Below are 54,037 nucleotides of genomic sequence, written 5' to 3'. Positions count from 1 at the left end.
GCCCGGCCGCGGCGCAAAGCCGGTTCGGTGCGCGATCCAGATGCTGCCGAAGATTCCGATCTGCTTGCCGAGGAACAGCCCCAGCGCGATCCCCAGCGGCAGTGGCGCCAGCAGGATCGCCGGACTCATCCCGGCAAGCGACACGCCGGCATTGGCGAAGCCGAACAGCGGCACGATCAGGAAAGCCGACCAGGGATGGAGCCCGTGCTCGAGCCGGTGGAGCGGCGATTCGGCATCGTCGGGCGCGGCGGGCGAGCGCGTGATCGGAATGGTCAGCGCCGCGGCGACGCCGGCGATCGTCGCATGCACCCCCGATCGGAACACGAAATACCAGAGCAGGCAGGCGAGCGGCAGGAAGAAAGCGAGCCGCTTGCTGCCGCTGCGGTTGAGCGCCGCCATCGCCAGCAGCACGCCGCCGCCCGCGGCCAGCGCCACGAGATCGAGCTCGGCGGTGTAGAACAAGGCGATGATCGCCACCGCACCGAGATCGTCGACGATCGCCACGGTGGTCAGGAACAGCTTGAGTGAGGCAGGCGCGCGCTTGCCCAGGATCGCCAGCACCCCGATCGCGAAGGCGATGTCGGTAGCGGCCGGAATCGCCCAGCCATTGCCCAGCGCGCCATGGCCGCGCGTGACGAACAGGAAGACCGCCCCCGGCACCGCCATCCCCGCCGCTGCCGCCAGCACCGGCAGCCGCCGCCGCTTCCAGCTCGCCAGCCGCCCGTCGACGAACTCGCGCTTGATCTCGAGCCCGACGAGCAGGAAGAACAGCGCCATCGCTGCATCGTTGATCCACAGATGCACCGTCATCGGCCCGTAGCGCGGGCTGATCACCGGGCCGGTCTCGAGGTGGAGCAGGTGAAAATATTGCGCCGACAGCCCCGGCAGGTTGGCGACCAGCATCGCGCACGCCGCCGCGGCCATCAGCACGATTCCGCCGGCCGCCTCGCTGTGGAGGAAAGCGCGAATGCCTCCGCCTCGTTCGTGCTGAGCTTGGCGAAGCACGGTTTTCCTCCTGTAGGGCGCCTCGACAGGCTCAGCGCGAGCGGCGGTTAACCGACCCTGGCCAGCGCCTCGGCGATCAGTTTGCGAGAGTTCTCGATCCCGTAGAGTGCGATGAAGCTGCCCATTCGCGGCCCCTGCTCGGATCCGAGCAAAGTCTCGTAGAGCGCCTTGAACCAGTCGCGCAGGTTCTCGAACCCGCCGCTCTTGCCGATCTCGTAGACGATGTTCTGGATGTCCTCGGCCGAGGCATCGGCGGGGAGCCCCGCCAGCTCGGCGTCGAGCCGCTGCAGCGCCGCGACTTCCACGCCCTCGGGCGCGCGCTTCCTGAGCGTCGGCGTCACGAAGTCGCGGGCATAGGCGAGCGCATAGCCAATCAGATTGTCGAGCGCGGGATAGGTCTCCGGGCTGGCATCGGGCACGTAATTGGCCAGGTAGCCCCAGACCTGCTCCTTGCTCGCTTCGCCCATCACCCCGACCAGGTTGAGCAACAACCCGAAGGTCACCGGCAGCGTCTCGGCAGGCGGCGGGCCGTTATGGATATGGTGCACCGGATTGCCGAGCTGCTGGGCGATCGGCTGCTCGGCATAATTGCCGCGGAACTGCCAATAATCGTCCACTGCGCGCGGGATCAGCCCGAGGTGCAGCGCCTTGGCCTTTTTGGGCTCGCGATAGATGTAGAAGGCCAGGCTCTCGTCGGGCCCATAGGTCAGCCACTGGTCGAGGCTGAGCCCGTTGCCCTTGGACTTGGAGATCTTCTCGCCCTTCTCGTCGAGGAACATCTCGTAGTTGAACCCCTCGGGCGGCTTGCCGCCGAGCACGCGCGCGATCTTGGACGACTGGACCACCGAATCGATCAGGTCCTTACCCGCCATCTCGTAATCGACACCCAATGCGACCCAACGCATCGCCCAGTCGACCTTCCACTGGAGCTTGGCTTTGCCGCCGAGGATCGACTGCTCGATGCGTTCGCCCTCATCCTCGAACGCAATCATGCCGGTCTCGGCATCGAGCACTTCGATCGGCACCTGGAGGACCACGCCCGACTTGGGGCTTACCGGCAGCACCGGCGAATAGGTCAGCTGACGCTCCTTGCGCAGCGTCGGCAGCATCACGTCCATGATGCCCTGATACTGGCGCAGCACATTCTTGAGCGCGTCGTCGAACGTCCCGTCGGCATAATAATCGGTCGACGAGACGAACTCGTAGTCGAACCCGAAGCGGTCGAGGAATTCGCGGAGCAGTGCGTTGTTGTGTGCTGCGAAGCTTTCGTGCGTGCCGAAAGGATCGGGAATGCGTGTCAGCGGCTTGCCGAGATGCTGCGCCAGCATCTCCTTGTTCGGAACATTGTCCGGGACCTTTCGCAAGCCGTCCATGTCGTCGCTGAACGCGATCAGCCGCGTCGGAATGTCGCTCAGCGCTTCGAACGCGCGGCGCACCATGGTCGTGCGCAGCACTTCGTTGAACGTGCCGATATGCGGCAGCCCCGACGGGCCATAGCCGGTCTCGAACAGCACATGCCCCTTGGCCGGCGCGCCGTCGGGATAGCGCTTGAGCAGTTTGCGCGCCTCTTCATAGGGCCAGGCCTTTGAGTCGAGCGCGGCGGCGCGCAGTGTCTGCTTGTCGGTCATGATGCACGCGCGTCTAGCGAAGCGCGGGCCCGGGTGCCACCCTTGCCCGCGCGTCGCGCAGGTCAGGCGATGGTCAGCCCGACATCGACATTGTTCCGCGTGGCGTTCGAATAGGGGCAGATCTGGTGCGCGGCGTCGACCAGCTTCTGGGCATCGGCGCGATCCAGCCCGGGGAGGCTGACTTCGAGATCGGCAGTGATGCCGAACCCGCCGGCTGCACGCGGGCCGATGCCGACATTCGCCGTGACCGTCGTTTCGGCCGGGACCTTGAGCTTGAGCTGCTGGCCGGCGACCTTGAGCGCGCCGATAAAGCATGCCGAATAGCCCGCCGCGAACAGCTGCTCGGGATTGGTGCCGTCGCCGCCCGCGCCGCCCAGCTCCTTCGGAGTCGAAAGCCTTGCGACGAACTTGCCGTCCTCGGAGCGGGCTTCGCCGTCGCGGCCGCCGGTGGACGTGGCGCGGGTGCGGTACTTCACATCAACGGACATCTCATATCTCCTTAGCTGCTGCGATAATAATTATCGCGATAAGTAGTAGCTAGGTCCCAGCGCGGGACTTGTCCAGCAGTTTATTTATCGCGATATGTATTCCCGTGATATCGGCTTGCCGCCAGGAGAATGTCCCGTGCCCGCTGCGCTTCCGCTCGACGACCAGCTCTGCTTCTCGCTCTACGCGACGAGCATGGCGATCAACCGCGCCTATAAGCCGATGCTCGATCGGCTCGGGATCACCTACCCGCAATATCTGGTGCTCCATGCCCTGTGGGAGGAGGACGGCCGCACCGTCGGCGCAATCGCCGATCGGCTTGCGCTCGAATCGAGCACCGTGACGCCGCTGGTCAAGCGGCTGGAGGCGGCGGGCTTCGTCACGCGCGAACGCAATCCGGACGACGAGCGCCAGGTCCAGGTCCGGCTTACCGACCGCGGCGCGGCGATGCGCGAGCAATGCGGCTGTCTGGCGGAGGAACTACTCGATCGGGCCGGGATGAGCGGCGAGCAGCTGGGCGCGCTCAATCGGCAGGTCCAGGCGCTCTGGCAGGCACTGCGCGACTCGCGCGGCTGATCCGGCTCCGACTCGCGCGCATTCGGGGCGACACCCTGCAAAAGCGACTGTTCACGCGGAACGAAATGCGTACAGGTTGCCTGCACCGATGATGCCGCCGCTCCCCTACCCCGCGCTGCACGCGAGCCATGGCGGCATCTGGATCGCCACCGCCGACGAGACGCGCGCCGTGAGCCGGGGCGAGGCGATCCGGATGGCGGCCGACACCCCGCTGATCCTGCTCAACGCGCCGCTGATCGGCCAACGGCTCGGCCATCCCGAATTGAACGGGCTCGATCTGCTTGAATTGTTCGCCTTCCTGCGTCCGGCAAGCTTCATGGTGCCGACGCCCAAGGGACTCGCACGCGCCGTGCGACTGGCAGTGCCGGAAGGCGATGCCGAGGTCGCCGGCTTCCTCCGCCGCGCCGCCGAGGCGCTGCTTGCCATTCCGCAGGGCGATTGGGCCGAGCGCGAGGGGGCATGGAATTCGGTCCAGTCGCTGTTCCGGCTGCGCTGGCCCTGGGCGCCGGCGCTGAGCCCGCGGATCGGCCAGCCGGGACAGGCCGAACGCTGGCTGTTCGCCAAGCTGCCCGAATGGGAAGAGCGGCCGCCCCGCCCCGCCCCGCGGACGATCACGCTGTCCGACACGGACATTGCCGAGCGGCTCGCCCGCCTCACCGGCAGTGGCGCCGAGCGGCGCCAGGGCCAGCGCGACTATGCCGCCGCCGCCGCCGGCGCCTTCGCCCCGCGCGAAGTGCGCGATTCGCCCAATCTCATCCTTGCCGAGGCCGGCACCGGAATCGGCAAGACGCTCGGCTATCTCGCCCCCGCCTCGCTCTGGGCCGAGCGCGCCGAAGGGCCGGTCTGGGTCTCGACCTTCACCAAGGCACTCCAGCGCCAGCTCGCCAATGAAGGCGACCGGCTGTTTCCCGACGCAGAGACGCGCAAGGCGAAGATCGTCACCCGCAAGGGACGCGAGAATTACCTGTGCCTGCTCAATCTCGAGGACGCGCTGCAGGGCGGGTTCGCGGGCCGCGCTGCGATCCTCGCGCAACTCGTCGCGCGCTGGGCCGCCTATTCGGCGGACGGCGACATGATCGGCGGCGACTTGCCCGGCTGGCTGCCCACGCTGTTCCGCCGTAACGGATCGACGGCGCTGACCGACCGGCGCGGCGAGTGCATCTATGCCGGCTGCCCGCATTATCGGAAATGTTTCATCGAGCGCGCCGCGCGTGCCTCGGCCGAAGCGGATATCGTTATCGCCAACCACGCGCTGGTGATGGTCAATGCCGCCCGCGGCCGCGAATCGGCGACGCGCCCGACGCGCTATGTGTTCGACGAGGGACATCATCTGTTCGACGCCGCCGACGCGATGTTCTCGGCGGCGCTGACCGGACAGGAGGCGATCGAGATCCGCCGCTGGGTCACCGGCCCCGAATCGGGCTCGCGCGGAAGGAGACGCGGCCTCGCCGCACGCCTCTCCGATGTCGCCAGCTATGACGAGGAAGGCGGGCTCGCCATCGCCGAGGCCGTCGATGCCGCGCGCGCGCTGCCCAGCGACGGCTGGCTCCAGCGGCTGAACGAAGGCGAACCCTTCGGCCCGGTCGAGGCGCTGCTCGCTGCGGTGCGCGGGCTTGTCTACGCCCGCGACACCAATGGCTCGGGCGATGCCGGCTACGGGCTCGAGACCGAACTCGCCGAGCCCGATGGCGCGCTGGTCGAGGCGGCGGGGCCTGCCGGGGCAGCGCTCGATTCGCTCGTCCGCCCCCTGGTCAAGCTCGGGCGCCGGCTCGAAGCGGTGCTCGCCGACGCGCCCGACTGGATGGACGGTCCGGCGCGCGCGCGGATCGAAGGCGCGATCGCCTCGCTCGGCTGGCGCACCGAGACCGTTGGCGCGTGGCTCGCGCTGATCGCGCGGATCGGCGGGCCGGCGGACCCCGAATATGTCGACTGGCTCGCCGTCGATCGCGTCGAGGGGCGCGAATATGATGTCGGGCTTCACCGCCACTGGCTCGATCCGTCGAAGCCCTTCGCCAAGACCGTGCTCGAGCCAGCCCATGGCGCGGTGATCACTTCGGCGACGTTGCGCGCCGGGGGCGACTGGAACGTTGCCGAGGCGCGCTCGGGCGCGGTCCATCTGCTTCGCCCGGCGCAGCGCTTCGAAGCGATCAGCCCGTTCGATTATCCGGGCCAGGCCGAGGTGCTGATCGTCACCGACGTCAAGCGCGGCGATTTGCCCGCGCTCGCCAACGCCTATGCCCGGCTGATCGTCGCGGCGGAGGGCGGGACGCTCGGACTGTTCACGGCGATTCGCCGGCTGCGCGCCGTCCATGCCCGCATCGCCGACCGATTGGCGCGCGAGGGGCTGCCGCTGCTCGCCCAGCATGTCGATCCGATCGACACCGGGACGCTCGTCGATATCTTCCGCGACGATCCGCGTACGTCGCTGATCGGCACCGACGCGCTCAGGGACGGCGTCGATGTGCCCGGCCATTCGCTCCGCATGGTGGTGATGGAGGGCGTGCCCTGGCCCAAGCCGAGCGTGCTCCACGCGGCGCGGCGACTCGCCGGCGGCGGCACTGCCTATGACGATCGCATCGTCCGCGCGCGGCTGGCGCAGGCGTTCGGCCGGCTGATTCGCCGCGCCGACGATCGCGGCACCTTCGTCTTGCTTTCCGCCGCCAGCCCGTCGCGGCTGCTCGACGCGTTTCCGCCGGGGACGCCGGTGGCGCGCGTCACGCTCGACGAGGCGGTCGCGCGGGTTCGGCTTTCCCTGGAGAGCCGATTGCGGCATGAGGCGCCCGCGAACGCCTGACGGGGACGTGATGAAGACGCTCACATTGCTGCGCCACGCCAAGTCGGGTTGGGACGATCCCGTCGCACGCGATTTCGATCGTCCGCTCAATCCCAAGGGCCAGCGCGCCGCGGCGATGGTCGGGCGCCACATGAAGTCGCTCGGCCTCGCCTTCGATCATGTCGTCGCCTCGCCCGCGGTGCGGGTGGTCGAGACGCTAGATCATGTCGGCCAGGGCTATGCCTGCGATCTCGCGCCGGCCTGGGACCAGCGCATCTATCTCGCCTCGACGGCAACGCTGCTCGACGTGGTGCATGATCTTCCCGCTGGCGCGGAGCGCGTGCTGCTCGCCGGGCACAATCCCGGGCTGGAGGAGCTGGTGCTGTTGCTGGTGCCTGAGGAGGGCGGGGCGCTGCGCGAGGAAGTCGAAATCAAATTCCCCACTGCGACGCTGGCGGAAATGACGTTCGACGTGGCGGACTGGGGCGACGTGCGAGCCGGACAGGCGACGCTCACGCGCTTCGTGCGGCCCCGCGATCTCGATCCGAGCCTGGGGCCGGACGCACCCTGAACCCCGTTCGTGCTGCGCTAGTCGAAGCACGCATCTCTGCCAGTGACGTGCTTGTGGCGAGTTGTCCTTCGACAAGCCCCGGGGCGAACGCGTGTGAGAGCGAAGCTAGCCGTCTTCCTCGAGCGCCTTGACCAGTGCGTCGCGGATGCCGCGAAAGGCTTCGGCGCTGCTCTTGGGAGTCGATTTGTTCGCCTTTTCCTCGGCCAGCAGCTTCTGGACGCCGCGGATCGTATAGCCTTCGTCGGTCAGGAGATGGTGGATACGGCGGACCAGCGCGACGTCGTCGGGCCGGTAATAGCGGCGGTTGCCCGCGCGAGTCAGCGGCCGCAGCTGCGGGAAGCGCGTTTCCCAGTATCTTAATATATGTTGGGGTCGGCCGATTTCCTGCGCGAGTTCGCCTATGGTGCGGAGGGCGCCAGCCGCCTTCTCCGCGGGGGGCATCGCGTTCTCAGCTGCCTGCCACGATGCGGTCGCGCATCATCTGGCTGGCTCTGAAGGTTAGCACCCGGCGAGGCGCGATCGGCACTTCGACGCCGGTCTTGGGATTGCGGCCCACCCGCTCGCCCTTGTCGCGCAGGATGAAGCTGCCGAAGCCGGAAATCTTGACGTTCTCGCCCTTCGACAGGGCTTCGCACATATGGCCGAGGACCTGTTCGACGATGCGGGAGGCGTCGGCGCGCGACAGTCCGACTTCGCGATGCAGCGATTCGGCCAAATCTGCCCTGGTCAGCGTGCCCGCAGCCGGCATGTGCGCAAGTCCCCGATTAATCCGTGTTCAGACCGAAGCGTATCAGATTGTCTTCCCATGGCAAACCACAACATTTCGTTGCGGTAACGAGCTCAACTCGTTCCGACACATATCAGAAACGTACGACCGCTGCACCCCAGGTAAAACCGCCACCCATCGCTTCGAGGACGATGAGGTCGCCTTGCTTGATTCGGCCGTCGCGCACGGCGGTGTCGAGCGCGAGCGGCACCGATGCGGCCGACGTATTGGCGTGCTGGTCGACGGTGACGACGACCTTTCCGGCGTCGAGCCCGAGCTTGCGCGCGGTCGCGTCGAGGATGCGGGCATTGGCCTGGTGCGGCACCACCCAGTCCACGTCGCTCGATTGCAGGCCGGCCGCTGCGAGCGACTCGGTCATCACCGCGGCAAGGTTGACCACGGCGTGGCGGAACACTTCGCGGCCCTTCATCCGAAGCTTGCCGACGGTGCCGGTGGTGGACGGTCCACCATCGACATAGAGGAGGTCGTTGTGGCGGCCATCGGCGTGGAGCCGAGTCGCAAGGATGCCGCGGCCGGTCGCGTCGTCGCTGTCCTGGCCTTCGAGCACGATCGCGCCGGCGCCGTCGCCGAACAGCACGCAGGTCGCGCGGTCTTCCCAGTCGAGGATCCGGCTGAAGGTCTCCGCGCCGATCACCAGCGCGCGGCGGTGCGCGCCGGCGCGGATCATCGAATCGGCGACCTGCACGGCATAGAGGAAGCCCGAGCATACCGCGGCGACGTCGAACGCGACGCAATCGTTGATGCCCAGCGCGGTCTGCACGCGGGTGGCGCTGGCCGGGAAGGTCTGGTCGGGGGTGGCGGTGGCCAGCACGATCAGGTCGATGTCGGTCGCGGCGATCCCGGCGGATTCGAGTGCGCGGCGCGCGGCGCCGGTCGCCAGCGTACTCGTCGTCTCGTCATCGCCGGCGATGTGGCGGAAGCGGATGCCGGTTCGCTCGACGATCCATTCGTCGGAGGTATCGACGCGCTCCGCCAGCTCGGCATTGGAAACGCGTCGTTCCGGCAGGAAGGAGCCGGTTCCCAGAATCACCGAACGAATGGTCACGCAGCCTTTGCCTCGAAATTCCCGAGATCCTCGGCGATTCGCCGATTGAGATCGTCGCGCAGCATCTTCGCCGCGAAGCCGATGGCGGTGTCTACGCCCACTTCGTTCGCGCTGCCATGGCTCTTCACGACGATGCCGTTGAGTCCGAGGAAAACCGCGCCGTTGTGATTGTTGGGATCGAGATGGGTGCGCAGCAGCTCGGTGGCGGGGCGCGAGATCAGGAAGCCGATCTTCGAGCGCGTCGAGCTTGAGAAAGCACGCTTGAGCAGGTCCGCGACGAATCGGGCGGTGCCTTCGATCGTCTTGAGCGCGATATTGCCGGCGAAACCGTCGCAGACGATGACATCGACTTCGCCGCGCGACAGCTTGTTGCCTTCGATAAAGCCCTTGAAGTCGAGTCGCAGGTGCTTGGCGGCGCGCAACTCGGCGGCGGCATCGCGGATGTTATCGGTGCCCTTCATCTCCTCGGTGCCGATGTTGAGGAGCGCGACGCGGGGCTTTTCGAGGTCGAGCGCGATTCGCGCATAGGCCGCGCCCATCACGGCGAACTGGACGAGGTTGCGCGCATCTACTTCGGTATTGGCGCCCAGATCGAGCATCACCGTGTCGTTCTCGCCCAGCGTCGGCAGCAGTGCCGCGAGCGCGGGCCGGTCGATGCCGGGCATCGTGCGCAGCGACAGCTTGGCCATCGCCATCAACGCACCGGTATTGCCCGAAGAGACCGCCGCGCCCGCCTTGCCCTGCTTCACCTGATCGATGGCGATTCCCATCGACGTGGTCTTGGCGCGGCGAATCGCGGCGCTCGGCTTGGCATCGGACGCGACGACGTCGGCCGCGTGGACGATCTCCGACGCAGCCGTCAAATTGGGATGGCTTTCGAGCCCGGCGCGAATCTGCGCTTCGTCGCCGACGAGGATGAATTCCATCCCCTCGAAGCGACGGCGCGCACGTGCGACGCCCGCGAGCATGACTGCGATCCCCTCGTCGCCGCCCATTGCATCGACGGCGATTCGCATTGGGGTGGTCATGCCTGCAGGCCCTGGCTCGAGTGCGTGGCTCAGCCCTCGGCGGAGATGACTTCGCGGCCGTTATAATGGCCGCACGCCGAGCACAGATTGTGCGGGCGCTTTAGTTCGCCACAGTTCGAGCATTCCTGGAATGCCGCGACGGTGAGCGAATCGTGCGACCGGCGCATGCCACGCCGCGAAGGCGAGGTCTTTCTCTTGGGAACGGCCATTTAGGCACCTTTATTTCGAAAACACGTGAACGAGTCGCGATACGCCCGCGTCAATGTCCGGGCAAGCGACCGTTGAACCGGCGGCCCGCCGGACCAACAGGGCAGGTCACGAAGCGAGGCAGCGCCTATACCGATTCTTGCCCGACTTGCAAGGGCGTGGCACGGGTACGCCAACCAAAAGGGGGTCGTTCATGTTTTTCCTGCCCGTCGCGCTCGTCACCGCGGGAGCCTGCGCGCTTCTCAATTTCTGGCTCGGGCTGCGCATCAGCCGGCTGCGGCTGTCGGAAAAGATCCTGGTCGGCGACGGCGGCAACCTGCGGCTGGTCGCCCGGATGCGCGCGCAGCTCAACTTCGCCGAATATGCGCCGCTGGTGCTGATTCTGATCGCACTGATCGAACTCGCCCGCGGCACCCAGGCCTGGCTGTGGGGCGTCGCGCTGGTCTTCGTGGTCGGCCGCATCCTCCACGCCTTCGGGATGGACGGCTGGCGGCTCGGGCGGATGCTCGGCATCGCCACCACGATGCTGGCGATGCTCGGCCTCGCCGGGTATGCCGTCTATCTCGGCTACACCGGGCTCAACCCGCTGCGCTGATGAGCGGTCTCCCCTCCCTGCTTGCAGGGAGGGGCTTACCTCCCCAACGCCGCGTCGCTCACGAACGCATTCGTCCGCCGCTCATGACCGAAATTGCTCGGCTGGCCGTGGCCGGGGACGAACACGGTATCGTCGCCGAGCGGCCATAGCTTGGCGACGATCGCGTCGATCAGGTCCTGGTGATTGCCCAGCGGGAAGTCGGTGCGCCCGATCGATCCCTGGAACAGCACGTCGCCGACCAGCGCCAGCTTCGAGGGCACATGGTGGAAGACGACATGGCCGGGCGTGTGGCCTGGGCAGTGATAGACGTCGAGCACCAGGTCGCCGACGGTCACCTGGTCCCCCTCGACCAGCCAGCGGTCGGGCTCGAACGGCACCCCGCGCACGCCATATTTGCGCCCGTCCTCCTCCAGCCGCGCGATCCAGAAGCGATCCGCTTCCTGCGGCCCCTCGATCGGCACGCCCAGTTCGGCGGCGAACTCGCCGGCCAGCCCGCAATGGTCGATATGGCCATGCGTGATCAGGATCTTCTCGATCGTCACCTGATGCTGCTGCATCGCCGCATGAAGCCGGTCGAGGTCGCCGCCGGGATCGACAAAGGCGCCGCGCATCGTGCGCGTGCACCAGATCAGGCTGCAATTCTGCTGGAGCGGCGTGACCGGCACGATCGCCACGCGCATCGGAGGGTTTGACATGGCGCTGCTGATAGGTGGCGCGCCGCGCGGCCGCAACACGGGCTTGCCGTGGCGCGGCGCTGGCGCCATGCGGCGTGCGATGGCGTTGCCCACTCCTCCGTTCGTGCTGCTCGACGATGCCCGCCCCGGCGGCGCAGCGGCGCGGCTCTATGCCGATCCGGTCGAGATCGTCCGCGCCGATCACCCCGAAGACGTCCGCCCCGCGCTCGAAGCGTTGCGCGCCGCGCGCCGCCGCGGCCTCGATGCGGCAGGCTATATCCGGTACGAGGCGGCGGCGGGGCTGGAGCCGAAACTGGCGCATCTCGCCGCACCGGGCCCGCTGCTGTGGTTCGGATTGTTCGACGGCTATCGGCACGTCGATCCCGCCACGATCCTGCCCGATCCCGCCGGCGCCTGGGCGGGGACGCCACGGCCGCGGATCGCGCGGAGCGACTATGCCGCTCGCTTCGCCCGCGTTGCCGAACTGATCGCCGCCGGCGACATCTACCAGGCCAATCTGACCTTCCGCGCCGAAGTCGCCACCGCCGGATCTCCCGCTGCAGTCTATGCGCGGGTGCGCCAGCGGGCCGCCGCCGGTTATGGCGCGCTCGTCGCCACCGGGGAGGAATGGCTGCTGTCCTTCTCGCCCGAACTGTTCTTCGCGCTGGAGAGCGGTGCGCTCACCGCCAAGCCGATGAAGGGCACGGCGGTGCGCGACGCGGATCCGGCGCAGGACGCCGCCAATGCCGCCGATCTGCGCGCCGATCCCAAGCAGCGCGCCGAGAATCTGATGATCGTCGACTTGATGCGCAACGATCTCAGCCGAGTGGCGCGTCCTGGCAGCGTCGCGGTGCCGCAGCTCTTTCATGTCGAGCGATATCCGACGGTCCACCAGATGGTTTCGACGATCACCGCCGAATTGCGCGAAGGGCAGGACGCCATCGATGCGCTCGCCGCGCTGTTCCCCTGCGGCTCGATCACCGGCGCGCCCAAGCTGCGCGCGATGGAAATCATCGCGCAGAACGAGGATGCGCCGCGCGGCGTCTATACCGGCGCGATCGGCCGGCTCGATGCGTCTGGCGACGCGATGTTCAACGTCGCGATCCGCACGCTCGCGATTCCCGGGGGCGACTCGACGGCGATTTTGGGTCTAGGGTCGGGCGTGGTTGCCGATTCGGACCCCGAACAGGAATGGCAGGAATGCCTCGCCAAGGGCGCCTTCGTGACGGCAGGTGAGCGTCCGTTCGACTTGATCGAGACGATGCGCTTCGATCCGATGGACGGCATGCCGCTGCTCGAGCGCCATCTTTCGCGGATGAAGGCCAGCGCCCAGCTTTTCGACTTCGCGTTCGATCGCCATTCGGTCCGCAACGAGCTCCAGGCCGCGACTTTCCGGCTGCGCAGCGCGTCGAAGGTGCGGCTGCTGCTGGGGCGTTCGGGGGCGATCGCGATCGGCATCAGCCCGATGCCCGACGCCGCCGAGCAGCCGGTGCGCGTGGCGATCCGTCGCCAGGAAGTTGCGCCGGACGACTTCCGCCTGCGCCACAAGACCAGCCGCCGCGGCTTCTATGACCGCGCCCGCGCCGATTCGGGCGCCTGGGAAGTCGTGTTCACCGATCCCGACGGCTTCCTTACCGAAGGCAGCTTCACCAGCATCTTCGTCGAGCGCGCCGGAGTGTTGCTGACGCCGCCGCTGGCGCGCGGGCTGCTGCCCGGCGTGCTCCGCGCCGAGCTGATCGAGAGCGGCCGCGCGATCGAGCACGACCTTCGCCCGGAGGACCTTGCCGGCGGGTTCCAGCTCGGCAATGCGCTGCGGGGACTGGTTGCAGCCGTTACAGTTGCGGAACGCGCGAACGCCAACGTATAGGCGCGGCCATTCCCTCTCCGGAAAGGCCGCCGTTCATGCAGACCTCCGCCGCGCTCCAGCGCATCCAGCCCTCCGCCACGCTCGCGATGACGAGCCGTGTGTTCGAGCTGAAGCGGCAGGGGATCGACGTGATTGGTCTCGGCGCCGGCGAGCCCGATTTCGACACGCCCGATTTCGTCAAGGAAGCGGCGATCGAGGCGATCCGCGCGGGCAAGACCAAATACACCAATGTCGATGGCACGCCCGAGCTCAAGCAGGCGATCGTCGCCAAGTTCGCGCGCGACAACGGCCTGACCTATGCCGAGAACCAGATCAGCGTGAATTCGGGCGGCAAGCACACGCTGTTCAACGCCTTTTGCGCGACGATCGACGCGGGCGACGAAGTCATCATCCCCGCGCCTTATTGGGTAAGCTATCCCGACGTCGTCGAATTCGCCGGGGGCAAGCCGGTCTTCATTTCGGCGGGTGCGGACCAGAACTACAAGATCAAGCCCGAGCAGCTCGAGGCCGCGATTACCGCCAAGACCAAGTGGGTGGTGCTCAATTCGCCGTCGAACCCGACGGGCGCGGCCTATAGCGCGGCGGAGCTCAAGGCGCTGGGCCAGGTGCTCGAAAAGCACCCGCATGTGCTGATCTATGCCGACGATATGTATGAGCATATTCTGTATGACGGCTTCGAATTCGCGACGATCGCGCAGGTCTGCCCGTCGCTCTACGATCGCACGCTGACGGCCAATGGCGTGTCCAAGGCCTATGCGATGACCGGCTGGCGGATCGGCTATGCCGGCGGCCCGGCGTGGCTGATCAAGGCGATCGGCAAGCTCCAGTCGCAGTCGACGTCGAACCCGTGCAGCATCTCGCAGGCCGCGTCGGTCGCCGCGCTCAATGGTGACCAGGGCTTCCTCAAGGAGCGCGTCGCGGCGTTCCAGGGGCGGCGCGATCTCGTCGTCGGCATGCTCAACGCTATCGACGGCATGACCTGCCCGACCCCAGAAGGCGCATTCTACGTCTATCCCGAATTCGCCGGGCTGATCGGCAAGACCACGCCCAAGGGCCTGACGATCACCACCGACGAGGAAATGATCGGATATCTGCTCGACGAGGCCAAGGTCGCGGCGGTGCACGGCGCTGCCTTCGGCCTCTCGCCGGCGATGCGGATCAGCTACGCCACGTCGGAAGCGCTGCTGACCGAGGCGTGCACGCGAATCCAGACCGCCTGCGCCGCCTTGCGCTAAGGCGCGAGACGCACGATCTTGCGGCGATGCGCAAGATCGTCCTGCCCGCCCTCGCCGTCGCCACGCTCGGCGCGGTGCTGTTGCTGCCCGCTGCCGCGGCACCTGCCGAGCGCGCGGTGGCGATTCCCGCGCCCGCGCAGGACGTTACCGGCGGCAAGGAGCAGCAGGTAGCGGTGCTCGCCGGGGGCTGCTTCTGGGGGATGGAGGCGGTCTTCCAGTCGGTGAAGGGCGTCCATTCGGTGACCAGCGGCTATGCCGGCGGCACGCGCAGCACCGCGAATTACAGCAAGGTCTCGACCGAGCGCACGGCGCACGCCGAGGCGATCCGCGTCGTCTATGATCCGCGCAAAGTGAGCTACGGCACGCTGCTGCGCATCTATTTCTCGGTCGCGCACGATCCGACCCAGCTCAATCGCCAGGGACCCGACACCGGCCCCAGCTATCGCTCGGCGATCTTTCCGCAGGACGATGCCCAGCGCCGCGTCGCTACCGCCTATATCGCGCAGCTCGGCGGCACCAAGGCGTGGCCGCGCCCGATCGTGACGCGCGTCGAAACCGGCAATTTCTACCCGGCCGAAGCCTATCATCAGGACTTTTTCTGGCGGAACCCGACGCATCCCTACATCGTGCGCTGGGACAAGCCCAAGGTCGCCGCCTTCCGCAACGCCTTCCCGACGCTGGCGAACTGATCGGCCGAGGTAGGATCAGGGGATCAGATCAGCCCCATCGCCGCCAGCTCGCCGACCAGCCCCGCCGGCATCTCGGCCACCCCCGCACCGGCTTCGCCCAGGTCGATGGGCGCGTCCGCGCCCTCCAGGTAGCGCCAGCCCTGGTGTGCGCGCTTGGGCCGGGCCTGGACGAGCACCAGCCTGGGTTCGAGATAGATCGCGACGCGCCCGCCTTCGGCCTCGCCGAAGCCGAGGATCGGCGAGCGCCCGATCAGCTGATGCTTGATGATCCAGAACAGCGATCCGCCCGCGATTTCCGCGTGCCGCTTGGGCAGATAGCGCGTCGTCAGGAAGGCCGGCTGGTGCGCGGCCTTGAGCGCCAGTCGTTCCTCAAGATATTCGATGCTGTCGCAGCCATAGGCGACTTTGGTCAGGTGTAGCGGCACATGGCCTATCTGGGGCGGCGTCGACCGGAGGACAAGCGCGGCCGTCGCGGAACCCTTCCAATGTAGGATTTGCTATGTGACGCTTTATCTCTGCTCTTTGAACCGTATAGCCGCCAGCGTAACTGCATTATATTGTTGCGTGAGTGCGTAACTAAATTGCTGGTTCACCGTAAAAAGCGTAAAACTTGGCGCGGCAAATCCTTCAAGCGCCGAGTCGCTAGCCGACCAGCCCCGACGCCGTCGCCAGCCCGAGGAACGCCAGGAAGCCCATCGAATCGGTCACCATCGTGACGAACACCGACGATGCCACCGCCGGATCCTGGCGGAAGCGCTCGAGCGTCACCGGCACCAGCACGCCGGCGAGCCCGGCGATGACGATATTGGCGAGCATCGCCGTCGCGATCACCACGCCCAAGGTGAGATCCCAGAACAGCGCGCCGATCGCCACGCCGATCACTGCGGCGATGGTCAGCCCGTTGAGCACGGCGATGGCGATCTCGCGCCGGATCGCGCGCAGCGTGTTGGACTGAGTCAGCTGGTTGGTGGCGAGCGCGCGCACCGTCACTGCCAGTGTCTGGGTGCCGGCATTGCCGCCCACCCCCGCGACGATCGGCATCAGCGCGGCCAGCACTGCCTTGTGTGCGATCGTCGCTTCGAAAAAGAACACGATCGTCGCCGGAATCAGCGCCGTGGCCAGGTTGGTAATCAGCCAGCGGACTCGGACCTTGTAGCTGTCCAGCACCGGCTCGTTAATGTCGCCTTCGCCCGCGCCGGAGAGGTGGAGGATGTCCTCGCCGGCCTCTTCGGAGATGATGTGGACCACGTCGTCGACCGTGATCATGCCCACCAGCCGGCCGTTCGAATCGATCACTGCGGCGGATATCAGCGCATATTTCTGGAAGCGGAGCGCCACTTCCTCCTGGTCCATGTCGGCCGGGATCAGCGTCTGCTCGCGCGCCATCACGTCGCTCACGGCCACGCTGCGCGGGGTCCGCAGTATCCACGAGAGCGCGCAGGTGCCCACCGGATGGTGCGCCGGATCGACGACGAAGATTTCCCAGAAATCGGTCGCCAGCTCGTCATGGCCGCGCAGGTAATCCAGCACGTCGCCGACGGTCCAATGCTCCGGCACGGCGATCAGCTCGCGCTGCATCAGGCGGCCGGCGGTCTCTTCGGGATAGGAGAGCGCTTCCTCGATCGCGGCGCGGTCGTCGGGATCGAGCGCGCGAAGCACTTCGCGCTGATCCGCGGGCTCCATGTCCTCGATGATCGCGACGGCGTCGTCGGTATCGAGCTCGGCGGCGATGTCGGCGACCTGATGCGGCTCGAGTGCGTCGACCAGCGCCTCGCGCACCCAGTCGTTCATCTCGGCGAGCACGTCGCCGTCGATCAGGTCGGAAATCGCCGCGGCCAGCGCGGGGCGCAACTCGGCCGGCGTCAGCTCGACGAGATCGGCGATGTCGGCGGGGTGGAGCGGCGCGACCCGCATCCGCGCCGTCTCGGAATCGCCTGCCGCAACCGCTTCGAGCACGGCGCTGACGAATTCGGGCTTGAGCCGGTCGTCTTCGTCGAGCTCGCTTTCGGGCGGCTGCGATTCGGCGTGAAGTTCGGTCTCGCTCATCGTCCGACCTCCCTGATGCGCCCGGTTGCGCCGCTCCTAGCGCGGCGTGTTGCCGCTGCCAATGCAGCGCGCATGTTGCAAGCCAAACACAACCCGCCTAGGGCCGCGGGCAAATCGGTCCATGGAGTAACCAATGTCGGAACCCAGCACGCTCGTCCTGACCCTCGACACCGGGGATGTCCGCATCAAGCTCCGCCCGGACCTCGCGCCGAAGCATGTCGAGCGGATCACCAAGCTCGCCGGCGAAGGCTTTTACGACGGCGTGATCTTCCACCGCGTGATCGACGGCTTCATGGCGCAGGGCGGCGATCCCTCGGGCACCGGCATGGGCGGTTCGAAGGAGCCCAACCTGCCGCAGGAATTCAATGCCCAGCCGCACGTCCGCGGCGTCTGCTCGATGGCGCGGACCAACGATCCGAACACCGCCAATTCGCAGTTCTTCATCTGCCTCGACGACGCGACCTTCCTCGATCGCCAGTACACGGTGTGGGGCGAAGTGACCGAAGGCATGGACCATGTCGACGCGCTGCCCAAGGGCGAGCCACCCCGCAATCCGGGCAAGATCGTCAAGGCGACGGTCGAGGCCTGAACCTGCCGAAGCCCCTCCCTTCATCGGAGGGGCTTTTGCTATCTGCGGGACCGCGCCGGCTTAGACGGTGTCGGCGCCGAGTGCCTCGATCAGCCAGTCGTGGAAGATCCGCACCGGGCGCTGGGTGAGCGCCCGCGGGCGGCACACGAACCAATAGCTGTAATGGCTCTCCACGGTCAGGTCGAACAGTTGGACGAGCCGATCGTCGCGCGCCGCCTCGAAATGCGATTCGAGCATGAACGCGACGCCGAGCCCCTGCGCCGCTGCCTCGAGCATCAGATTGCCCGAGTCGAAATGGTCGATCGCCAGCGGCTCCAGGTCCGGGAAGCCGGCTGCCGCGCGCCACGCCGTGAAGGTCTCCGGCATGTCGCGATGGACGAGCGCGGTAAGCTTCGAAAGCTGTTCGGGCCGGGTGACCGGATCGGGCCCCTCGACCAGCGCCCGCGATCCGATGACATGGACCCGGTTGCGATCGAGGCGCTGCGAATAAAAGCCCGGATCGATGTCGCGCGCGATCACGATCGCCGCGTCGAGCCCGTCGCCCAGCCGCGCCACGCCGTATCCGGCGGTATCGACGTCAAGATGAAGCTCGGGATGGCGGCGCTTGAGTTCGGGCAGGCGCGGCAGAAGCTGCTGGGTTGCATAGAGCGGCAGGACGCCCAGCCGCAGCCGGATCAACTCGCTGCCGCTGGTCATCGCCTCGACTGCGTCGGTCATCGCATCGAGCGCCGGCGCGATCAGCCCGAGCAGCCGGTCGCCATCGTCGTTGAGCTTGAGTGCCTGGTGCCGCCGTTCGAACAGCGGCCTGCCGATGAAGCGTTCGAGCGACTGGACTCGCCGGCTTAGCGCTGGTGAGGAAAGCGCCAATTCCTCGGCCGCCGCCTTGATCGAGCCGAGACGCGCGACCTGGACGAATGCCTCGATGGCGGTGAGGGGCGGTAGCCTACGCATTTTCTTTCTTTTGTGCACTGCACCACAAGCTTCGCCCACAGCTTGCAACCGCGCAAGCCCTGAAAGCGCCTGTGGAGCTAGTATGAGTAATCGCAATTACGATTGCAACCTTTGCAATCCGGTTACGTATCTTTCGCACTTGCACAATAAATCGTCGCACTGCACATAGAGCAGGCCTTTCAGGCATCCTCTCCTAAAACTTTCCAAGGCGGGCCTCGCGGCCCGCCCTTTTTTTTGCCCCTCGCGGCACCGAACCCGCGTTCCTATGTTCCCGCCTTCATGCCGGAAGAGGAATGATAGTGGCGGACGACGAAAGCAGAGGAAGCAAGCTCCAGGTAGCCAATGCCCGGCCCGAGGACAGCGGCCGCGGTCTCGCGCACATTCCGCGCTCGCTGATGGGCGTGTTGGGCATTACCGAAGGCGATGTGATCGAGATTATCGGCAAGCGCGCCACCCCTGCGCGCGCCGTGCTGCCCTATGCCGAGGACGAAGGGCTCGAGCTTCTGCGCATCGATGGCCTCCAGCGCGCCAATGCCGGCGTCGGCTCGGGCGATTTCGTCGAAGTGCGCAAGGCAGTGTCGAAGCCAGCGGCTCGCGTGGTGTTCGCGCCCGCCCAGGCCAATCTGCGCCTCCAGGGCTCCTCGGCCGCGCTCCAGCGCACCTTTTACGGCCGCCCGCTGGCCCAGGGCGACATCGTCGCCACCGCCGGGCATCATCGCGTCGTCGATCCCAACGTCCAGCGCTGGGTCAGTGCGCCGGCCTATGCGCTTCAGGAAATCCGCCTGCTGGTGGTTTCGGCGACGCCAAAGGGCATCGTTCATATCGACGAGAATACCGAAGTCGAATTGCGGGCTGAATATGAGGAGGCTGCCGAGAGCCGCCGCGCCGACGTCACCTATGACGATATCGGCGGGATGGCGGCCACGATCGACCAGCTCCGCGAGATGGTCGAGCTGCCGCTGCGCTATCCTGAGCTGTTCCAGCGCTTGGGCGTCGATCCGCCCAAGGGGGTGCTGCTCCATGGGCCGCCCGGAACCGGCAAGACGCGGCTCGCGCGGGCGGTGGCCAATGAGAGCGATGCGACCTTCCACCTGATCAACGGCCCCGAGATCATGGGCTCTGCCTATGGCGAGTCCGAGTCGCGGCTGCGCCAGGTGTTCGAGGAAGCGGCCAAGTCGGCTCCGTCGATCGTGTTCATCGATGAGATCGATTCGATCGCGCCCAAGCGCGGTCAGGTCTCGGGCGAAGCGGAGAAGCGCCTCGTCGCGCAGCTGCTGACGCTGATGGACGGGCTGGAGGCGCGTGCCAATATCGTCGTCATCGCCGCGACCAATCGCCCCGAGGCGATCGACGAGGCGCTGCGGCGTCCCGGCCGCTTCGACCGCGAAATCGTGGTCGGCGTTCCTGACGAGCGCGGGCGCCGCGAGATCCTGGGCATCCATACCCGCGGCATGCCGCTGGGCGACCGCGTCGATCTCGGCGAGCTCGCGCGCACCACCTATGGCTTTGTCGGTGCCGATCTCGCCGCCCTCACGCGTGAGGCGGCGATCGAGGCAATCCGGCGGCTGATGCCCCGGCTCAACCTCGAGGATCATACGATTCCCCCCGAGGTGCTCGACACGCTGTCGGTCGTCCGTGAGGATTTTCTCGAAGCGTTGAAGCGCGTACAACCGAGCGCGATGCGCGAAGTGATGGTCGAGGCGCCGCGCATCCGCTGGGAGGATGTCGGCGGGCTCGATGACGCGCAGATGCGTCTCAAGGAAGGCGTCGAACTGCCGCTCAAGGATCCCGACGCGTTCCGCCGGCTTGGCATCCGTCCGGCCAAGGGCTTCCTGCTCTATGGCCCGCCCGGGACCGGCAAGACTTTGCTGGCCAAGGCTGTCGCACGGGAGGCGGAGGCGAACTTCATCGCCACCAAGTCGAGCGACTTGCTGAGCAAATGGTATGGCGAGAGCGAGCAGCAGATCGCCCGGCTGTTCGCCCGCGCCCGCCAGGTCGCGCCGTGCGTGATCTTTATCGACGAGCTCGATTCGCTGGTCCCCGCCCGCGGCGGCGGCTTGGGCGAGCCCCAGGCTACCGAGCGCGTGGTCAATACCATCCTGTCGGAGATGGACGGACTCGAAGAGCTCCAGTCGGTGGTGGTGATCGGCGCGACCAATCGCCCCAACCTGATCGATCCGGCGCTGCTGCGGCCGGGCCGGTTCGACGAACTCGTCTATGTCGGCGTGCCCGATAGGGCGGGCCGCGAGCGGATCCTCCACATCCAGACCGAGAAGATGCCGCTGGCTAGCGACGTCGATCTGGGCGAGATCGCGGCAAGGGCCGAGCGCTACACGGGCGCCGATCTGGAAGATGTCGTCCGCCGTGCCGGCCTCGTCGCGCTGCGCGAATCGCTCCAGACCAAACATGTGACCATGGCGCATTTCGAAGCGGCACTCGCCGATTCGCGCGCGACGGTGACGCCCGAGATGGAAGACGAATACGAAGCCATGCAGGGTCGGCTCAAGCAACAGGCCTCGGCGATCCAACCGCTCGGCTTCATTGCGCCGGGGACGCTCCGCGGCCGGGGTCCGAAGGGCGCAGACTGACCCAGGCATAGACGACCAGCCCCGCTAGGGCGGCGGCCGCTGCCAGATAGGGCAGCGGCCGCCACAGCTCGTACAGGCCGACGCCAATCGACGGCCCGAGCACGAACGCGGCGCCGTTGATCGACGTGACCTTGCCGGCGACCGCGCCCTGCGCCTCGGCGCCGACGGCGAGCGACGAGCCAGCCGTGAATCCCGGCCGGGCCAGGCCCATGCCGAGCGAGGTCAGCGCATAGCCGAGCGCGATGCCGTAAAGCGATGTCGCGCTGCCGGTCGCGACGCAGCCGACCAACCCGATCGCTGCCCCGGCCAGCACCAGCGCGCGCGGCTTGAGGTCGAGCAGCGGGATCAGCCCCCATTGCGCGAGCAGCGCCGACCCGGCGCCCATCATCAACACCAATCCGGTGGGTTCCAGCGCCTCCATCGGCGACACCGCCAGCCGGTCGATGATCAGGAAGCCGATCGCCTGGCCGGTCATCGCCTGGGCGTGGCCGACCACCAGCCCGCTGATCATCCAGCCGCGCACCCGCTGGTCGAAATAGCCCACTTTCTCGCTCGATTGCCCGGTCGCCGCGGTGACGGTGGCGCCGGTCGCCTGCCCTCCGATTGACGGATAGCTTGCCGCCGCGCCGTGCTCGACGCCTTCGTCACGCGGGAGCAATCGCGCCACCGCGATCCAGATCACTGCGCCGATCGCCGCAGCGACGAAGGCGGGGCCGGCCAGCCCGATCTCGGGTCCGTCCTGCCACAGCGAGCCGAGCACCAGATAGGGCGCGATCGCCGGCCCGAGGATCGTGCCCAGTCCGAACGCCGAAGCGAGCAGGGTCAGCGCCCTGGTCCGTTCCTCGCGGGTGGTACGCCCTGCGACGATCGCCTGTACCGCCGGCGGTGCGGCCGATCCGAACGTTCCATAGATCACGCGCGCCGCGATGAACGCGATGAACGTCGCGAGCGGGCCGAGTATGCCGTTGATCCCGAGCATCAGGAACAGACCGCACAGCGCCAGCGACACGGTAAATCCAGCAACGCCGAGCAGCACCATCGCCCGGCGCCCGTGCCGGTCCGATCGATTGGCCCAGAAGGGCGCGGCGATCACCCAGAGCAGGGCGGAGACCGAAAACACTGCCGCCACAGCGCTGTCCGCGGCGCCCAGCGAGCGTCCGAGCGCAGGGAGCACCGATTGCAGCGCGGTATTGCCCGCCGCGATTGCCAGCATCACCGCGAACAGCAAGGCGAAGGTGCGATCGAAGCCGCGAACCTTCATGCGCGATCCCAGCCATAGCTGCGGGTGATGTCGGCAACGTGCAGCCTGTACCAATTATACCAGCGCCCGCGCCCCGCCTCGCGGATCTCGGCATGTTCGGGATGGTTGCGCCACGCGACTGCGCTCGCCTCGTCAGCCCAATAGCTGAGGGTGATGCCGAGCCCGCGGGTCGAGACGCTGTCGATCCCGCGATAGCCCGGCTGGCGTGCGGCAAGTTCGTCCATTGTCGCGGCTGCGGCGGCATAGCCCGGCGCATCGTCGCCGGTGCGCTCGGACACGAACACCACTACCAGCTGCCCCGTCCGATCCTCGGCCATCTGCGTGCCCTCCCTGTGCCGATGCCGGATAGGCACTTTGGGCGCTCAGGCAAACCCGCTACCGCAACGCGATGATACTCGACTGGCACTTCTACGCGCTCGCGATTCCTGCTGTGATCCTGCTCGGTCTGGCCAAGGGCGGGTTCGCGGGAATCGGCGCGCTGTCGCTGCCGATGCTGACCTTCGCAATCGATCCCGTGCGCGCCGCGGCGATCCTGCTGCCGATCCTGATCGCGCAGGATCTGGTCGGCGTCTGGGCATTCCGCCGCACCGTCGACTGGCGCGTGCTGGGCTGGATGATGCCGGGCGCCGTACTCGGCATATGGCTAGGCTATGCCTTTGCCGCGAGCGTCTCGCCGCTTGGCGTCATGGCGGCGGTCGGCGCGATCTCGATGGTCTTCGGCGCCTATCGCCTATGGGCCGCGCGCCACGCCGCCGCCCCGCGCGAGACGGCGCGCTGGCCCGAATGGGTGGGCTCGCTGTTCGGCGTCGCCTCGGGCTTCACCAGCCAGATCGCCCATGCCGGACAGCCGCCGTTCCAGCTCTGGGTGTTGCCGCGCAACCTCGGCCGCGATGTGCTGATCGGCACGACTGCAATCTTCTTCGCCGCGATCAACTGGATCAAGGTACCGGCCTATGCCGCGCTCGGCCAGTTCACCCGCGCCAATCTGCTCACCGCCGCGGTGTTGCTGCCGCTGGCGCTGGTCTCGACTTTCGCAGGGGTGTGGCTCGTCCGCCGCATCGCGCCCGACCGATTCTATACGGCAATCTACTGCCTGATGATCCTGGTGGGCGCGGCGCTGATCTGGGAAGCGCTGCGCTGATTAGTCGAACAGCGACGACACCGAACTTTCGTCGGCGATTCGGCGGATCGCCTCGGCGAGCAGCGGCGCGATAGTCAGATGCCGGGTCTTGGCGCTCTCGGCGATCACGGCGTGGTTGCCGATCGAATCGGTGATCACCAGCTCGGTCAGTGCCGACGCATCGACGCGCGCCACTGCGCCGCCCGACAGCACGCCATGGGTGCAATAGGCGACTACGTCCTCGGCGCCCGCCGCCTTGAGCGCGGCGGCGGCGTTGCACAGGGTGCCCGCCGAATCGACAATGTCGTCGATCAGGATGCAGAAGCGGCCCTCGACATTGCCGATGATGTTCATCACTTCGGATTCGCCCGGGCGCTCGCGGCGCTTGTCGACGATCGCCAGCGGGGCGTTGTCGAGCCGCTTGGCCAGCGCACGGGCGCGGACCACGCCGCCGACGTCGGGCGACACGACCATCCATTGCTTGCCTGGGAAGCGCGTGGTGATGTCGGCTGACATCACCGGCGCGCCGAACAGATTGTCGGTGGGAATGTCGAAAAAGCCCTGGATCTGCCCGGCGTGGAGATCGACTGAGAGCACGCGATTGGCGCCTGCTGTGGTGATCAGGTTGGCGACCAGCTTGGCCGAGATCGGCGTGCGCGGACCGGGCTTCCGATCCTGGCGGGCATAGCCGAAATAGGGAAGTACTGCGGTGATCCGCTTGGCCGATGCGCGGCGCAGCGCATCGATCATGATCAGCAGCTCCATGAGATTGTCGTTCGCCGGGAAGCTGGTCGACTGGAGCACGAACACGTCCTCGCCGCGGACATTCTCGAGGATCTCGACGAAGATCTCCTCATCGGCGAAGCGACGGACATTGGCCTGGGTCAGCGGGATTTCGAGATAGTTCGCAATCGCGCTGGCGAGCGGCGTGTTCGAATTGCCGGCCATCAGTTTCATATGCGCCACTCCAGAGCCTTGCTATGCCCGTGCGCCTTAGAGGCCAAAGTGCCGAATTGGAAAGACCCTGATGCCGCTCGAACATCACGAACCGCTTTCCTGGGTGACCTTTTCGCTCGATGCCGAGACCCAGATAGCCGCCAGCCGCGCCAATTTCCGGCGCCAGATGCGTTCACGCCGCACGCTGACCCGTATTGCCATCGCAGTGATCGTGTTTGCCGGCATCGGCCTCGGCATCGGGTTTTTGCTAGGTGATGCCGATCCTGCGAGCTTTGCGCTGATCCTGGGTGGCGAAGCGATCGTGATCTTTCCCGTACTGTTTCTCGCGCTCTATGCGGTGATCCCGCGCCGGGTGCGGCGGCTGGTACGGCAGAATCCTGTGCTGGGCAGGCCGATTGAGGCGTGCTGGTCGTCGGCCGGGCTTTCTGCCCGCGGTGCGAACGGGACGAGCGAACTGGCATGGAGCGACTTTTATGGATGGCACCGGGCTGAGATCGGGTTCCTGCTGTACCTCAACGATCAGCTTTATCATGTGATTCCCGGCGCGGTGCTGTCGAGGCAGCAACAGGATCGCCTCTGCGCCATCCTCGAGACCTCGGGCCTCAGGCGGCTATGAGCGGATTTGCGCGCCTCGGCTACGCTGGCTAGAGCGCCGCGATGACGGTGATCACCCGCTTCGCTCCCAGCCCGACCGGCACGCTGCATGTCGGCAACCTGCGCACCGCGCTCCACAATTGGATGTATGCGAAGGCGCATGGCGGGCGCTTCCTGCTGCGCATCGACGACACTGATCGCGCGCGTTCGGAGGAGCGTCACGTCGAGTCGATCCGTGCCGACCTCGCTTGGCTGGGTCTCGCCCTCGATGGCGAGGAGCGCCAGTCGGCGCGCTTCGATCGCTATGAGGCGGTGTTCGCCGAACTGGTCGCGAAGCAATGGATCTATCCGGCGTACGAAACGCCGGACGAACTGGAATTGCGGCGCAAGGTGCTGCTCGGGCGCGGGCTGCCGCCGATCTACGAGCGCAGCGCGCTTGCGCTAACCGAGGCCGATCGTACCGCGCTGGAAGCCGAAGGCCGCCGTCCGCACTGGCGCTTCCGCCTGTCTCATATCCCGATCGTCTGGGACGACCTGATCCGCGGCCCGCAGCGCTTCGACGCCGCGACGATGAGCGACCCCGTCATCCGCCGTGCCGACGGATCATGGCTCTACCTCCTGCCCAGCGTGATCGACGATGTCGACATGGGCGTCACGCATGTCGTGCGCGGGGAGGACCATGTCTCGAACACGGCGCTCCAGCTTCAGATGTTCCACGCCATGGGTGCCACCCCGCCCGCTTTCGCGCATGAGGCGCTGCTGACCGGCAATGAAGGCAAGCTCTCCAAGCGGCTCGGCTCGCTCGGCGTCGATCATTTCCGCGACGCCGGGATCGAGTCGCAGGCGCTGGTCGCGCTGCTCGCGCGGATCGGCACCAGCGATCCCGTCGAGCCCGTCGCCGATGCCGCGCCGCTGATCGCCAGCTTCGACTTTGGCCGCTTCGGTCGCGCCCCTGCGCGTTTCGACGAAGGCGAGCTCGCACAGCTCAATGCACGCATCGTCCACCAGCTCGGTTTCGACGCTGTCGCGGACCGACTTCCCGATGGCATGACGTCAGCTGCCTGGGAGGCGATCCGGCCCAATCTTTCCACCGTCGCCGAGGCCGCGGACTGGTGGCGGGTGGTCGAAGGGCCAGTCGATCCGGCCGATCTGTCACCTGACGACCGCGCATATCTGGCGCAGGCAGCGGCGGCCGCAGCATCGATAGACTGGTCGGCCGATTCCTGGCCCGCGCTGACCGGCGCGCTCAAGGAAACGACCGGCCGCAAAGGCAAGTCGCTGTTCTTGCCGCTGCGACTCGCGCTTACCGGCCGCGAGCACGGCCCCGACATGGCCACCCTGCTCCCGCTTATCGGCAAGGATCGAGCCCTCCTGCGCCTCGCCGCTAGTGGATAAGGACGCTATTTACCTGTATTGTGTAATGATGTATCATCACTGAAACCGGCAACAGACCGGCACATTAGGTGGAGAGCAACGCATGTATGCCGAACATCGCTATGCACCGCAGCAGTCCCGCGCCGTTAGCTTCGGGGCTGCCCTTGCCATCAACGGCGCGCTGATCGCCGGGCTGATCCTGGCCGCGCCCGAGATACTGCCCAAGCCCCAGCCGAGGATCCTCGAGGCCGAGAATATTCCGCTCGAACTGACCCCGCCCGAAAAGTCCAAGGAACAGCCCAAGCTCGATCGCGAAATCGCCCGCGATCCGCCGATCTACGTGCCCGACACGCCGATCCGAATCCCGACCGACAATCCGATCCCTGCCACCAACGAGTATCCGGAGACGCCCGTCCCACCGCTCCAGCCGCCCGCGCCAACGGGTGATCTCAAGCTTGCCGAGCCGCCCGCGCCGTTGCCGCCCTTGCTCGGCGCCGAGCAGGATATGCGCTACGTCCGCGACTTCCAGCCCGGCTATCCGTCCCCCGAACTGCGCGCCCAGCGCGACGGCATTGTCCGGATCAAGGTGCTGATCGGCATCGACGGGCGCGTGAAGGCCGCCGAGGCGGTCAGCGCGACCAGCGATGCGTTCTTCGACGCTACGCGGCGGCAGGCGCTGTCGAAATGGCGGTTCAAGCCTGCGACGCGGGGCGGGGTTCCGCAGGAGAGCTGGAAGACGATGACCGTCCGGTTCGAGATCAAGAATCAGTGACATGGTGCGCGGGGGTTTGCCCTGGAGCCCCCGCGTCCTTATCTTCGGCGCAGAATGAAGTTCCTCAGATTCTTCTCGCCGCTCGGCGCCTATCGCGACCTGCGTTCCTTCCTCGCCACGCGCCGCCGGCACGAGGTGGGCTTCTTGGGTCTGTCGCTTGCGCTTACCTTGCTCATTCTCTGGGCGTTCGTGAAGGACTCGCACTTCGAGAAGCCGTATGAGCGCAACATCATCTATGTCGAGCAATGGCCGATCACGCGGACCGACGACCAAATCCGCAAGCAGCAGGTGATCGACGAGGCCAAGCGCAATATCGAGAAGGCGGCGCTGGAAAAGAAGCGCAAGCAGCGCCAGGCCGAATTCAAGCGGCTCGACGACAAGCTGGAAAAGTGGGGCTTCTGACCGGCGCCCGCTGGATGGGCGCGGCACTAGCGTTATCGGAGCGCTCGCGCGGGCGCACCGCCCCCAATCCCAATGTCGGCTGCGTACTGGTTCGTGATGACCGTGTGGTCGGCCGCGGCTGGACCCAGCCCGGCGGCCGCCCCCATGCCGAGGCGATGGCGCTGGTGCAGGCGGGCGAAAAGTCGCGCGGCGCGACTTGCTACGTTACCCTCGAACCCTGCGCCCATATCTCGTCCCGTGGCCCCGCTTGCGCCGACCTGCTGGTCGAGGCCGGTGTCGCTCGGGTGGTGATCGGCCTCGGCGATCCCGATCCGCGCACCAATGGCCAAGGCGCCGCGCGCCTCCGCGCCGCCGGGATTGAGGTTATTGAAAATGCCGCCGAGGCGCAGGCGCGCGCGGCGATGCCTGGCTTTCTCACGCGCCGCGCCAAAGGCCGCCCTTTCGTTACGCTCAAGCTCGCCACCTCGCTCGACGGGCGTATCGCACTCGATTCGGGCGAGAGCCGCTGGATCACGGGCCCGGAATCGCGGGCGCACGCCCATCTCGAACGCGCTCGGCACGAGGCTATCCTCGTCGGGCGCCGCACCTGGGAGATCGACCGGCCCAAGCTTGACGTGCGGCTGCCGGGAATCGAGTTGCGCTCGCCGCGTCGCCTGATCCTGTCGGCGACCGGCGATCTCGCGCGTCCGTCCGATATTGCCAGCCTTGAAGGCATCGACCATCTCCTCGTCGAAGGCGGTGCCGAGACCGCTGCCGCCTTCCTGCGGGAGGGTCTGGTGGATCGCCTGCTACTTTACCGGGCGCCCATCCTGATCGGCGCGGGCAAGTCCGCGCTTGGCGACATCGGCCTGGCCGAACTTTCTGCCGCGCATGGTCGCTGGCGGATGATCGACACGCGAATGCTTGGCAGCGACCGACTCGAAGTCTACGCGAGCGCCTGATGTTTACGGGAATCGTCACCGATATCGGCACCGTCGTTGCCGCCAGCCGCCAGGGCGACCTGCGCGTCGAGGTCTCCACTGCCTATGACGTCGATACCATCGACCTCGGCGCGTCGATCTCCTGCTCGGGCGTATGCCTGACGGTGGTCGACAAGGTGCCGGGCCGCGTTGCGTTCGACGTCTCGGCGGAAACAGTATCGCGCACGGCGTCGGATATGTGGACGCAGGGCCGTCGCCTCAACCTTGAACGCGCTTTGAAGCTCGGTGACGAGCTTGGCGGGCATATCGTCACGGGGCATGTCGACGGCATCGGCACGGTTGCAGAATTCCGCGAGGAGGGCGGCTCGCACCGCCTCACCATCGCGGCGGACAAGGCGCTGGCGCCCTATGTCGCCGCCAAGGGCTCGATCACCGTCGATGGCGTCTCGCTCACCGTCAATGCAATCGAAGATACTGCGTCGGGCGTAAATCTGATGCTCAACATCATTCCCCACACTGCTTCCGTCACTACATTCGGGGCACTTCAACCGGGCCAGGCCGTCAATCTCGAGATCGATGTCCTTGCCCGCTACCTGCAGCGCATGGAGGCGCTTCGTGCCCAGTCCTGAACTCGCCCGCCTGAAGCATGGCTTCCTCTCCTCGCCCGAGGAACTGATCGACGAGGCCCGCAACGGCCGCATGTTCATCCTGGTCGACGACGAGGACCGCGAGAATGAAGGCGACCTCGTCATCCCCGCGCAGATGGCGACGCCCGACGCGATCAACTTCATGGCCAAGTTCGGCCGCGGGCTGATCTGCTTGGCGATGACCAAGGACCGGGTGGACCAGCTCGGGCTCGACCTGATGTCGCGCAACAACGGCACGCGCCACGAGACCGCGTTCACTGTCTCGATCGAGGCGCGCGAAGGCGTCACTACCGGTATTTCCGCCGCCGATCGCGCACGCACCATTTCGGTTGCGATCGACGCGTCGAAGGACCGCACCGCGATCGTCACGCCGGGCCATGTCTTCCCGCTCGTCGCGCGCGACGGTGGCGTGCTCGTCCGCACCGGGCATACCGAAGCCGCGGTCGATGTGGCGCGGCTTGCCGGGCTCAATCCCTCGGGCGTGATCTGTGAGATCATGAAGGACGACGGGACGATGGCGCGTCTCGACGACCTCGTCTCTTTTGCCCAGTTCCACAGTCTCAAGCTCGGCACGATCCGTGACCTGATCGCCTATCGCCGCCGCCACGACCATCTCGTCGAGAAGCGTGCCGAGGCGAGTTTCGTCAGTGACTGGGGCGGCGAGTGGACAGCGCTCACTTATTGGAACAAGGCGACCGAGAGCGAGCAGGTCGCGCTGGTCAAGGGTCGGATCGACCCGGCCAAGCCGACCTTGGTGCGAATGCACGCGCTTTCGCCGTTCAGTGATATCTTCGGCGAAGACGGCGCACGCGGCGGGCTGCTGCGCCGCTCGATGGAGATCATCGGCGAGGAGGGCGCCGGCGTGGTCGTGGTGATCAACAAGCCGCGCCCCGACCAGTTCAGCGTCGCGCTGGAGGCCAAGGCCGGGACGCGCGAGCCCCGCGACATGGACGAACTGCGCGACTACGGCGTCGGCGCGACGATCCTCACCGAACTGGGCGTGCACGACATGATCCTGCTCACCAACACTCACCACACGCTGGTCGGACTCGACGGCTACGGCCTGTCGATCGTCGGCGAGCGTGCAATCGATACGGAAAACTGATGGCCCGCGTCCTGATCGTCGAAGCCCGCTTCTATGCGCATCTGAACGACATGCTGCTCGATGGCGCGCGCACTGCACTGCAGGAGGCGGGGCACGACTATGAGATCGTCACTGTTCCCGGCGCGCTCGAAGTGCCCGGTGCCGTGGCCCTCGCCGCCGAGAGCGGGCAGTATGACGCCTATGTCGCGCTCGGCGTGGTGATCCGCGGCGAGACCTATCATTTCGAGATCGTCGCCGGCGAAAGCGCGCGCGGCCTGATGGCGCTGGCGCTCGACGGTTTGCCCCTGGGCAACGGCATCCTCACCGTGGAGAATGAGGCGCAGGCGCTGGTGCGTGCCGATCCCGCGCAGAAGGACAAGGGCGGCGAGGCGGCCCAGGCGGCACTGGCGATGCTGGCGCTCAAGGCAAAGTTCGGCTGAGCGATGATGCGGCCGCCGCCCTCCCGCTACAAGGTGGTGGAGCGCGGCCGGCGGCTGGAAGTGATCGACACGCGGACGGGCCGGCCGGCTTCTTCTGCGCCCCCGTCGTTTGAAGGACGGGATATCGGGACGCCGGCGCGCGATTTGTCAGGCCCTCCCCCTACCCCTCCCGCAAGCGGAGCGCGCACTTCGGGCGCCGGAATCGACTCCGGCACCTTCGTCACCAAGCGCTGGTATGACGACAAGGCACCTCGCATTTTCCGCCTGAGCCAGACCAATCGCGCGCGGCTGCTCAGCCTGCGCTGGGGCGCCGCGATCGCCATTGCGCTGCTGGTGGTGGTGCTGTTCTGGTTCTGGCCGCTGGTGGTCTTCCTGGTGTTCACGCTCGCCGCGGGCCCGAAGCTGCGCGCGCAACTTCGGGCCGCCAGCACCAACTGGCTCGATGGACTGGATAGGTCCTGAACTATTCCCCGGCCTTTAGCCGGGGAATTGGGGCGCTTTGAGGTTAGGCGCCCGCTCAGCATCCCAGCGCGGATAGTCGGTATAGCCCTCGGCTCCGCCCACATAGAACAGCTCCTCGCGCTGCGGATTGAGCGGCAGCTTCTCGGCGAGCCGCACCGGCAGATCGGGATTGGCGAGGAAGGTGCGGCCATAGGCGATGGCATCGGCTTCGCCCGCATCGAGCGCCGCCTGCGCGTCGTCGGCATGATAGTCCGAATTGAGCGCCAGCGGGCCCTTGAACACCTTGCGCATCACCGGATGGACCGGCGGATGATCGGGCGTGCCGCGCGTGCCCGTCGGACGAGGCTCGCGCATTTCGAGGAAGGCGATGCCGATCTCGTCGAGCTTCGCCGCTGCCGCTTCGAACAAGGGCGCGGGATTGCTGTCGTTGACCCCCTGGACTTCGCCGTTGGGCGAAAGGCGCACGCCGGTGCGGTCGGCGCCTACCGTGTCCACCACGCGGCGCGTGACTTGGTCGAGCAGCCGGATGCGGTTGTCGATCGATCCGCCATATTCGTCGTCACGGAAGTTCGAATTGTCGCGCAGGAAGGAGTCGATCAGATAGCCGTTGGCGGCGTGGATCTGCACCCCGTCGAACCCGGCGCGGATCGCGTTCGCCGAAGCGCGCGTATAATCGTCGAGCAGGCCGGGAATCTCGTCGGTGCGCAGCGGACGGGCCTGCGCATAGGGGCGCTTGATCTCGCCGCTCTCCTCGGCCGAATATGTGCGCACGCTGCCCGGCGCGGTGTTCGCCGACGCCGATACCGGCGCCTCGCCGCCGAGAAAGTCGGGATGCACCAGCCGGCCCATGTGCCAGAGCTGCGCGACGATCTTGCCGCCCGCTTCGTGCACCGCGGCGACTACCGGCTTCCACGCCTCGACCTGCTCCTCGCTCCACAGCCCGGGTGCATAGGCCCAGCCAAGGCCTTGCTGGCTGATGCCGGTCGCCTCGGAGATGATCAGTCCGGCGCCGGCGCGCTGTGCATAATAGTCGGCCACGATCGGCGTCGGAACATGCGCGCGGGTCGCGCGGCCGCGGGTCAATGGCGCCATCAGGATGCGGTTCTTGGCGTGGATCGCGCCGAACTGGATGGGATCGAACAGGCTGGGCATCGAACAAGAAGACCTTTGTTGTGGTCGGAGCCAGATAGGGCGTTAGAGGGCGCTATGCAGGAAGCGCGGACCGCAAGGAAAACTATCCCGGTTAGAAGCCACGCGACGATGGCGCTTGCCGCCCTGGTGATCGCCAACATCGCGCTCGCTTTTGGTCCGCTGTTCGTCCGCGTTTCCGATGTCGGGCCGGTGGCGGCGGGGTTCTGGCGGATCGCACTGGCGACCCCCGTGCTGCTCGCCGCATCGATGCTGATGGGCGAGCGGCCGGTACGGGCGTCGCGCGGGCTGTGGGGCGTGCTCGCGGTGGCCGGCGTCGCTTTCGCCGCCGATCTGGCGAGCTGGCATGTCGGCATCGGCCGCACCACGCTCGCCAACGCCACGCTGTTCGGCAATTCGGCGAGCTTCCTCTTCCCGATCTACGGCTTCATCGCCGCGCGGATGTGGCCGTCGCGGATGCAGGGGCTGGCGCTCGCGCTTGCTGCAATCGGCGCGGCACTTTTGATGGGGCGCTCGGCGAGCCTGTCGCCGCGCAATCTCACCGGCGACTTGTTCTGCCTGCTCGCCGGGCTGCTCTACGCGCTCTATTTCATCCTGATGGCGGGGGTGCGCGAGCGGCTCGCTCCGATCCCGGCGCTGGCGCTGTCGTCGCTCGCGTCGATCCCGCCGCTGCTGCTGCTCGCCTTCGCGCTCGGCGAGCAGATCTGGCCGGGCAGCTGGTGGCCGTTATTTGCGATGGCGGTCGTCAGCCAGCTGATCGGGCAGGGTTGTATGATCTACGCGCTCGGCCATCTGACGCCGCTCGTCGTCGGCATCGCCTTGCTGATCCAGCCGGCAGTCGCCGCGACGCTCGGCTGGGTGGTCTTCGACGAGCGGCTCGCCGCAGCGGACGCGGTCGGCGCAGTGCTGGTCGCGCTTGCGCTGGTGCTCGTGCGACAAGGGAGCAAGCCGCAACCGCTTGCGCCCGGCGCCGGGGCGCCTAAATCGGCATGATGGACCTCGCAGACGCAACGCTCGACGAACTTCGCGACGCGCTCGCGCCAGCGGTTGCCGCCAATGCCGCGTTCGATGGCTGGAGCGACGCCGCGCTGAACGCCGCCGCCGACGCGCATGGGGTAGATCGCGACGTCGCCCGGCTCGCTTTCTCGGGCGGGGCGGTGGTGATGATCGACGCGTGGTTTGCCAGCATCGATCATGCCATGGCCGCACGCTTCACGCCCGAAGCGCTCGCCGCGATGAAGATCCGCGCGCGAATCACTGCGCTGGTAGAGGCCCGGCTCGACATCGCCGCGCCGAATCGCGAGGCACTGCGCCGAGCCGCCGCGATCCTGGCGATGCCGCAGAATGTCGCGCGTGCCGCAAAGCTTGGCTGGCGCTCGGCCGATGTCATGTGGCGCCTCGCGGGCGACACCGCGACCGACTACAACCACTATACCAAGCGCGCGATGCTCGGCGGCATCTATGCAGCCACCATCGCGGTGTTTCTCCAGGACGACAGCGAGGGCCACGCCGATACCCGCGCCTTTCTCGGCCGGCGGATCGAGAACATCATGCAGTTCGAAAAAGCCAAGGCGGGGTTTCTCGCCCGCACTTCGCATCGGCCCAGCCTGTCGCGCTTTATCGGCCGGCTGCGCTATCCGGTAGTCTAGGGCCCTTCCCACTAGCGCGCTGGGAAGGTTGTTGATAATGACTCGCAGCATGAACATCGCCGCTGCGATTCCCCAGCCCGTCCGGCTTGCCCAACTCCCACGTCTCAAGCCCGGCACGGTGGCGACGGTCGATTGGCATGTCCTCACCGAACCCGAAAGCCGGCGCCTGCGCGAGCTTGGTCTCGATGAGGGTGTCGAAGTCGAGATGCTCCATCGCTCCGGCCTGCTCGGCGGCGGCCCCGTCGCCTGCCGGATCGGTCGGATGACGGTGGCGCTGCGCCGCCATGTCGCCGCCGCGATTCACGTGTCGCCGAACGCCGGATCATGAACCAGGCACCGTTGGTCGCGCTGGTCGGCAACCCCAATGCCGGCAAGAGCGCGCTGTTCAATGCGCTTACCGGCGCGCGGCAGAAGGTCGGCAATTATCCCGGCGTCACGGTCGAGCGCCACGCCGGGCGCATGGCACTGCCCGATGGCCGTCCGGTCGAATTGCTTGACTTGCCTGGCGCCTACAGCCTCGATCCTTCGTCGCCCGACGAGGAAGTGACGCGCGACGTGCTGGTCGGACGCCAGCAGGGCGAGCGGCTGCCGGACGCGATCATCACCGTGATCGACGCGTCGAACCTCGACAATCACCTGCGCTTCACGCTCCAGCTGATCGCTTTAGGGCTGCCGATCGTCGTCGCGCTCAACATGGTCGATCTGGCCGAGCGCGACGGGCTGAAGCTCGATCCCGAGGCACTGGAGCGCGAACTCGGCGTGCCCGTGGTGCCCACCGTGGCGGTACGCAAGCGCGGCCTCGAGGCGCTCAAGGAACGGCTCGGCGAAGTTGTCCGCACCGTCCATACCGTGCGTCCCGGTGCCGGGGTCACCCACGACATCGTCGTCCTCCAGCGCCGCGCGCGCCAGATCGCCACGGCGGTCACCATCTCCGAGACGGCCGCCCGCCGCTGGACGCATCGCCTCGACGCCGTGGCGCTGCATCCGCTATGGGGCACTATCCTCCTTCTCGGCATATTGTTTGTGATGTTCCAGGCGGTGTTCGCCTGGTCGGAGGCGCCGATCGGCTGGATCGAGGCGGGCATGGCCTGGCTCGGCGGCGCTATCGGCGATACGCTTCCCGACGGGCTGCTCCGCTCGATGATCGTCGATGGCGTGATCGCCGGCGTCGGCGCCGTCGTGGTGTTCCTTCCGCAGATTCTGATCCTGTTCGCCTTCATCCTTGTCCTGGAGGCGTCGGGTTACATGGTTCGTGCCGCCTTCCTGATGGACCGGGTGATGTCGAGCGTCGGCCTGTCGGGCCGCGCCTTCATTCCCCTGCTTTCCAGTTTCGCCTGCGCAGTCCCTGGGATCATGGCGACGCGCACAATCTCGGACGAGAAGGACCGGCTGACCACGATCCTTATCGCACCGCTGATGACCTGCTCGGCGCGGTTGCCAGTCTATGCAATCATCATCGGCGCGCTGATCCCCGATCGTTCGGTGCTGCCGGGGATCGGATTGCAGGGGCTGGTGCTATTCGCCCTGTATGTGATGGGGATCGTCGGCGCCTTCGTGGCGGCACTCGTGCTGCGTCACACGGTCACCAAGGGGGCGACCTCGGGCTTCATGATGGAGATGCCCAAATATCAGTTGCCGCGGCTGCGCGATCTTGCAGTCGGGCTGTGGCAGCGCGCCGAGATTTTCCTCAAGCGCGCAGGCACGATCATCCTGTTCACCACCATCGTGCTCTGGGCGCTGCTCAGCTTCCCCAAGCCGCCCGAGGGCTCGAGCGTGTCGCAGGTCGATTATTCGATCGCCGGACGGATCGGGCATGGGCTCGAGGCCGTAGTTGCGCCGATCGGCTTCAATCGCGACATCGCGCTGGCGCTGATCCCGGCGATGGCGGCGCGCGAAGTCGCGGTCGCTGCAATCGGCACCGTCTATGCGGTCGAAAATCCCGAAGACGCCTCGGGCGAGGCGACGATACGCGAGAACCTGCGCAAGAACTGGACGCTGCCGACCGCGCTCGCCTTTCTGATGTGGTTCGTGTTCGCGCCGCAGTGCATCTCGACGATCGCGGTAACGCGGCGCGAGACCAATGGCTGGAAATGGCCCGCCTTCATGGTCGGCTATCTGTTCGTGCTCGCCTATGTGTCGGCGGGGATTACCTATTGGAGCGCGGTGGCGCTCGGCCTTTAGTCGCGCTTCGACTCGTCGAGCAGCCGCACCAGTTTTGCGGGCTCGGCGGCGTCTGCCTGCTTCTGTGCCTTTGTCCGCCCGAAGCGCGTACGGTTGACCTCGGCCTGCGCTGCCTTGTCCACACGAGTCTTCGCCTTGCGCGCCTTGTTCAGGTTGATGATCTCAGCCATCGATAGTACCCTGTTCGTTCACCTATCCATATCGATCATACAGCGGAGTTTCCATGGCCGGCAGCGTCAACAAGGTCATTCTGATCGGCAATCTCGGGCGCGATCCCGAATCGCGGTCGTTCCAGAACGGCGGCAAGGTGGTCGAGCTCCGCATCGCCACGTCGGAAAGCTGGAAGGACCGCAACTCGGGCGAGCGCAAGGAAAAGACCGAGTGGCACACGGTCAAGGTCTTCAACGAAGGCCTTGCCAACGTCGCCGAGAAATATCTGCGCAAGGGCAGCAAGGTCTATATCGAAGGCGCGCTGACCACCCGCAAGTGGCAGGACCCGCAGGGCAATGACCGCTATTCGACCGAAGTCACGCTTCAAGGCTTCAATTCGGTGCTGACCATGCTGGACGGCGCGCCCGGCCAGGGCGGCGGCGCGGGTCGCAGCAGCGGTGGCGGCGGCGATGACTGGGGCGCCAGCGGCGGCGACGAGTTCTCGGGCCAGTCGTCGAGCCGCGGCGGAAGCGGTGGCGGCGGCAACTTCAACGGCGGCGGCCAGAAGAGCGGCGGCAATTTCGGCGGCGGCTTCCCCGACGATCTCGACGACGACGTGCCGTTCTGAGCAACTTGCGTCCCGGCGCATCGTTGGGTGTCCGAAGGGGATCGACGATGCGCCATTTGACCGTGAGTTCCGCGCTGCTGCTTGCGGCATGCGGCGGCGGGGTCTCCTCGGAGACGACGGACGACCCCACCGGACAGAATGTCGCCGCGGCAGCAGCCGAGGGCAAGCCCGCTGCCATCTCGGCGGCAATCGACTGTTCGAACAAGCCCGATTTCGTGCCGATCTATGCCGATTCTCAGATCACCACCTGCATCTCGGGCCCCGATGGCACGCCGCGCCATGTCAGCGGCAGCATCGTCTATCTGACCAGGGAGCAGCCGGCCAAGGTACTGGGCTGGTCCCGCGAGCAGGCCAATGCCTCTGGCCTCGGCCAGGTTTTGCTGACGCCGACCAAATATACTGCGGGCGAGGAAAAAGAGCGCAGCCTGATGATCGTGGTCGAGCCGATGAACGGCGGCACGCGCGCCACCGTAAATTGGGGCCGCAGCGTTCACCCCTAGGACATTGGTATCTTCCCCGCCCCTGAACAGAATGCGGGCTATGGCTGGTCGCGTGCGCTCGTGGAGACAGCGAAGTTGACACCAAGTTCACACTTAACGGCAGTTCCGCCGGCGCCGCCGCGATGTGGAAATTACCGATTGCTCGACCAGCATCGTGGATTCCGGGATCGACAGGGTCAAATAGCGGCGCCCGAGTGGCAGCGCCCCGAGCGCAGCAGGTGAAATCCTACATTTCAAGGATATTCCGACCGCCTGGCAGGGCGGGCAATGTCGATCTGTCCTAGCGCTCGACGATCTCCGCGACACCGAATTTGCCTGCCTGATAATCGGCAAACGCGGTGCGGATTTCCTCGACGCTGTTCATCACGAAGGGGCCGTGTGCGACGATCGGCTCGTCGATCGGGTCGGCATGGCCGAACAGGAACAGCGCGGGCTTCGAAGCGCTGACCGTAACGCTGTCGCCCGCGCCGAGCTGTGCAAGATGGAAGTGCGGGACTTGCCGGTCCTCGACGGCGACGCCGCCGCGCGCCGCGTAGAGGAATATGTCGCGGCCGTTCAGCCCGTCGAACGTCACCGCGGTGCCCGGCTGCAACTCGACCCAGCAGAGGAACACGCTGGTGAGTGACTCGATCGGTCCGCTGTGCCCCTGAAATTCACCCGAGATGAGATGCACCGTCGCACCCTCGGCAGTGATCGCCGGAATGCCATCGGCCTGGAGCCCGACATAGCGCGGCGCGGTCATCTTGAGCCGCGCGGGCAGGTTCAGCCAGAGCTGGAGGATCTCCAGCGGCCCGCCATCGCGCTTGAACCCCGCCGGCGAGACCTCGGCATGGACGATCCCGCGGCCCGCGGTCATCCACTGCACGCCGCCGGCGCGGATGATACTCTCGTGCCCCGCCGAATCGGTGTGCGCGAGTTCGCCTTCGAGGATGAAGGTCACCGTCTCGAAGCCGCGATGCGGGTGCGGGCCGAAGGGCAGGCCGCGATTGTCTGGAGTGTAGATCTGGGGCCCGTGATGGTTGAGGAAAAGGAACGCGCCGACATTCTCGACGCCCGGCCCCGGCACCGGCCGCCGCGTGACAAGATCGCCGATATCGTCGCGATAGGCGGCATGGACGGCGGTGACCGACCGGCTGGTCATCGGTCCTTCCTCAGCAGGAACACGGCATGTTCGGCAAAGATGTTGGCGAAGCCCGATCCGGTGCGCTGGTCGCCCGAGAGGAACCAGCAATCCTCGACGATGATCCCGCGCTTCTTCACCAGCGCACGGAAATCGTCGACGGTGACATGGTGGATGTTGGGCGTGGCATACCATTCGATCGGCAGCAGCCGCGTCACCGGCATCCGCCCGCCGAACAGCAGCGACGCACGCACCCGCCAATGCGCGAAATTGGGGAAGGAGACGAAGGCGCGCCGCCCGATCCGCAGCAGCTCGTCGAGCACCCGGTCGGGCCGCCGCGTGGTCTGCAGCGTCTGGCTGAGGATCGCATAGTCGAAGCTGGCGTCAGGATAGTCGGCAAGGTCGCTGTCGGCATCGCCCTGCACCACCGACAGGCCTTTCGCCATCGCCGCGGCGACATCGGCCGAATCGAGCTCGAGCCCGCGCGCGTCGCAGCCACGCTGGTCGCGCAGCGCCGCCATCAGCGCGCCGTCGCCACAGCCGACATCGAGCACGCGCGTCACCGGCTGGACGTTGGCGGCGATGATTGCGAGGTCCGGACGCAAACTCATCGCGAATAGATGTCCGGATCGTCGCGGACCATCAGCCGATCTGGATGCGGATAGGCTTCCCAGCCGAACTTGGCGTAAAATGGCTGCATGTCGCGGGTGAACAGTGCCCAGCGCCGCAGCCCCTGAAGCTCGGGATGATCCTCCAGCGCCTCGAGCATCTGCTGGGCGAGCCCGCGGTCGCGATGCCCCTCCAGCACGAACACGTCGGCGAGATAGGCGAGGGTCGCGCGATCGGTGACGACGCGGGCGAAACCCACTTGCTCGTCATCGTCGAATGCCCCGACGCACAGCGAATGCGCGATCGAGCGCGCCACCACGTCCTTCGGGATGCCTTCCGCCCAATAGGAGCGCACGAGATAGCCGTGGATCACGTCGAGCTGCTGATCCTCGGGATCGAACGAGATCCGGTAATTCATCGCGTCTCTCCCGCGCCGAGGAAGCCCGAGATCACCCGGTCGAGTTCGGGATTTTCGAGCAGGAAGGCGTCGTGCCCGAACGGCGACGAGAGCTCGACGAAGCTCACCGGCGCGCCGGCGGCGTTGAGCGCATGGACGATCGTCCGCGATTCGCCGGTCGGGTAGAGCCAGTCGGTGTCGAAGCTGACCAGGCAGAAGCGCGTATCGCCGGTAAAGGCATTGGCGAGCGTGCCGCCATGCTCCTCGGCCAGGTCGAAATAGTCGAGCGCGCGGGTGATGTAGAGGTAGGAGTTCGCGTCGAACCGGTCGACGAAGCTCAGCCCCTGGTGGCGCAGATAGCTCTCGACCTGGAAGTCGGCGTCGAAGCCGAAGGTCTTCGAATCGCGGCTCTGCAGCTTGCGCCCGAACTTGGCGGTCAGCCCGGCCTCGGACAGATAGGTGATGTGCGCCGCCATCCGCGCCACGGCGAGGCCCGAGGCTGGCGGATCGTTGTCCGCATAATAGTCGCCGCCGCGCCAGCGATGATCGGCCATGATCGCCTGCCGCCCGACTTCGTGGAAGGCGATGTTCTGCGCCGAATGCCGCGCCGCGCTGGCGATCACTACGGCTGAGGCGACGCGCTCGGGGAAGGTCGCCGCCCAGCTCAGCGCCTGCATCCCGCCCATCGATCCGCCGACGACGGCGAAGAGCTTTTCGACGCCGAGATGGTCGAGCAGCATCGCCTGCGCGCGGACCATGTCGCGGATGGTGATGACCGGAAACGCCATCGCCCAGGGCTTGCCGGTGGCCGGATTGATGCTCGCCGGCCCCGATGAGCCGAGGCAGCTGCCGAGCACATTGGCGCAGACCACGAAATAGCGATCGGTGTCGATCGGCTTGCCCGGCCCCACCATCCGCGCCCACCAGCCCGGCTTGCCGGTCACGGGATGGTTCGAGGCGAGATGATGGTCCCCGGTCAGCGCATGGCAGACGAGGATCGCATTGCCGGCATCGGGGGCCAGGCTGCCATAAGTCTCATAGGCGATGTCGACCGGCGACAGCAGCACGCCGCCGTCGAGCCGCAGCGGCCCCGGCAGCGTCGCGGTGCGGCTCAGGCCAAAACGCGGGTCATCGGACATGGCGACCGGTTAGGGGGTGCGGGGCGGGGAGGCAATAAGGCGCGCTTGGCGACGATAAGCGATACCCTGGTGCTCGCCTGCGTTCCTGCAACGGCAGGACGCGCCGGATTGGTTCGGCACTCCGTTCGATATCGGGCCTCTTTCAGACGGCCAGTCCTGCCTGACGCCCGGCTTCAGTCTCGGTAAACCCATTTCTGTCATCCATGACGCAATCGTCGGAGGCGAACATGGCATACAGGTTTACGGCGCGCGCAATCCAGGGCGTGTTTAGCCGCGGCTCGAGGGATAGCTATGAAACCACGGCGGGCAGCTTCACCATCATACCCTGGCCCGATGGCACCTCGCGCTTCGGCGCCCCGACCGAGATTGCATGGCTGACCGATATCGAGCGCCTGCCCGACCTCGTCAAACTTCCCTATCTCTGCATCAGCGCCCGCGTGCGCGACGTGATCGAGCGGCTGGAACCCGGGCGCCACGCTTTCTATCCGGTCCGCGTGACGCTTCCGAACGGCAGCAGCGAGGCGCGGTTTTTCCTTCACGTGACGCAGACCTTTGACGCGGTGAGTGCCGAGCACAGCGATTGGATCAAGTCTTCGGGTGTTCTCTGGCGGCAAACGGGGGGGCGCGCGCAACGGCTCGTCTTCGACGCGCGGATGATCGGCGAGGCGCATTTATGGATCAACGGCGGCTTGCGGACGGAGAGCCACTATCTCGCCTCCGACAGGCTGGCTGAGGCGGCCCGCGCCGCCGGCTTCACCGGCCTGCTGCTCGATCATTACGACCAGACCGATCTCGATGGCGCCTATGTGCCGCCGCCGCTTGCCGACGCGGTCTATGTCGTCTCCGAGCAGACGCGCGTGACCTCCTCGGGCGTGCCGGTGAAGATCAAGCTCAAGATACTCGACGGGAAGGCGGGCGCCGTGCGCTTCGCCGACGATCCCGGCGGCACGCCGAGCTTGCTGGCAGGCGCAGTCCGACATGGCCGCCGGCTAGACCCGGCCACCGTGCCGACGCGGGCCTTTTACTGGCAGCAAACCAAGGGCAATGCGCCCGACTTTTTCAGCTATTCCGATCTGCCGCCCACGGTAAGCACGCGCCTCAAGCAACTGATCGAGCAGTTCGAGCCCGGTGTGCACCAATTCCTGCCGATCGCTTTCGTCGGTAAGCAGGGGGCCGTCACCGAAGAGCGCCATATCCTGGTGCTCGGCGCCCGGCTCGACACCGGCAGTCGCCCACACTCGACTATGCTTTCAGACCCGCCCTGGTACAATCCCGGCGGCGAGCAGGGCAGGATCGTGATCGATCGCGCCGCGGTTGCCGGCAGGCATGCATGGCGGGATCAATGGCTGGCCGGCGATCTGTTCGTCTCCGAAGCGCTTGCGGCGGCCATCGAGGAACGCGGCTGGCCCCATTTCGGATTTGGAAGGTACGAACTCGTCGATTGAGATCGCTTCACCGTTCGCCCCGCGATCCACTTCAAATGAAGCGCATTCGGACGAATTGAAAACGTCGATCCATGTCTCGAACTGGGCGCTTAGCCCGTCACGCATCGGCTCGCCACGCGTGCAGCCAGTGCTAAGCCGCCCTGCGCACTCCCGGCTGCCCGCTGATCGCCTCCGCCGCCACGCGCCCGGTCTGCGCGCCGCCGTTCATGTACCCCGGATACGCCTCCGACAGATGCTCGCCGGCGAAGTAGATGCGCCCGGCTGCGGGGACGTGCCGCTCGGCGGGATTGTCCGATTCGACGCAGAGCAGCCGGGCGAAGCGCGAGATCTGGCCGGGGCGGAAATTGACATAGGCGCCCAATGTCAGCGCCTGCATGTGCCAATTGGTGCGCGCAAACGGACCCGAGGAAGCCGCTTCCAGTCCCGGAATTGCCGGCGCGGCAATCCCGGCGAAGCGCGCGGCCAGCGCCGAGGGCGCCTGGGTCTCGGCCCGCTTCACTTCGTCGCCGCCGAGGAACCACGTCCAGACCGGTGTGACGCCATCGGCGCGGTGGACGCTGCCGTCCCAGCCCAGCGCCCAGCCGGCCGCGGCGCTGGTCTGCCACAGCTCGCCGCCGATTCCCATCGGCGTGCGCCACGGTGTAGTGCTCATGCCGGCCTGGACCTTCTCGTTATAGCCCAGCTCCATTTCGGCGATGAATTCGCGCCACACCGACGGGAGCGGCACGCGCCAGTCGATCTGGCGCAGCAACGGCGCCGGCACCGCGACGATCACTGTCTCTGCGTCCTCGGTCGATCCGTCGAGGAAGGTCAGGCGTACGCCCGCGCCGCCGCGCTCGATCCGCGCCAGCCGCTTCCCGGTGGTGATGCAGTCGGCATAATGCGCCGTCATCGCCTCGATCAGGCTGGAGCTGCCCCCCTGGATGACGTAGCGCTCGTCCGATTCGCCGAGCACTTCGATGCGCTCGCCGTCCACCGTCGGCAGGTTGAACACAAGTTCCACCGCGGACGCATGCGCGGGTTCGACGCCATATTCGGTGCGGCTGGTCGCCTCCAGCAGCTCGCGGATCCACGGCTTGCCGATCAGGCCGCGATGCTTGTCGAGATACCCGGCGATCGACATCCGATCGAGCTCGGTGGCAACGCGATCGAAGTCCTTGTCGAGCCGCGCCGAATCCCTGTCGATCTGCGCGGCAATCGGACGCAGCGTCTCGGCGAGCTCGGCTTCGCCCAGCAGCCGCCCGTCGCCGAGGATCAGAGTCTGGTGCGGCTCGGCCTTGCGGTCGACCAGCGGCACGTCGAAGTGCTTGCACAGCGCCTGCATGTCGTCGTGATCGGTGTTGACCAGCTGCCCGCCGACTTCGAACGGCGTCGCCCCCGGCGGCCGATGGGTGAACATCCGCCCGCCGGTGCGATTGCGGCCTTCATAGACATGCGCATCGACACCGGCCTGGCGCAGGTGATGGAGCGCGCTCAGTCCGGCGATGCCGCCGCCGACGATCGCGACGCGTCCGCCGGCATAGGCATGCGCCGGGCGAGGCAGCGCCGAGGCCAGGCCGACACCCGCAATCCCCTTGAGCAAGGCGCGCCGCGTGGCGCCCGGTGCGCCCGGGATCGGGGCCGCTTCGCCCGCTTCCGCCGCATTGCGCGCGCGCGCTGTTGCCAGCGCCCGCCATACCGTGCTGCTACCCCGCATCGCCCCCTCCTGTACTCGCCCAGACCAAGCTTGCCATCCGCAGGCCATTCCGCCAAGCCGCGCGACCATGACAGCACCCGTTCCCAATCGCTGGGTCATGGAGATCGCCCCCTATGTGCCGGGGCGCTCGACCACCGATTCCGGCTCCAAGGCCGTGAAGCTCTCGTCGAACGAGAATCCGTTCGGCACTCCGCAAGTGGCGCGCGACGCCTTTGCCGCGGCCGCGGCGCAGCTCGAACGCTATCCCGATGCCAGCGCGGCCGAGCTGCGCGAGGCGATCGGCGCGCATTACGATCTCGATCCGGCGCGGATCATCTACGGCACCGGATCGGACGAGGTTCTGCATCTCGCCGCGGGCGCTTATGCCGGCGTCGGCGACGAAGTGATCTACGTTCGCTACGGCTTCGCGGTGTACGATATCGCTGCGCGCCGCGTCGGTGCGACGCCGGTGATCGCGCCCGACAAGGACTATGCGACCGACGTCGATGCGATCCTTGCGTGCGTCACCGATCGGACCAAGGTCGTCTTTGTCGCCAATCCGAACAATCCGACCGGCACCTACACGTCGCGCGCGGAAATCGCCCGGCTGCATGCCGCATTGCCGGCGGATGTGCTGCTGGTGATCGACCAGGCCTATACCGAATATCTCGATCCGGAGGATGATGACGGTGCGCTCGATCTGGCGCGCACCGTGCCGAATGTGCTCGTGACGCGCACCTTTTCGAAGATTTTCGGGTTGGCTTCGGAGCGAGTCGGCTGGGGCTATGGCGCGCCCGCGATGATCGACGCGATGCACCGCATCCGCGCGCCGTTCAACTTCAGCACCGCGGCGCAAAAGGCCGCGATCGCGGCGCTGGGCGACCACGCATTCGTCGAGCGCAGCTATAGCCATAACCGGCAATGGCGCGGCTGGTTCGCCGAGCAGATCGACGCGATGGGAAACAAGGGCCTGCGCGCGGTGCCTTCCAAGGCGAACTTCCAGCTCGTCCTGTTCGAAGGCGAAGTGGATGCCGAAACCGCGTACAAGGCGTTGATGGAGCGCGGCTATATCGTCCGCTGGCTGCCCGGGCAGGGGCTGCCGCACGGTCTCCGCATCACCATCGGTACGGAGGACGAGATCCAGGGCGTCGCCGCGGCGATCCGCAAGATCGTGAGCGCCTGATGCTGCCTTTCGCGCGCGTCACCGTCATCGGGCTGGGCCTGATCGGCTCGTCGATCGCGCGCGCCGTGCGCCAGCATATGCCGAGCGTGCGGGTCACCGGCTATGACGCCGATCCGGCGGTGCGCGAGATCGCGGTGCGGATCGACTTGTGCGACGACATCGCCGACACCGCCGGCACTTCGGTGATCGATGCCGATCTGGTGATACTCTGCGTGCCGGTCGGCGCGATGGGGCAGGCTGCGGCGGAGATCGCCGCCGATCTGCCCGCCGATGCGATCGTCAGCGATGTCGGCTCGTGCAAGGAAAGCGTGATCGAGGCAGTCCGCGCGTCGCTGCCCGATGCAGTGTTCGTGCCCGCGCATCCGGTGGCCGGCACCGAGAACAGCGGGCCCGAAGCCGGCTTCGCGTCGCTGTTCCAGCATCGCTGGTGCATCGTCACGCCGCCCGAGGGCACCGAACCCCTCGCAGTCGAGCGCGTGCTCGAATTCTGGCGCCGCCTGGGTGCCGAAGTCGAGACGATGGAGCCCGCGCACCATGATCGCGTGCTCGCAGTGACCAGCCATTTGCCGCATCTGATCGCCTATACGATCGTCGGCACAGCCTCGGACCTGGAGGAAGTGACGGCTTCGGAGGTCATCAAATATTCGGCGGGCGGCTTCCGCGACTTCACCCGTATCGCCGCGTCGGACCCGACGATGTGGCGCGACGTCTTCCTCGCCAATCGCGAGGCGGTGCTCGACATGCTCCAGCGCTTCTCGGAGGATCTGACCGCACTCCAGCGCGCAATCCGCTGGGGCAAGGGCGACGAGCTGTTCGACCTGTTCAGCCGCACCCGCGCCGTCCGCCGCTCGATCATCGATTCCGGCCAGGACGATGCGCGGCCTGATTTCGGCCGCTCGCACGACTAGGCTGCGGTAGGCGGGCATGTCCAAGATCGGTGGTTAGCTGCCGTTCGCCAACGCCTGACGTTCGCCACGCCGAGGGCTATGGTAGCGGTGAGGTGGACCAGGAGCGCGAGCATAAGGTAGCAGATACCGGTCAACAGCGCGAAGCCATCTGCCATGCTGTCACCCAAGACCCCGACGGTATCGAAAAGCAGTGACTGGCCTATTGCGAAGACCGTCATCGCCGCGGGAATATAAATGAGGTGCGGGAGTCAGCGCGTCTTTATCCGCCCGGACATTATCCAAACAAGCCAAGACAAGGTGATTGGGCAAAATGTGGCGATCAGCCAGCCAGTCACTGCAACTACGCTAAATCTACCGGCATAATCATATAGAAATAGGATCGAATTGACCGTGGATCCTGCAGTAAGCAGGGTTATTCCTGCTAAACCGGCAGCATATGCAAGGAATCCAGCCCGTTTCATCGCGGTAGAATAGCCCGGAGGCGGATGTCCGCAAATGGGGTGACAGCGGTCATTCTTCCGTGATGATCGCACCCGCGTTGAGAACATTGATCTCGCGATGGACGCGTACCTCGATCTCGTCGCGCTTCAGCCCCGCGGGGATCGGCTCGCCAAAGCGGAACGTCACCATGCCGGGATGCATCGGCCCGTGCTTGGGCCACACCCGCGCGCTGTCGAGCGCTACCGGCACTACCGGCAGGCCGACCGCGCGGTAGAGGCCGGCGAGTCCCGCCTGCAACGGCGGCGCCTCGCCCATCGCCGAGCGCGTGCCTTCGGGAAACAGGATCACCGAACGGCCCTCGGCACCCGCTGCCTTGGCTTCGCGCATCATCTGGCGGAGCGCCGATGCCGCGCCGCTGCGGTCGATGATGATGACGCCATAGCGCCGCGCCGCCCAACCCCACACCGGGATGCGCGCGAACTCCTGGCGCATGACGATCGCCGGAGCGCCGAGCATCCGCACCAGCTCGAACGTCTCGAAGAACGACTGGTGCTTCGCCGCGTAGAGTGCGGGCCCGGCCAGCGGCGCGCCTGCGGTCCGGGTGCGGATGCCGACGATGTGGCGCGCGCACCACGCCTGATACTCGGTCCAGCGCAGCACCCAGCCGCGGAACGCGCGCTGGCCGAACAGCGCCATCACCGGCGCCAGCAGCACGATCGGCACCGATACGCCGTAAAATATGATTCCGAACAGGATCGTGCGCACCCGGTCCATCAGCCTGCCCCGACCCACAGTGCGATCCGGCGCACCAGGAACTTGTGATATTCGCGGAACAGCACCCGCCAGCCCGGGCTGTTCGCGCCGCTGCGCACGCCGTCGCCAACGACTTCGACGCCGTTGCCCAGCGCGCTGGCCAGCTCCATCCGCGCGCGCGGCATGTGCCAGTCGGTAGTCACCAGCCGCACCGACTTGAAGCCGTGGCGCTGGACCCATTTGGCGGTCTCGTCGGCGTTCGACCGGGTGTCGACCGCCTGCCAGCCTAGATCGATGCAGCATGCCATCAGCTTGCGGTCGATCTTGAACTGCACGGCGAGCTCGACCGGGCGGACATCGGGATCGACGCCGCTCACCAGCATCCGTTTCGCGTCACCGGCACGCAGCGTGGCGAGGCCGCGGTCGATCCGGCCCGAGCCGCCCGTAAGTACGACGATCGCGTCGGTCTTGTGGTTGTCGAGCGGAGTGCCGAGCGACAGCAGAAATGCCGCGAAGCCCAGCGCCCAGGCAACCAGCAGCAGCAAGGCGATGCGCCAGATCATAGCCGCTTCCCCAGCGCGCGCAGCACTGCGATGCGCGCCGCACCGGTCGCCAGCAGCGCGAAGCTGATCGGCAGCAGGAGCAACAGGAACCAGTCGCGCTGCTGGAGCGCGACGCCGCCCAGCATCTCGGAGCCCAGCGCACTCAGCCGCGCCTGGAGGAACCACACCAGCGCGAGAGCCGCCACGGTGCCGGCAAGGCCGCCGAGCAGCGTGTCGAACGCGATCCGCCGCTGGAACAGGCGGGCGATCTGGATGTCGGTCGAGCCCAGCATATGCAGCACTTCGATCGTGTCGCGGTGCGTGTCCAGCCCCGTGCGCGCGGCAAGCAGCACGACGGCGGCGGTCGCGCTCGCGATCAGCAGCATCAGCGCCACCGCGAGCCAGCTCATCGTCGACATGAAACTGCGCACCGGCGACAGCCACTGGGCATGCCGATCGACTCGCGCGCCGGGCGCGATCCGCCGCGCCGCCTGCTCGACCGCGGCGACATCGCTGCCGCGCACCTCGACGTCGATCATGGCGGGCATCGGCAGGTCCGGATCGAGCCCGGCATCGCCGAGCCATGGCCGCAGCAATTCGGCAAGGTGCGCGCGATCGACTTCGCGGGCGCGGGCCACGCCAGGCAGCCGGCCGAGTTCGCGGACCATCGCCGCCGCCTGGGCGTCGCGCAGGCTGGCGAGGGGCTCGACGATCTGCACCGTCAGCCTGCCCGAAAGCTCGCGGTCGAGCTGCGCGGTGGCGGCGAACATCCCCAGCCCCAGCGCGCCGGCGAGCACGGTCAGGAACAGCATGATCGCCATGATCCACGTCATTGCGCGCGTGCGCCGGCCCTCGTCGAGCAGCCGCCGCTCGGGGCCGGCAGGGTGGAGACCGAGGATCATGCTTCGCCCGGCGGGTTGCGCAGCACGCCGGTGGGATCGCTCAGCTTTCCGTTCTCGATCCGCATCATCTGCGCGTTGGGGATGCGGTGGAGCAGATGGAAATCGTGCGTCGCGACCACCACGGTGGTGCCGAGCCGATTGAGCGATTCGAACAGGTAAAGCAGGCGCTCGGCCATTTCGGGATCGACGTTGCCGGTCGGCTCGTCGGCGACGAGCAGTTCGGGGCGGGCGATCACCGCGCGGGCGATGGCGATGCGCTGCTGCTCGCCGCCCGACAAGGTCGGCGGCTTGGCGCGGCCGCGATCGGTGAGCCCGACCCAGGCGAGCATTTCGCGCACCGGCGCCTCGACATCGACTTCCTGCACGCCAGCGACGCGCAGCGGCAGGGCGATATTGTCATAGGCCGACAGGTGCGGGACCAGCCGGAAATCCTGGAACACAACGCCGATGCGGCGGCGAAAGCCGGGCAGACGCTGGCGCGGCAAGGCGCCGGCATCCTCGCCGAACAGCCGGATTACCCCGCGCGACGGGCGCTGGGCGAGGTAGAGCAATTTGAGCAGCGACGTCTTGCCCGCGCCGGACGGGCCGGTCAGGAAATAGAAGGACCCGCTCTTGAGCGTGAAGCTGACGTCGGAGAGCGTTTCGGATCCCGTGCCATAGCGCAAGCCGACATTCTCGAACTGGACGATATTGGCCATTCGCGGGCGCCGGCCGCTCCTTGCTTCGGGGTGGCGCACGACATCGCACAGCCCGCTCCCGGGCTCAAGCGATGGTGGCGACTCGTGCTGCAGCGAGACTCTTGTAGCCCCGATTCGTTGCGTCTAGAATCACGCCACCTGGCCAGTGGGCAGCCGGGCCGGTGAGACGCTTAGATGATCCTCGAATGCAGCCAGTGCCGGACACGGTATCTCGTTCCCGATAGCGCGATCGGAGCCGAAGGCCGCACGGTGCGCTGCGCGAGCTGCAAGCACAGCTGGTATCAGGCGCCCGCCATCCTCGATCGCACGGCGCGGGCCGCGCCGGTGGAGAGCCGTGCGGCGCCTGTCGCCGCTTCGGCTCCCGTCGCGGTTGCCGAGCGCCCGCGACCACAGGCCCAGCTCCAGCCTCAGGGCTTCACCGCCAGGGTCGGCCCTGCCGGCGCGCGTGCCGCCGTGGCGGAAGCGCCCGCGCCGCTCGCCGCTCGCCCCGCGCCGGTGGAGCCGCCGCAGCCGCGGGTCTATGAAGACCCGATCGCCGAAGCCGGCCCGGAATATGATCCCTTCGCGCCGCCGCCGTCGCGTCAGGCGCGGCCGCGCCGCAATCCGGCGAAGCGCTGGACTGCCGCTGCGGTGATCGCCGGGGTGTCGATGCTGCTCGGCGCCGGCGCGATCCTCTATTCGGGGGCGCCAGGTTTCGCCGCGCAATTCGGCCTCGGCCTCGGCGGCGAAGCCGAGACCCCGCTGCGCTTCACCGACAAGAGCGTCGAGCTGCGCACGATGCCCAACGGCAGCGAAGCGTTCGTCGTTTCGGGCAAGGTGGTGAACCCCACGAGCGAGCAGCAGCGGGTGCCCGACATCCGCGTCGAGCTGCGCGACGGTGCCGACCAGCTGGTCTATAGCTGGCGGATCACCCCGGAGAACCGGGCGCTGGGGGCCAGGGCGGCGCTCGACTTCACCGGCGCCAAGCTGGACGTGCCGCCTAACGCCAAGGTCGTCGAACTCAGCTTCGCGAGCGAAATCGGTCGCTGACCCAGCCGAGCCGGAGGCCGTGCAGCAGCGCGGCCGCCACCATGCCCAGCCCGGAAGCAAGGACGAGGCCGCTCGGCCCATAGCCGCCCTGCGTCAGCACCACGCCCAGCCCGCCGGTGATGACGAAGAAAGCGATGATGCCGTTGACTCCGGCCATCACCTGGTCGCCGAGCGAGCGCAGCGCATAGACGAACACCACCTGCACTCCGTCGAACAGGATGAACGGCGCCCATAGCACCAGCATCGACGCGGCAAGCGCGTGGACGTCGCCGGTTGCGGGGAACAGCGCCACCACCGGCAGCGCGAGGACGATCAGCAGCAGCGACAGCGCGCCCGTCGCCAGCGCCGCCAGCATCGCCGCGATCGCAGTGCGCCGTCCGGCATCCTGGGGCACGCCTTCGCCCACGGCGTTGCCGACGCGCACGCCCGCCGCCGAGCCCAGCCCCAGCGCCACCGCAAAGGTGACGTTGTGGATCGAGAAGACGATCTGGAAGGCATGCGCAGTCATCGTGCCGAGCTGCGTCGATAGCGCGATCAGGATCGCGAAGCCGATCAGCTCGAGCCCCGATGCGATTGCCGGCACCAGCCCGAACCTGGCGAGCCGCAATGCCCCGGCCCAGGAATCGCGGCTGCCCAATTCGGTCAGGTCGTGTACGCCGCGCTGGCCGGCGCGGGGCAGTGTCCACGCGGCGACGACCATGCCGATGGCGCCGATCGCCGAGGCAAGCGCAGTCGCGGCAGCGGCGCCAACGGCTCCCAATACCGGAAAGCCGAGCTGGCCGGTGGCGAGCACCCAGGCTAGCACTGCGTTGAGCGGCAGGATCGACAGGTTGACCACCGTCACCCGGCGCGGCCGGCTCACGCCTTCGAGGAAGAAGCTCGCCGCGACGATGACCAGCTGGAAGGGGTAGGCGAGCGCCATCACCTGCACGACGTCGGCGGCGGCGGGCGCCGTGTCCGCCGCCACGCCCAGGCCGAGCAGCATCGGCTCGGGCCACAGGAACAGCGCCAGCCCGCTTAGCAGCCCCAGCATCAGCGCGAGCAGCATGCCCTGGTGGAATACGCGCCCGGTCTCGCGCAGGTCGCCGGCGCCGTCGGCGCGCGAGACAAAGACGAGGATCCCGGTCAGCCAGCCCAGCCCGACGACGATACCGGGGAAGGTGAGCGATCGGCTCGCGCCGAGCGCCGCCGCCTCGCTGGTGCTCACCAGCCCGACCACCGCGACATCGGTGACGTGCAGTATCGTCCAGTTGAGGCTGGTCAGCACCACCGGCCACGCAAGCGCGAGGATTCGGCGCATCTCGGCGGAGAGGGAAGGGGAGAGCAGCATGACGGGGCGTCGCGTTTACTTGGGGTTTCGGCAAAGCTGAAACGGAATCCGGGCGGCCTCGCCAAAGCCGAACCACAAACAGTTTTCTGCGGAGGAGAGAAAGCGCGCCGGATGGGTTGCGTGGTTCGAAAGCCTTTGCTAGGGGCCGCGGCTCACCAGTCGCCGGGGACCTCCCGGCGAGTTTCACGTGCGGTCGTGGCGGAACTGGTAGACGCGCAACGTTGAGGTCGTTGTGGCCGAAAGGCCGTGGAAGTTCGAGTCTTCTCGACCGCACCAGAAACCCAGGGCGCCGCTTCGGCGGCGCCACACTTTTCCCGAGCATTGGCACAATTCTGCGACAAGTCGCCTGTAGCGAGCCGGTGAACGCTGGTCCGTCGGGGCCGCCTGCATGCGTACGGGAGTAAGACTGCGATGGTGAAGTGGGGTTGCGCAATCGGTGCGCTGATGGTCGGCGCGCTGCCGATGGCGGCACAGGCGCAGGATCAGGCGACGCCCGCGGCGCAGCCGGCACCCGCGCTGACCGACAGCACCGCGCCCGCGCAGCAGACGCCCCCGCCTGCCGAAGCCGAGGAACCGGTTGGCGAGGAGATCGTCGTCACCGGTCAGCTGCGCGGCGCAGTCCCCGGCGACGTCAAGCCCGAAGTCCAGCTCAGCCCGGCGGACATCCGCTCCTATGGCGCGTCGAACGTCACCGAGCTGATGAACGCGCTGTCGGCGCAGCTCGGCAGCGGCTCGGGCCGGGGGAGCGAGCAGCCGGTGATCCTGCTCAGCGGCCGGCGGTCGAGCTTCGCCGAGATCCGCAATATCCCGACCGAAGCGATCGAGCGGATGGATATCCTGCCCGAGGAGGCGGCGCTCCAGTTCGGCTATGGCGCCAACCAGAAGGTCGTCAATTTCGTGCTGCGGCAACGCTTCCAGGCGCTCACCACCGTATTCGAAGGCGCGATGCCCGTCGCGGGCGGCAATTCCGGACAGGGCTTCAACGCGAATCTCCAGAAGATCGGCCGCAACGAACGCATCGAGCTCGACGTCAAATACGGCCAGAATTCAGGGCTGCTCGAAAGCGAGCGCGGCGTCACGCGGGCGCCGACGACTCTGTTCGACACGCTCGGCAACATCACCGGACTCAACGGCGGCGAGATCGATCCGGCGCTGAGCGCGCTGGCCGGGGGCATAGTCACCGAAGCGGGCGTGCCGCTCGGCGCTGACGGTGCCGCACCGACGCTTGGCGGGTTCGCCGGCACGGCGGGCGTCCGCAACGTCAGCGATCTCACGCCCTATCGCACGCTGACCGGCGGTGGTGGCGCGCGCCAGTTCGGCGACAACACCGCGCCGCTGAGCGGCACGCCGCAAAAGAATTTCGCGATCACCGGCACCTACCGCCCGGCAATCTCGCAGGAAGTCAGCGCGGTCGCGACCGTCGGCTTCACGTCCAACCACACCGATACGCTGCTCGGCCTGCCGAGCGCGACGCTGCTGTTGCCCGCCGGAAACCCATTTTCGCCCTTCGCGAACGACGTGCAGCTGTTCCGCTATTACGACAATCTGCCGGCGCTCGCGCGTTCGAACGACAGCCGGGCGATCAACGCCAATGTGACGGTGAACGGCACCACTTCGCCCTGGCTGGCGAGCTGGGGCTGGTCGCTCCAGGGCGAGTATCAGTATAACGAGTCCAAGTCGGTGACCGCCACCGGCATCGACGCGCTCGGCGCGCAGGCGCTGCTCGATGCGGACGATCCGAGCTTCAATCCGTTCGGGCCGATCGATGCCTCGCTTATCGCCCTGCGGCCCGATCAGATCGCCAAGTCGAACAGCAACCGCGCCACGGTCGATTTCTCGACCTTCGGCTCACTGTTCAAGCTTCCCGCCGGCGATGTGCGGGCCAGCCTGCGCGTGCTCGGCCGCACGCAGGACCAGCACAGCGAATCGTGGATCGCCGGCCAATATCGCGCGGGCGACATCGCACGCGACACGGGCAGCATCCGCGGCAACCTAACGCTGCCGCTGACCAGCCGGCGGACCGGCGTGCTCGATGCGATCGGCGACCTGTCGATCACCGGCAATGTCGAAGTCGAGCAGCTTTCTGATTTCGGCCGGCTCACCAGCACCACCTATGGCCTCAACTGGTCCCCGATCCCGCAGGTCCGTGCCAACATCAGCTTCAGCGACGATCGCAACGCGCCGGATGCGGGGCAGCTCGGCGATCCGGTGCTGGTGACGCCGAACCGGCGCATCT

Annotated in this window: 57 protein-coding genes and 1 tRNA gene (2 of these 58 only partly in view); 31 read left to right on the top strand and 27 right to left on the bottom strand. The window is 67.0% G+C overall.

Going from position 1 to position 54,037, the window contains the following annotated elements:
- From nhaA to BXU08_RS13980, 3 genes are all read right to left on the bottom strand, one after another.
- Positions 1-1,005: the 5' portion of a Na+/H+ antiporter NhaA gene (nhaA, locus tag BXU08_RS13990; RefSeq protein ID WP_077510612.1), read on the bottom strand. 234 nt of this gene lie to the left of the window's left edge; the window shows 1,005 of its 1,239 coding nt (coding positions 1-1,005); its start codon is at positions 1,003-1,005; the stop codon falls past the left edge of the window.
- 47 nt (positions 1,006-1,052) lie between these two features.
- Positions 1,053-2,633 (bottom strand): lysine--tRNA ligase, encoded by a 1,581-nt coding sequence (locus BXU08_RS13985; RefSeq protein WP_077510611.1) that lies wholly within the window; start codon positions 2,631-2,633, stop codon positions 1,053-1,055.
- A 62-nt stretch (positions 2,634-2,695) separates the two neighbouring features.
- Positions 2,696-3,121 carry an organic hydroperoxide resistance protein gene (locus tag BXU08_RS13980; RefSeq protein WP_077510610.1) on the bottom strand — a complete coding sequence of 142 codons (426 nt, stop codon included), beginning with the start codon at positions 3,119-3,121 and terminating at the stop codon, positions 2,696-2,698.
- Between the two features lie 136 nt (positions 3,122-3,257).
- Between BXU08_RS13980 and BXU08_RS13975 the strand changes: the two genes are divergently transcribed.
- The 3 genes from BXU08_RS13975 (at position 3,258) to BXU08_RS13965 (ending at position 7,039) form a co-directional block, all read left to right on the top strand.
- The gene (locus tag BXU08_RS13975) at positions 3,258-3,695 is read left to right on the top strand and encodes a MarR family winged helix-turn-helix transcriptional regulator (protein ID WP_077510609.1); all 438 of its coding nucleotides are present in this window, start codon (positions 3,258-3,260) and stop codon (positions 3,693-3,695) included.
- A gap of 88 nt (positions 3,696-3,783) precedes the next feature.
- A complete protein-coding gene (locus tag BXU08_RS13970) occupies positions 3,784-6,489 on the top strand; it encodes an ATP-dependent DNA helicase (protein ID WP_077510608.1) in 2,706 nt (901 codons plus the stop codon).
- Between the two features lie 10 nt (positions 6,490-6,499).
- Positions 6,500-7,039, top strand: coding sequence for a histidine phosphatase family protein (locus BXU08_RS13965; protein ID WP_077512414.1), 540 nt, complete (start codon positions 6,500-6,502; stop codon positions 7,037-7,039).
- A 105-nt stretch (positions 7,040-7,144) separates the two neighbouring features.
- On the opposite strand, the gene BXU08_RS13960 is transcribed toward BXU08_RS13965, so the two are convergent.
- The 5 genes from BXU08_RS13960 to rpmF all read right to left on the bottom strand — a co-directional run bounded on the left by BXU08_RS13960 (position 7,145) and on the right by rpmF (position 10,108).
- Positions 7,145-7,480 carry a MerR family transcriptional regulator gene (locus BXU08_RS13960; protein ID WP_077510607.1) on the bottom strand — a complete coding sequence of 112 codons (336 nt, stop codon included), beginning with the start codon at positions 7,478-7,480 and terminating at the stop codon, positions 7,145-7,147.
- 7 nt (positions 7,481-7,487) lie between these two features.
- Positions 7,488-7,787: an integration host factor subunit alpha gene (locus BXU08_RS13955; RefSeq protein WP_077510606.1), complete on the bottom strand. Its 300-nt coding sequence runs from the start codon at positions 7,785-7,787 to the stop codon at positions 7,488-7,490.
- A 112-nt stretch (positions 7,788-7,899) separates the two neighbouring features.
- Positions 7,900-8,871 carry a beta-ketoacyl-ACP synthase III gene (locus tag BXU08_RS13950; RefSeq protein ID WP_077510605.1) on the bottom strand — a complete coding sequence of 324 codons (972 nt, stop codon included), beginning with the start codon at positions 8,869-8,871 and terminating at the stop codon, positions 7,900-7,902.
- Entirely contained in the window at positions 8,868-9,899 is a 1,032-nt protein-coding gene (gene plsX / locus BXU08_RS13945; protein ID WP_077510604.1) for a phosphate acyltransferase PlsX, read from the bottom strand. The genes BXU08_RS13950 and plsX overlap by 4 nt, the downstream gene beginning before the upstream one ends.
- A 29-nt stretch (positions 9,900-9,928) precedes the next feature.
- The gene (rpmF, locus tag BXU08_RS13940; RefSeq protein ID WP_077510603.1) at positions 9,929-10,108 is read right to left on the bottom strand and encodes a 50S ribosomal protein L32; all 180 of its coding nucleotides are present in this window, start codon (positions 10,106-10,108) and stop codon (positions 9,929-9,931) included.
- Between the two features lie 191 nt (positions 10,109-10,299).
- Here rpmF and BXU08_RS13935 point away from each other — a divergent pair, with 191 nt between their 5' ends.
- On the top strand, positions 10,300-10,701 hold the full coding sequence (locus BXU08_RS13935) for an MAPEG family protein (RefSeq protein ID WP_077510602.1): 402 nt from the start codon (positions 10,300-10,302) through the stop codon (positions 10,699-10,701).
- A 35-nt stretch (positions 10,702-10,736) separates the two neighbouring features.
- On the opposite strand, the gene BXU08_RS13930 is transcribed toward BXU08_RS13935, so the two are convergent.
- Complete coding sequence (locus BXU08_RS13930) at positions 10,737-11,396, bottom strand: MBL fold metallo-hydrolase (RefSeq protein WP_077510601.1); 660 nt, start codon at positions 11,394-11,396, stop codon at positions 10,737-10,739.
- Between the two features lie 79 nt (positions 11,397-11,475).
- Here BXU08_RS13930 and pabB point away from each other — a divergent pair, with 79 nt between their 5' ends.
- The 3 genes from pabB to msrA are packed head-to-tail and all read left to right on the top strand — an operon-like array spanning position 11,476 to position 15,166.
- The gene (pabB, locus tag BXU08_RS13925; protein WP_077512412.1) at positions 11,476-13,242 is read left to right on the top strand and encodes an aminodeoxychorismate synthase component I; all 1,767 of its coding nucleotides are present in this window, start codon (positions 11,476-11,478) and stop codon (positions 13,240-13,242) included.
- A gap of 35 nt (positions 13,243-13,277) precedes the next feature.
- On the top strand, positions 13,278-14,477 hold the full coding sequence (locus BXU08_RS13920; protein ID WP_077510600.1) for a pyridoxal phosphate-dependent aminotransferase: 1,200 nt from the start codon (positions 13,278-13,280) through the stop codon (positions 14,475-14,477).
- 26 nt (positions 14,478-14,503) lie between these two features.
- The gene (msrA, locus tag BXU08_RS13915; protein ID WP_077510599.1) at positions 14,504-15,166 is read left to right on the top strand and encodes a peptide-methionine (S)-S-oxide reductase MsrA; all 663 of its coding nucleotides are present in this window, start codon (positions 14,504-14,506) and stop codon (positions 15,164-15,166) included.
- 23 nt (positions 15,167-15,189) lie between these two features.
- On the opposite strand, the gene BXU08_RS13910 is transcribed toward msrA, so the two are convergent.
- Entirely contained in the window at positions 15,190-15,591 is a 402-nt protein-coding gene (locus BXU08_RS13910) for a DUF1489 family protein (RefSeq protein WP_077510598.1), read from the bottom strand.
- A 217-nt stretch (positions 15,592-15,808) separates the two neighbouring features.
- Positions 15,809-17,212 (bottom strand): magnesium transporter, encoded by a 1,404-nt coding sequence (gene mgtE / locus BXU08_RS13905; RefSeq protein ID WP_077510597.1) that lies wholly within the window; start codon positions 17,210-17,212, stop codon positions 15,809-15,811.
- A gap of 133 nt (positions 17,213-17,345) precedes the next feature.
- Here mgtE and BXU08_RS13900 point away from each other — a divergent pair, with 133 nt between their 5' ends.
- Complete coding sequence (locus BXU08_RS13900; RefSeq protein ID WP_077510596.1) at positions 17,346-17,801, top strand: peptidylprolyl isomerase; 456 nt, start codon at positions 17,346-17,348, stop codon at positions 17,799-17,801.
- Between the two features lie 60 nt (positions 17,802-17,861).
- Here BXU08_RS13900 and BXU08_RS13895 read toward each other — a convergent pair whose 3' ends face one another.
- On the bottom strand, positions 17,862-18,752 hold the full coding sequence (locus BXU08_RS13895; RefSeq protein ID WP_077510595.1) for a LysR substrate-binding domain-containing protein: 891 nt from the start codon (positions 18,750-18,752) through the stop codon (positions 17,862-17,864).
- Between the two features lie 293 nt (positions 18,753-19,045).
- Here BXU08_RS13895 and BXU08_RS13890 point away from each other — a divergent pair, with 293 nt between their 5' ends.
- Positions 19,046-21,340, top strand: a complete 2,295-nt coding sequence (locus BXU08_RS13890) for a CDC48 family AAA ATPase (RefSeq protein WP_253190380.1) — start codon at positions 19,046-19,048, stop codon at positions 21,338-21,340.
- Here the strand turns inward: BXU08_RS13890 and BXU08_RS13885 are convergent.
- Positions 21,291-22,601, bottom strand: a complete 1,311-nt coding sequence (locus tag BXU08_RS13885; RefSeq protein WP_077510594.1) for an MFS transporter — start codon at positions 22,599-22,601, stop codon at positions 21,291-21,293. The two genes, BXU08_RS13890 and BXU08_RS13885, sit on opposite strands and share 50 nt — an antisense overlap.
- Positions 22,598-22,918, bottom strand: coding sequence for an antibiotic biosynthesis monooxygenase (locus tag BXU08_RS13880; RefSeq protein ID WP_077510593.1), 321 nt, complete (start codon positions 22,916-22,918; stop codon positions 22,598-22,600). The genes BXU08_RS13885 and BXU08_RS13880 overlap by 4 nt, the downstream gene beginning before the upstream one ends.
- Positions 22,919-22,989: 71 nt before the next feature.
- Here BXU08_RS13880 and BXU08_RS13875 point away from each other — a divergent pair, with 71 nt between their 5' ends.
- Positions 22,990-23,742, top strand: coding sequence for a sulfite exporter TauE/SafE family protein (locus tag BXU08_RS13875; RefSeq protein ID WP_077510592.1), 753 nt, complete (start codon positions 22,990-22,992; stop codon positions 23,740-23,742).
- Here the strand turns inward: BXU08_RS13875 and BXU08_RS13870 are convergent, their stop codons facing one another.
- On the bottom strand, positions 23,743-24,678 hold the full coding sequence (locus BXU08_RS13870) for a ribose-phosphate pyrophosphokinase (RefSeq protein ID WP_077510591.1): 936 nt from the start codon (positions 24,676-24,678) through the stop codon (positions 23,743-23,745).
- 70 nt (positions 24,679-24,748) lie between these two features.
- On the opposite strand from BXU08_RS13870, the gene BXU08_RS13865 reads away from it, so the two are divergent.
- The 9 genes from BXU08_RS13865 (at position 24,749) to BXU08_RS13825 (ending at position 31,373) form a co-directional block, all read left to right on the top strand.
- A complete protein-coding gene (locus tag BXU08_RS13865) occupies positions 24,749-25,294 on the top strand; it encodes a YcxB family protein (protein WP_077510590.1) in 546 nt (181 codons plus the stop codon).
- Between the two features lie 41 nt (positions 25,295-25,335).
- Positions 25,336-26,667, top strand: coding sequence for a glutamate--tRNA ligase (locus tag BXU08_RS13860; protein WP_077510589.1), 1,332 nt, complete (start codon positions 25,336-25,338; stop codon positions 26,665-26,667).
- Positions 26,668-26,749: 82 nt separating this feature from the next.
- The gene (locus BXU08_RS13855) at positions 26,750-27,418 is read left to right on the top strand and encodes an energy transducer TonB (RefSeq protein WP_077510588.1); all 669 of its coding nucleotides are present in this window, start codon (positions 26,750-26,752) and stop codon (positions 27,416-27,418) included.
- 54 nt (positions 27,419-27,472) lie between these two features.
- Positions 27,473-27,820, top strand: a complete 348-nt coding sequence (locus BXU08_RS13850) for a hypothetical protein (RefSeq protein ID WP_077510587.1) — start codon at positions 27,473-27,475, stop codon at positions 27,818-27,820.
- Between the two features lie 14 nt (positions 27,821-27,834).
- Positions 27,835-28,761 carry a bifunctional diaminohydroxyphosphoribosylaminopyrimidine deaminase/5-amino-6-(5-phosphoribosylamino)uracil reductase RibD gene (gene ribD, locus BXU08_RS13845; protein WP_077512408.1) on the top strand — a complete coding sequence of 309 codons (927 nt, stop codon included), beginning with the start codon at positions 27,835-27,837 and terminating at the stop codon, positions 28,759-28,761.
- On the top strand, positions 28,761-29,369 hold the full coding sequence (locus BXU08_RS13840) for a riboflavin synthase (RefSeq protein ID WP_077510586.1): 609 nt from the start codon (positions 28,761-28,763) through the stop codon (positions 29,367-29,369). Before ribD ends, BXU08_RS13840 begins: the two co-directional genes overlap by 1 nt.
- On the top strand, positions 29,317-30,492 hold the full coding sequence (ribB, locus tag BXU08_RS13835) for a 3,4-dihydroxy-2-butanone-4-phosphate synthase (protein WP_077510585.1): 1,176 nt from the start codon (positions 29,317-29,319) through the stop codon (positions 30,490-30,492). The genes BXU08_RS13840 and ribB overlap by 53 nt, the downstream gene beginning before the upstream one ends.
- A complete protein-coding gene (ribH, locus tag BXU08_RS13830; RefSeq protein WP_077510584.1) occupies positions 30,492-30,911 on the top strand; it encodes a 6,7-dimethyl-8-ribityllumazine synthase in 420 nt (139 codons plus the stop codon). Before ribB ends, ribH begins: the two co-directional genes overlap by 1 nt.
- A gap of 3 nt (positions 30,912-30,914) precedes the next feature.
- Positions 30,915-31,373, top strand: a complete 459-nt coding sequence (locus BXU08_RS13825; protein ID WP_077510583.1) for a hypothetical protein — start codon at positions 30,915-30,917, stop codon at positions 31,371-31,373.
- 15 nt (positions 31,374-31,388) lie between these two features.
- Here the strand turns inward: BXU08_RS13825 and BXU08_RS13820 are convergent, their stop codons facing one another.
- Positions 31,389-32,525 (bottom strand): alkene reductase, encoded by a 1,137-nt coding sequence (locus BXU08_RS13820; protein ID WP_077510582.1) that lies wholly within the window; start codon positions 32,523-32,525, stop codon positions 31,389-31,391.
- A gap of 108 nt (positions 32,526-32,633) precedes the next feature.
- Here BXU08_RS13820 and BXU08_RS13815 point away from each other — a divergent pair, with 108 nt between their 5' ends.
- The 4 genes from BXU08_RS13815 to BXU08_RS13800 are packed head-to-tail and all read left to right on the top strand — an operon-like array spanning position 32,634 to position 36,352.
- Positions 32,634-33,515, top strand: coding sequence for a DMT family transporter (locus tag BXU08_RS13815; protein WP_253190379.1), 882 nt, complete (start codon positions 32,634-32,636; stop codon positions 33,513-33,515).
- Entirely contained in the window at positions 33,515-34,171 is a 657-nt protein-coding gene (locus BXU08_RS13810; RefSeq protein WP_077510580.1) for a COQ9 family protein, read from the top strand. The genes BXU08_RS13815 and BXU08_RS13810 overlap by 1 nt, the downstream gene beginning before the upstream one ends.
- 37 nt (positions 34,172-34,208) lie before the next feature.
- Entirely contained in the window at positions 34,209-34,499 is a 291-nt protein-coding gene (locus BXU08_RS13805; RefSeq protein ID WP_376787760.1) for a ferrous iron transport protein A, read from the top strand.
- On the top strand, positions 34,496-36,352 hold the full coding sequence (locus BXU08_RS13800; protein WP_077510578.1) for a ferrous iron transporter B: 1,857 nt from the start codon (positions 34,496-34,498) through the stop codon (positions 36,350-36,352). Before BXU08_RS13805 ends, BXU08_RS13800 begins: the two co-directional genes overlap by 4 nt.
- Here the strand turns inward: BXU08_RS13800 and BXU08_RS13795 are convergent.
- On the bottom strand, positions 36,349-36,522 hold the full coding sequence (locus BXU08_RS13795) for a DUF4169 family protein (protein ID WP_077510577.1): 174 nt from the start codon (positions 36,520-36,522) through the stop codon (positions 36,349-36,351). The genes BXU08_RS13800 and BXU08_RS13795 overlap by 4 nt on opposite strands.
- Before the next feature lie 53 nt (positions 36,523-36,575).
- On the opposite strand from BXU08_RS13795, the gene ssb reads away from it, so the two are divergent.
- Both ssb and BXU08_RS13785 read left to right on the top strand, forming a co-directional pair.
- A complete protein-coding gene (gene ssb / locus BXU08_RS13790; protein ID WP_077510576.1) occupies positions 36,576-37,130 on the top strand; it encodes a single-stranded DNA-binding protein in 555 nt (184 codons plus the stop codon).
- 47 nt (positions 37,131-37,177) lie between these two features.
- On the top strand, positions 37,178-37,630 hold the full coding sequence (locus BXU08_RS13785) for a hypothetical protein (RefSeq protein WP_077510575.1): 453 nt from the start codon (positions 37,178-37,180) through the stop codon (positions 37,628-37,630).
- A 280-nt stretch (positions 37,631-37,910) separates the two neighbouring features.
- Here the strand turns inward: BXU08_RS13785 and BXU08_RS13780 are convergent, their stop codons facing one another.
- The 4 genes from BXU08_RS13780 to BXU08_RS13765 are packed head-to-tail and all read right to left on the bottom strand — an operon-like array spanning position 37,911 to position 40,895.
- A complete protein-coding gene (locus BXU08_RS13780; protein ID WP_077510574.1) occupies positions 37,911-38,771 on the bottom strand; it encodes a pirin family protein in 861 nt (286 codons plus the stop codon).
- On the bottom strand, positions 38,768-39,361 hold the full coding sequence (gene metW / locus BXU08_RS13775) for a methionine biosynthesis protein MetW (RefSeq protein WP_077510573.1): 594 nt from the start codon (positions 39,359-39,361) through the stop codon (positions 38,768-38,770). The genes BXU08_RS13780 and metW overlap by 4 nt, the downstream gene beginning before the upstream one ends.
- The gene (locus BXU08_RS13770; RefSeq protein ID WP_077510572.1) at positions 39,358-39,777 is read right to left on the bottom strand and encodes a GNAT family N-acetyltransferase; all 420 of its coding nucleotides are present in this window, start codon (positions 39,775-39,777) and stop codon (positions 39,358-39,360) included. The genes metW and BXU08_RS13770 overlap by 4 nt, the downstream gene beginning before the upstream one ends.
- Complete coding sequence (locus tag BXU08_RS13765; RefSeq protein WP_077510571.1) at positions 39,774-40,895, bottom strand: homoserine O-acetyltransferase; 1,122 nt, start codon at positions 40,893-40,895, stop codon at positions 39,774-39,776. The genes BXU08_RS13770 and BXU08_RS13765 overlap by 4 nt, the downstream gene beginning before the upstream one ends.
- Before the next feature lie 227 nt (positions 40,896-41,122).
- Between BXU08_RS13765 and BXU08_RS13760 the strand changes: the two genes are divergently transcribed.
- A complete protein-coding gene (locus tag BXU08_RS13760) occupies positions 41,123-42,340 on the top strand; it encodes an imm11 family protein (RefSeq protein ID WP_150125537.1) in 1,218 nt (405 codons plus the stop codon).
- Positions 42,341-42,470: 130 nt separating this feature from the next.
- On the opposite strand, the gene BXU08_RS13755 is transcribed toward BXU08_RS13760, so the two are convergent.
- A complete protein-coding gene (locus tag BXU08_RS13755; protein WP_077510569.1) occupies positions 42,471-44,036 on the bottom strand; it encodes an NAD(P)/FAD-dependent oxidoreductase in 1,566 nt (521 codons plus the stop codon).
- Positions 44,037-44,103: 67 nt separating this feature from the next.
- Between BXU08_RS13755 and hisC the strand changes: the two genes are divergently transcribed.
- Together hisC and BXU08_RS13745 are read left to right on the top strand one after the other, a co-directional pair.
- Entirely contained in the window at positions 44,104-45,198 is a 1,095-nt protein-coding gene (gene hisC / locus BXU08_RS13750) for a histidinol-phosphate transaminase (RefSeq protein WP_077510568.1), read from the top strand.
- Positions 45,198-46,106 carry a prephenate/arogenate dehydrogenase family protein gene (locus BXU08_RS13745; RefSeq protein WP_077510567.1) on the top strand — a complete coding sequence of 303 codons (909 nt, stop codon included), beginning with the start codon at positions 45,198-45,200 and terminating at the stop codon, positions 46,104-46,106. The genes hisC and BXU08_RS13745 overlap by 1 nt, the downstream gene beginning before the upstream one ends.
- A gap of 510 nt (positions 46,107-46,616) precedes the next feature.
- Here BXU08_RS13745 and BXU08_RS13735 read toward each other — a convergent pair.
- The 4 genes from BXU08_RS13735 to ftsE are packed head-to-tail and all read right to left on the bottom strand — an operon-like array spanning position 46,617 to position 49,442.
- Positions 46,617-47,321: a 1-acyl-sn-glycerol-3-phosphate acyltransferase gene (locus tag BXU08_RS13735; protein WP_077510565.1), complete on the bottom strand. Its 705-nt coding sequence runs from the start codon at positions 47,319-47,321 to the stop codon at positions 46,617-46,619.
- Positions 47,321-47,863 (bottom strand): YdcF family protein, encoded by a 543-nt coding sequence (locus tag BXU08_RS13730; RefSeq protein WP_077510564.1) that lies wholly within the window; start codon positions 47,861-47,863, stop codon positions 47,321-47,323. The genes BXU08_RS13735 and BXU08_RS13730 overlap by 1 nt, the downstream gene beginning before the upstream one ends.
- Positions 47,860-48,744 carry an ABC transporter permease gene (locus BXU08_RS13725; RefSeq protein ID WP_077510563.1) on the bottom strand — a complete coding sequence of 295 codons (885 nt, stop codon included), beginning with the start codon at positions 48,742-48,744 and terminating at the stop codon, positions 47,860-47,862. The genes BXU08_RS13730 and BXU08_RS13725 overlap by 4 nt, the downstream gene beginning before the upstream one ends.
- The gene (ftsE, locus tag BXU08_RS13720) at positions 48,741-49,442 is read right to left on the bottom strand and encodes a cell division ATP-binding protein FtsE (protein WP_077510562.1); all 702 of its coding nucleotides are present in this window, start codon (positions 49,440-49,442) and stop codon (positions 48,741-48,743) included. The genes BXU08_RS13725 and ftsE overlap by 4 nt, the downstream gene beginning before the upstream one ends.
- A 174-nt stretch (positions 49,443-49,616) precedes the next feature.
- Here ftsE and BXU08_RS13715 point away from each other — a divergent pair, with 174 nt between their 5' ends.
- On the top strand, positions 49,617-50,471 hold the full coding sequence (locus BXU08_RS13715) for a DUF3426 domain-containing protein (protein WP_077510561.1): 855 nt from the start codon (positions 49,617-49,619) through the stop codon (positions 50,469-50,471).
- Here the strand turns inward: BXU08_RS13715 and BXU08_RS13710 are convergent.
- Positions 50,443-51,801 carry an MATE family efflux transporter gene (locus BXU08_RS13710; RefSeq protein ID WP_077510560.1) on the bottom strand — a complete coding sequence of 453 codons (1,359 nt, stop codon included), beginning with the start codon at positions 51,799-51,801 and terminating at the stop codon, positions 50,443-50,445. The two genes, BXU08_RS13715 and BXU08_RS13710, sit on opposite strands and share 29 nt — an antisense overlap.
- Positions 51,802-51,990: 189 nt before the next feature.
- Between BXU08_RS13710 and BXU08_RS13705 the strand changes: the two genes are divergently transcribed.
- Positions 51,991-52,077, top strand: a tRNA-Leu gene (locus tag BXU08_RS13705).
- Positions 52,078-52,212: 135 nt separating this feature from the next.
- Positions 52,213-54,037 carry the 5' portion of a hypothetical protein gene (locus BXU08_RS13700; protein WP_077510559.1) on the top strand. The gene runs 1,163 nt beyond the window's last position, so the window shows 1,825 of its 2,988 coding nt (coding positions 1-1,825); it begins with the start codon at positions 52,213-52,215; its stop codon lies beyond the right edge, outside the window.

Origin of the sequence: Sphingomonas sp. LM7 (genome assembly GCF_002002925.1) — a bacterium.
In the GTDB taxonomy this organism is placed as follows: Bacteria; Pseudomonadota; Alphaproteobacteria; order Sphingomonadales; family Sphingomonadaceae; genus Sphingomonas.
Note: the sequence above shows the minus strand (reverse complement) of the source record. Positions and strands in the feature narration are given on the sequence as shown.

What these genes read in the sequence shown, in the direction of transcription:
- BXU08_RS13885 (WP_077510594.1), bottom strand. Translation starts at nt 22,601, where the DNA reads ATGAAGGTTCGCGGCTTCGATCGCACCTTCGCCTTGCTGTTCGCGGTG.
- BXU08_RS13725 (WP_077510563.1), bottom strand. Translation starts at nt 48,744, where the DNA reads ATGATCCTCGGTCTCCACCCTGCCGGCCCCGAGCGGCGGCTGCTCGAC.
- BXU08_RS13730 (WP_077510564.1), bottom strand. Translation starts at nt 47,863, where the DNA reads ATGATCTGGCGCATCGCCTTGCTGCTGCTGGTTGCCTGGGCGCTGGGC.
- BXU08_RS13985 (WP_077510611.1), bottom strand. Translation starts at nt 2,633, where the DNA reads ATGACCGACAAGCAGACACTGCGCGCCGCCGCGCTCGACTCAAAGGCC.
- msrA (WP_077510599.1), top strand. Translation starts at nt 14,504, where the DNA reads ATGCGCAAGATCGTCCTGCCCGCCCTCGCCGTCGCCACGCTCGGCGCG.
- BXU08_RS13860 (WP_077510589.1), top strand. Translation starts at nt 25,336, where the DNA reads ATGACGGTGATCACCCGCTTCGCTCCCAGCCCGACCGGCACGCTGCAT.
- BXU08_RS13820 (WP_077510582.1), bottom strand. Translation starts at nt 32,525, where the DNA reads ATGCCCAGCCTGTTCGATCCCATCCAGTTCGGCGCGATCCACGCCAAG.
- BXU08_RS13965 (WP_077512414.1), top strand. Translation starts at nt 6,500, where the DNA reads ATGAAGACGCTCACATTGCTGCGCCACGCCAAGTCGGGTTGGGACGAT.
- BXU08_RS13930 (WP_077510601.1), bottom strand. Translation starts at nt 11,396, where the DNA reads ATGTCAAACCCTCCGATGCGCGTGGCGATCGTGCCGGTCACGCCGCTC.
- BXU08_RS13825 (WP_077510583.1), top strand. Translation starts at nt 30,915, where the DNA reads ATGATGCGGCCGCCGCCCTCCCGCTACAAGGTGGTGGAGCGCGGCCGG.
- ftsE (WP_077510562.1), bottom strand. Translation starts at nt 49,442, where the DNA reads ATGGCCAATATCGTCCAGTTCGAGAATGTCGGCTTGCGCTATGGCACG.
- BXU08_RS13780 (WP_077510574.1), bottom strand. Translation starts at nt 38,771, where the DNA reads ATGACCAGCCGGTCGGTCACCGCCGTCCATGCCGCCTATCGCGACGAT.
- BXU08_RS13865 (WP_077510590.1), top strand. Translation starts at nt 24,749, where the DNA reads ATGCCGCTCGAACATCACGAACCGCTTTCCTGGGTGACCTTTTCGCTC.
- BXU08_RS13735 (WP_077510565.1), bottom strand. Translation starts at nt 47,321, where the DNA reads ATGGACCGGGTGCGCACGATCCTGTTCGGAATCATATTTTACGGCGTA.
- BXU08_RS13710 (WP_077510560.1), bottom strand. Translation starts at nt 51,801, where the DNA reads ATGCTGCTCTCCCCTTCCCTCTCCGCCGAGATGCGCCGAATCCTCGCG.
- BXU08_RS13770 (WP_077510572.1), bottom strand. Translation starts at nt 39,777, where the DNA reads ATGAATTACCGGATCTCGTTCGATCCCGAGGATCAGCAGCTCGACGTG.
- BXU08_RS13745 (WP_077510567.1), top strand. Translation starts at nt 45,198, where the DNA reads ATGCTGCCTTTCGCGCGCGTCACCGTCATCGGGCTGGGCCTGATCGGC.
- BXU08_RS13805 (WP_376787760.1), top strand. Translation starts at nt 34,209, where the DNA reads ATGACTCGCAGCATGAACATCGCCGCTGCGATTCCCCAGCCCGTCCGG.
- ribB (WP_077510585.1), top strand. Translation starts at nt 29,317, where the DNA reads ATGTCCTTGCCCGCTACCTGCAGCGCATGGAGGCGCTTCGTGCCCAGT.
- ssb (WP_077510576.1), top strand. Translation starts at nt 36,576, where the DNA reads ATGGCCGGCAGCGTCAACAAGGTCATTCTGATCGGCAATCTCGGGCGC.
- BXU08_RS13800 (WP_077510578.1), top strand. Translation starts at nt 34,496, where the DNA reads ATGAACCAGGCACCGTTGGTCGCGCTGGTCGGCAACCCCAATGCCGGC.
- BXU08_RS13895 (WP_077510595.1), bottom strand. Translation starts at nt 18,752, where the DNA reads ATGCGTAGGCTACCGCCCCTCACCGCCATCGAGGCATTCGTCCAGGTC.
- metW (WP_077510573.1), bottom strand. Translation starts at nt 39,361, where the DNA reads ATGAGTTTGCGTCCGGACCTCGCAATCATCGCCGCCAACGTCCAGCCG.
- BXU08_RS13875 (WP_077510592.1), top strand. Translation starts at nt 22,990, where the DNA reads ATGATACTCGACTGGCACTTCTACGCGCTCGCGATTCCTGCTGTGATC.
- mgtE (WP_077510597.1), bottom strand. Translation starts at nt 17,212, where the DNA reads ATGAGCGAGACCGAACTTCACGCCGAATCGCAGCCGCCCGAAAGCGAG.
- ribH (WP_077510584.1), top strand. Translation starts at nt 30,492, where the DNA reads ATGGCCCGCGTCCTGATCGTCGAAGCCCGCTTCTATGCGCATCTGAAC.
- BXU08_RS13785 (WP_077510575.1), top strand. Translation starts at nt 37,178, where the DNA reads ATGCGCCATTTGACCGTGAGTTCCGCGCTGCTGCTTGCGGCATGCGGC.
- plsX (WP_077510604.1), bottom strand. Translation starts at nt 9,899, where the DNA reads ATGACCACCCCAATGCGAATCGCCGTCGATGCAATGGGCGGCGACGAG.
- BXU08_RS13960 (WP_077510607.1), bottom strand. Translation starts at nt 7,480, where the DNA reads ATGCCCCCCGCGGAGAAGGCGGCTGGCGCCCTCCGCACCATAGGCGAA.
- BXU08_RS13795 (WP_077510577.1), bottom strand. Translation starts at nt 36,522, where the DNA reads ATGGCTGAGATCATCAACCTGAACAAGGCGCGCAAGGCGAAGACTCGT.
- ribD (WP_077512408.1), top strand. Translation starts at nt 27,835, where the DNA reads ATGGGCGCGGCACTAGCGTTATCGGAGCGCTCGCGCGGGCGCACCGCC.
- BXU08_RS13920 (WP_077510600.1), top strand. Translation starts at nt 13,278, where the DNA reads ATGCAGACCTCCGCCGCGCTCCAGCGCATCCAGCCCTCCGCCACGCTC.
- BXU08_RS13870 (WP_077510591.1), bottom strand. Translation starts at nt 24,678, where the DNA reads ATGAAACTGATGGCCGGCAATTCGAACACGCCGCTCGCCAGCGCGATT.
- BXU08_RS13815 (WP_253190379.1), top strand. Translation starts at nt 32,634, where the DNA reads ATGGCGCTTGCCGCCCTGGTGATCGCCAACATCGCGCTCGCTTTTGGT.
- BXU08_RS13935 (WP_077510602.1), top strand. Translation starts at nt 10,300, where the DNA reads ATGTTTTTCCTGCCCGTCGCGCTCGTCACCGCGGGAGCCTGCGCGCTT.
- BXU08_RS13900 (WP_077510596.1), top strand. Translation starts at nt 17,346, where the DNA reads ATGTCGGAACCCAGCACGCTCGTCCTGACCCTCGACACCGGGGATGTC.
- BXU08_RS13850 (WP_077510587.1), top strand. Translation starts at nt 27,473, where the DNA reads ATGAAGTTCCTCAGATTCTTCTCGCCGCTCGGCGCCTATCGCGACCTG.
- BXU08_RS13890 (WP_253190380.1), top strand. Translation starts at nt 19,046, where the DNA reads ATGATAGTGGCGGACGACGAAAGCAGAGGAAGCAAGCTCCAGGTAGCC.
- BXU08_RS13970 (WP_077510608.1), top strand. Translation starts at nt 3,784, where the DNA reads ATGATGCCGCCGCTCCCCTACCCCGCGCTGCACGCGAGCCATGGCGGC.
- BXU08_RS13840 (WP_077510586.1), top strand. Translation starts at nt 28,761, where the DNA reads ATGTTTACGGGAATCGTCACCGATATCGGCACCGTCGTTGCCGCCAGC.
- BXU08_RS13760 (WP_150125537.1), top strand. Translation starts at nt 41,123, where the DNA reads ATGGCATACAGGTTTACGGCGCGCGCAATCCAGGGCGTGTTTAGCCGC.
- BXU08_RS13880 (WP_077510593.1), bottom strand. Translation starts at nt 22,918, where the DNA reads ATGGCCGAGGATCGGACGGGGCAGCTGGTAGTGGTGTTCGTGTCCGAG.
- pabB (WP_077512412.1), top strand. Translation starts at nt 11,476, where the DNA reads ATGGCGTTGCCCACTCCTCCGTTCGTGCTGCTCGACGATGCCCGCCCC.
- rpmF (WP_077510603.1), bottom strand. Translation starts at nt 10,108, where the DNA reads ATGGCCGTTCCCAAGAGAAAGACCTCGCCTTCGCGGCGTGGCATGCGC.
- BXU08_RS13755 (WP_077510569.1), bottom strand. Translation starts at nt 44,036, where the DNA reads ATGCGGGGTAGCAGCACGGTATGGCGGGCGCTGGCAACAGCGCGCGCG.
- BXU08_RS13955 (WP_077510606.1), bottom strand. Translation starts at nt 7,787, where the DNA reads ATGCCGGCTGCGGGCACGCTGACCAGGGCAGATTTGGCCGAATCGCTG.
- BXU08_RS13855 (WP_077510588.1), top strand. Translation starts at nt 26,750, where the DNA reads ATGTATGCCGAACATCGCTATGCACCGCAGCAGTCCCGCGCCGTTAGC.
- BXU08_RS13810 (WP_077510580.1), top strand. Translation starts at nt 33,515, where the DNA reads ATGGACCTCGCAGACGCAACGCTCGACGAACTTCGCGACGCGCTCGCG.
- BXU08_RS13715 (WP_077510561.1), top strand. Translation starts at nt 49,617, where the DNA reads ATGATCCTCGAATGCAGCCAGTGCCGGACACGGTATCTCGTTCCCGAT.
- BXU08_RS13980 (WP_077510610.1), bottom strand. Translation starts at nt 3,121, where the DNA reads ATGTCCGTTGATGTGAAGTACCGCACCCGCGCCACGTCCACCGGCGGC.
- BXU08_RS13765 (WP_077510571.1), bottom strand. Translation starts at nt 40,895, where the DNA reads ATGTCCGATGACCCGCGTTTTGGCCTGAGCCGCACCGCGACGCTGCCG.
- hisC (WP_077510568.1), top strand. Translation starts at nt 44,104, where the DNA reads ATGACAGCACCCGTTCCCAATCGCTGGGTCATGGAGATCGCCCCCTAT.